The sequence below is a fragment of the Fundidesulfovibrio magnetotacticus genome (assembly GCF_013019105.1).
GTDB lineage: Bacteria > Desulfobacterota > Desulfovibrionia > Desulfovibrionales > Desulfovibrionaceae > Fundidesulfovibrio > Fundidesulfovibrio magnetotacticus.
This window is the reverse complement of record NZ_BLTE01000009.1, coordinates 112,746-168,811: the sequence shown is the minus strand read 5'-3', so window position 1 is coordinate 168,811 and position 56,066 is coordinate 112,746. Positions and strand designations below refer to the sequence as shown.

53 protein-coding genes and 1 tRNA gene (2 of these 54 cut by a window edge) are annotated in these 56,066 nt (G+C 66.5%); 30 read left to right on the top strand and 24 right to left on the bottom strand.

The window, feature by feature from the left end; all coding sequences use genetic code 11:
- Window positions 1-670 carry the 5' portion of a DUF6599 family protein gene (locus NNJEOMEG_RS11080; protein WP_173084382.1) on the bottom strand. It extends 377 nt beyond the left edge of the window, so 670 of the gene's 1,047 nt are visible here — the first part of the coding sequence; its start codon is at window positions 668-670; its stop codon lies beyond the left edge, outside the window.
- Window positions 671-714: 44 nt separating this feature from the next.
- The gene (locus tag NNJEOMEG_RS11075) at window positions 715-1,329 is read right to left on the bottom strand and encodes a hypothetical protein (protein WP_173084380.1); all 615 of its coding nucleotides are present in this window, start codon (window positions 1,327-1,329) and stop codon (window positions 715-717) included.
- A gap of 567 nt (window positions 1,330-1,896) precedes the next feature.
- Between NNJEOMEG_RS11075 and NNJEOMEG_RS11070 the strand changes: the two genes are divergently transcribed.
- The 7 genes from NNJEOMEG_RS11070 to fliD are packed head-to-tail and all read left to right on the top strand — an operon-like array spanning window position 1,897 to window position 10,167.
- Window positions 1,897-2,313, top strand: a complete 417-nt coding sequence (locus NNJEOMEG_RS11070) for a sigma factor-like helix-turn-helix DNA-binding protein (RefSeq protein ID WP_173084378.1) — start codon at window positions 1,897-1,899, stop codon at window positions 2,311-2,313.
- Window positions 2,310-2,576 (top strand): zf-HC2 domain-containing protein, encoded by a 267-nt coding sequence (locus NNJEOMEG_RS11065; RefSeq protein ID WP_173084376.1) that lies wholly within the window; start codon window positions 2,310-2,312, stop codon window positions 2,574-2,576. Before NNJEOMEG_RS11070 ends, NNJEOMEG_RS11065 begins: the two co-directional genes overlap by 4 nt.
- A gap of 22 nt (window positions 2,577-2,598) precedes the next feature.
- Window positions 2,599-3,273 carry a flagellar hook assembly protein FlgD gene (locus NNJEOMEG_RS11060; RefSeq protein WP_173084375.1) on the top strand — a complete coding sequence of 225 codons (675 nt, stop codon included), beginning with the start codon at window positions 2,599-2,601 and terminating at the stop codon, window positions 3,271-3,273.
- 28 nt (window positions 3,274-3,301) lie between these two features.
- Window positions 3,302-4,870: a flagellar hook protein FlgE gene (locus NNJEOMEG_RS11055; RefSeq protein WP_173084373.1), complete on the top strand. Its 1,569-nt coding sequence runs from the start codon at window positions 3,302-3,304 to the stop codon at window positions 4,868-4,870.
- A 27-nt stretch (window positions 4,871-4,897) separates the two neighbouring features.
- A complete protein-coding gene (flgK, locus tag NNJEOMEG_RS11050) occupies window positions 4,898-6,970 on the top strand; it encodes a flagellar hook-associated protein FlgK (RefSeq protein WP_173084371.1) in 2,073 nt (690 codons plus the stop codon).
- Between the two features lie 9 nt (window positions 6,971-6,979).
- A complete protein-coding gene (gene flgL, locus NNJEOMEG_RS11045) occupies window positions 6,980-8,479 on the top strand; it encodes a flagellar hook-associated protein FlgL (protein WP_173084369.1) in 1,500 nt (499 codons plus the stop codon).
- Window positions 8,480-8,490: 11 nt separating this feature from the next.
- Window positions 8,491-10,167, top strand: coding sequence for a flagellar filament capping protein FliD (gene fliD, locus NNJEOMEG_RS11040; protein ID WP_173084367.1), 1,677 nt, complete (start codon window positions 8,491-8,493; stop codon window positions 10,165-10,167).
- Between the two features lie 241 nt (window positions 10,168-10,408).
- Here the strand turns inward: fliD and NNJEOMEG_RS11035 are convergent, their stop codons facing one another.
- The 8 genes from NNJEOMEG_RS11035 to NNJEOMEG_RS11000 form a co-directional block, all read right to left on the bottom strand.
- Window positions 10,409-10,678 carry an anti-sigma factor family protein gene (locus NNJEOMEG_RS11035; RefSeq protein WP_173084365.1) on the bottom strand — a complete coding sequence of 90 codons (270 nt, stop codon included), beginning with the start codon at window positions 10,676-10,678 and terminating at the stop codon, window positions 10,409-10,411.
- A 390-nt stretch (window positions 10,679-11,068) separates the two neighbouring features.
- Complete coding sequence (locus NNJEOMEG_RS11030) at window positions 11,069-11,638, bottom strand: RNA polymerase sigma factor (RefSeq protein WP_173084363.1); 570 nt, start codon at window positions 11,636-11,638, stop codon at window positions 11,069-11,071.
- Between the two features lie 148 nt (window positions 11,639-11,786).
- On the bottom strand, window positions 11,787-12,659 hold the full coding sequence (locus NNJEOMEG_RS11025) for a ThiF family adenylyltransferase (protein ID WP_173084361.1): 873 nt from the start codon (window positions 12,657-12,659) through the stop codon (window positions 11,787-11,789).
- A 112-nt stretch (window positions 12,660-12,771) separates the two neighbouring features.
- Window positions 12,772-13,056, bottom strand: a complete 285-nt coding sequence (locus NNJEOMEG_RS11020; RefSeq protein WP_173084359.1) for a MoaD/ThiS family protein — start codon at window positions 13,054-13,056, stop codon at window positions 12,772-12,774.
- Window positions 13,057-13,110: 54 nt separating this feature from the next.
- The gene (locus NNJEOMEG_RS11015; RefSeq protein ID WP_173084357.1) at window positions 13,111-13,338 is read right to left on the bottom strand and encodes a MoaD/ThiS family protein; all 228 of its coding nucleotides are present in this window, start codon (window positions 13,336-13,338) and stop codon (window positions 13,111-13,113) included.
- A gap of 186 nt (window positions 13,339-13,524) precedes the next feature.
- Window positions 13,525-15,252 (bottom strand): aldehyde ferredoxin oxidoreductase family protein, encoded by a 1,728-nt coding sequence (locus NNJEOMEG_RS11010; RefSeq protein WP_173084355.1) that lies wholly within the window; start codon window positions 15,250-15,252, stop codon window positions 13,525-13,527.
- 708 nt (window positions 15,253-15,960) lie between these two features.
- The gene (locus tag NNJEOMEG_RS11005; RefSeq protein WP_173084353.1) at window positions 15,961-16,422 is read right to left on the bottom strand and encodes a helix-turn-helix domain-containing protein; all 462 of its coding nucleotides are present in this window, start codon (window positions 16,420-16,422) and stop codon (window positions 15,961-15,963) included.
- A complete protein-coding gene (locus NNJEOMEG_RS11000; protein ID WP_173084351.1) occupies window positions 16,419-16,646 on the bottom strand; it encodes a DUF4160 domain-containing protein in 228 nt (75 codons plus the stop codon). The genes NNJEOMEG_RS11005 and NNJEOMEG_RS11000 overlap by 4 nt, the downstream gene beginning before the upstream one ends.
- A 629-nt stretch (window positions 16,647-17,275) precedes the next feature.
- Between NNJEOMEG_RS11000 and NNJEOMEG_RS10995 the strand changes: the two genes are divergently transcribed.
- From NNJEOMEG_RS10995 to secD, 7 genes are all read left to right on the top strand, one after another.
- Complete coding sequence (locus NNJEOMEG_RS10995; protein WP_173084349.1) at window positions 17,276-18,799, top strand: glutamate synthase-related protein; 1,524 nt, start codon at window positions 17,276-17,278, stop codon at window positions 18,797-18,799.
- Window positions 18,800-18,805: 6 nt separating this feature from the next.
- Window positions 18,806-19,258 (top strand): 4Fe-4S dicluster domain-containing protein, encoded by a 453-nt coding sequence (locus tag NNJEOMEG_RS10990; protein ID WP_173084347.1) that lies wholly within the window; start codon window positions 18,806-18,808, stop codon window positions 19,256-19,258.
- 13 nt (window positions 19,259-19,271) lie between these two features.
- The gene (locus NNJEOMEG_RS10985; RefSeq protein ID WP_173084345.1) at window positions 19,272-20,561 is read left to right on the top strand and encodes an NAD(P)/FAD-dependent oxidoreductase; all 1,290 of its coding nucleotides are present in this window, start codon (window positions 19,272-19,274) and stop codon (window positions 20,559-20,561) included.
- A 16-nt stretch (window positions 20,562-20,577) separates the two neighbouring features.
- Window positions 20,578-21,675 (top strand): class II glutamine amidotransferase, encoded by a 1,098-nt coding sequence (locus NNJEOMEG_RS10980; RefSeq protein ID WP_173084343.1) that lies wholly within the window; start codon window positions 20,578-20,580, stop codon window positions 21,673-21,675.
- A 241-nt stretch (window positions 21,676-21,916) separates the two neighbouring features.
- The gene (locus tag NNJEOMEG_RS10975; RefSeq protein ID WP_173084341.1) at window positions 21,917-22,657 is read left to right on the top strand and encodes a GltB/FmdC/FwdC-like GXGXG domain-containing protein; all 741 of its coding nucleotides are present in this window, start codon (window positions 21,917-21,919) and stop codon (window positions 22,655-22,657) included.
- Between the two features lie 36 nt (window positions 22,658-22,693).
- Window positions 22,694-23,125 (top strand): preprotein translocase subunit YajC, encoded by a 432-nt coding sequence (gene yajC, locus NNJEOMEG_RS10970; RefSeq protein WP_173084339.1) that lies wholly within the window; start codon window positions 22,694-22,696, stop codon window positions 23,123-23,125.
- Between the two features lie 79 nt (window positions 23,126-23,204).
- Complete coding sequence (secD, locus tag NNJEOMEG_RS10965; protein ID WP_173084337.1) at window positions 23,205-24,806, top strand: protein translocase subunit SecD; 1,602 nt, start codon at window positions 23,205-23,207, stop codon at window positions 24,804-24,806.
- Between the two features lie 296 nt (window positions 24,807-25,102).
- Here secD and nadB read toward each other — a convergent pair whose 3' ends face one another.
- From nadB to NNJEOMEG_RS10905, 12 genes are all read right to left on the bottom strand, one after another.
- The gene (nadB, locus tag NNJEOMEG_RS10960; RefSeq protein WP_173084336.1) at window positions 25,103-26,683 is read right to left on the bottom strand and encodes an L-aspartate oxidase; all 1,581 of its coding nucleotides are present in this window, start codon (window positions 26,681-26,683) and stop codon (window positions 25,103-25,105) included.
- A 17-nt stretch (window positions 26,684-26,700) separates the two neighbouring features.
- Window positions 26,701-27,177 carry an aminoacyl-tRNA deacylase gene (locus tag NNJEOMEG_RS10955; RefSeq protein ID WP_173084334.1) on the bottom strand — a complete coding sequence of 159 codons (477 nt, stop codon included), beginning with the start codon at window positions 27,175-27,177 and terminating at the stop codon, window positions 26,701-26,703.
- Between the two features lie 7 nt (window positions 27,178-27,184).
- Entirely contained in the window at window positions 27,185-28,231 is a 1,047-nt protein-coding gene (locus tag NNJEOMEG_RS10950) for a quinolinate synthase (protein WP_173084332.1), read from the bottom strand.
- A 4-nt stretch (window positions 28,232-28,235) separates the two neighbouring features.
- Window positions 28,236-29,153, bottom strand: a complete 918-nt coding sequence (gene nadC / locus NNJEOMEG_RS10945) for a carboxylating nicotinate-nucleotide diphosphorylase (RefSeq protein ID WP_173084330.1) — start codon at window positions 29,151-29,153, stop codon at window positions 28,236-28,238.
- A gap of 267 nt (window positions 29,154-29,420) precedes the next feature.
- Entirely contained in the window at window positions 29,421-31,466 is a 2,046-nt protein-coding gene (locus NNJEOMEG_RS10940) for a B12-binding domain-containing radical SAM protein (protein WP_173084328.1), read from the bottom strand.
- A gap of 280 nt (window positions 31,467-31,746) precedes the next feature.
- On the bottom strand, window positions 31,747-32,565 hold the full coding sequence (locus tag NNJEOMEG_RS10935; RefSeq protein WP_173084326.1) for a potassium channel family protein: 819 nt from the start codon (window positions 32,563-32,565) through the stop codon (window positions 31,747-31,749).
- A 25-nt stretch (window positions 32,566-32,590) separates the two neighbouring features.
- Complete coding sequence (locus NNJEOMEG_RS10930; RefSeq protein WP_173084324.1) at window positions 32,591-32,884, bottom strand: YciI family protein; 294 nt, start codon at window positions 32,882-32,884, stop codon at window positions 32,591-32,593.
- A 24-nt stretch (window positions 32,885-32,908) separates the two neighbouring features.
- The gene (locus NNJEOMEG_RS10925; protein WP_173084322.1) at window positions 32,909-34,111 is read right to left on the bottom strand and encodes a replication-associated recombination protein A; all 1,203 of its coding nucleotides are present in this window, start codon (window positions 34,109-34,111) and stop codon (window positions 32,909-32,911) included.
- 3 nt (window positions 34,112-34,114) lie between these two features.
- Window positions 34,115-35,812, bottom strand: a complete 1,698-nt coding sequence (locus NNJEOMEG_RS10920) for a GGDEF domain-containing protein (protein WP_173084320.1) — start codon at window positions 35,810-35,812, stop codon at window positions 34,115-34,117.
- Entirely contained in the window at window positions 35,809-36,555 is a 747-nt protein-coding gene (locus NNJEOMEG_RS10915) for a 16S rRNA (uracil(1498)-N(3))-methyltransferase (protein ID WP_173084318.1), read from the bottom strand. Before NNJEOMEG_RS10915 ends, NNJEOMEG_RS10920 begins: the two co-directional genes overlap by 4 nt.
- Before the next feature lie 483 nt (window positions 36,556-37,038).
- On the bottom strand, window positions 37,039-38,124 hold the full coding sequence (gcvT, locus tag NNJEOMEG_RS10910; protein ID WP_173084316.1) for a glycine cleavage system aminomethyltransferase GcvT: 1,086 nt from the start codon (window positions 38,122-38,124) through the stop codon (window positions 37,039-37,041).
- Window positions 38,125-38,144: 20 nt separating this feature from the next.
- Window positions 38,145-39,884 carry a hypothetical protein gene (locus NNJEOMEG_RS10905; protein ID WP_173084314.1) on the bottom strand — a complete coding sequence of 580 codons (1,740 nt, stop codon included), beginning with the start codon at window positions 39,882-39,884 and terminating at the stop codon, window positions 38,145-38,147.
- Window positions 39,885-40,091: 207 nt separating this feature from the next.
- On the opposite strand from NNJEOMEG_RS10905, the gene NNJEOMEG_RS10900 reads away from it, so the two are divergent.
- The 4 genes from NNJEOMEG_RS10900 (at window position 40,092) to NNJEOMEG_RS10885 (ending at window position 43,140) form a co-directional block, all read left to right on the top strand.
- Window positions 40,092-40,295 carry a DUF6485 family protein gene (locus NNJEOMEG_RS10900; RefSeq protein WP_173084312.1) on the top strand — a complete coding sequence of 68 codons (204 nt, stop codon included), beginning with the start codon at window positions 40,092-40,094 and terminating at the stop codon, window positions 40,293-40,295.
- A gap of 1 nt (window position 40,296) precedes the next feature.
- Window positions 40,297-41,253, top strand: a complete 957-nt coding sequence (locus NNJEOMEG_RS10895) for a GAF domain-containing protein (protein WP_173084310.1) — start codon at window positions 40,297-40,299, stop codon at window positions 41,251-41,253.
- Window positions 41,254-41,323: 70 nt separating this feature from the next.
- Complete coding sequence (locus NNJEOMEG_RS10890) at window positions 41,324-42,349, top strand: rod shape-determining protein (RefSeq protein WP_173084308.1); 1,026 nt, start codon at window positions 41,324-41,326, stop codon at window positions 42,347-42,349.
- Window positions 42,349-43,140 (top strand): inositol monophosphatase family protein, encoded by a 792-nt coding sequence (locus tag NNJEOMEG_RS10885; RefSeq protein WP_173084306.1) that lies wholly within the window; start codon window positions 42,349-42,351, stop codon window positions 43,138-43,140. Before NNJEOMEG_RS10890 ends, NNJEOMEG_RS10885 begins: the two co-directional genes overlap by 1 nt.
- Window positions 43,141-43,261: 121 nt before the next feature.
- On the opposite strand, the gene NNJEOMEG_RS10880 is transcribed toward NNJEOMEG_RS10885, so the two are convergent.
- Entirely contained in the window at window positions 43,262-43,780 is a 519-nt protein-coding gene (locus tag NNJEOMEG_RS10880) for an NUDIX domain-containing protein (RefSeq protein ID WP_173084304.1), read from the bottom strand.
- Window positions 43,781-43,891: 111 nt separating this feature from the next.
- On the opposite strand from NNJEOMEG_RS10880, the gene rimI reads away from it, so the two are divergent.
- The 5 genes from rimI to NNJEOMEG_RS10855 all read left to right on the top strand — a co-directional run bounded on the left by rimI (window position 43,892) and on the right by NNJEOMEG_RS10855 (window position 46,800).
- Window positions 43,892-44,335: a ribosomal protein S18-alanine N-acetyltransferase gene (gene rimI / locus NNJEOMEG_RS10875; protein WP_173084302.1), complete on the top strand. Its 444-nt coding sequence runs from the start codon at window positions 43,892-43,894 to the stop codon at window positions 44,333-44,335.
- 33 nt (window positions 44,336-44,368) lie between these two features.
- Window positions 44,369-45,571 carry a phosphoglycerate kinase gene (locus NNJEOMEG_RS10870; RefSeq protein WP_173084300.1) on the top strand — a complete coding sequence of 401 codons (1,203 nt, stop codon included), beginning with the start codon at window positions 44,369-44,371 and terminating at the stop codon, window positions 45,569-45,571.
- Entirely contained in the window at window positions 45,568-46,323 is a 756-nt protein-coding gene (gene tpiA / locus NNJEOMEG_RS10865) for a triose-phosphate isomerase (RefSeq protein ID WP_173084298.1), read from the top strand. The genes NNJEOMEG_RS10870 and tpiA overlap by 4 nt, the downstream gene beginning before the upstream one ends.
- A gap of 36 nt (window positions 46,324-46,359) precedes the next feature.
- A complete protein-coding gene (gene secG, locus NNJEOMEG_RS10860) occupies window positions 46,360-46,704 on the top strand; it encodes a preprotein translocase subunit SecG (RefSeq protein ID WP_173084296.1) in 345 nt (114 codons plus the stop codon).
- A gap of 9 nt (window positions 46,705-46,713) precedes the next feature.
- Window positions 46,714-46,800: transfer RNA gene (locus NNJEOMEG_RS10855), tRNA-Leu, on the top strand.
- A gap of 448 nt (window positions 46,801-47,248) precedes the next feature.
- Here NNJEOMEG_RS10855 and NNJEOMEG_RS10850 read toward each other — a convergent pair.
- On the bottom strand, window positions 47,249-48,532 hold the full coding sequence (locus NNJEOMEG_RS10850) for an MFS transporter (RefSeq protein ID WP_173084294.1): 1,284 nt from the start codon (window positions 48,530-48,532) through the stop codon (window positions 47,249-47,251).
- A 243-nt stretch (window positions 48,533-48,775) separates the two neighbouring features.
- Here NNJEOMEG_RS10850 and NNJEOMEG_RS10845 point away from each other — a divergent pair, with 243 nt between their 5' ends.
- The 7 genes from NNJEOMEG_RS10845 to NNJEOMEG_RS10815 all read left to right on the top strand — a co-directional run.
- Window positions 48,776-49,432: a DedA family protein gene (locus tag NNJEOMEG_RS10845; protein ID WP_173084293.1), complete on the top strand. Its 657-nt coding sequence runs from the start codon at window positions 48,776-48,778 to the stop codon at window positions 49,430-49,432.
- Between the two features lie 189 nt (window positions 49,433-49,621).
- Window positions 49,622-51,403, top strand: a complete 1,782-nt coding sequence (locus NNJEOMEG_RS10840; RefSeq protein ID WP_173084291.1) for a methyl-accepting chemotaxis protein — start codon at window positions 49,622-49,624, stop codon at window positions 51,401-51,403.
- A gap of 16 nt (window positions 51,404-51,419) precedes the next feature.
- Window positions 51,420-51,746 carry an STAS domain-containing protein gene (locus NNJEOMEG_RS10835; protein ID WP_173084289.1) on the top strand — a complete coding sequence of 109 codons (327 nt, stop codon included), beginning with the start codon at window positions 51,420-51,422 and terminating at the stop codon, window positions 51,744-51,746.
- Between the two features lie 4 nt (window positions 51,747-51,750).
- Window positions 51,751-52,110: a response regulator gene (locus tag NNJEOMEG_RS10830; RefSeq protein WP_173084287.1), complete on the top strand. Its 360-nt coding sequence runs from the start codon at window positions 51,751-51,753 to the stop codon at window positions 52,108-52,110.
- A gap of 29 nt (window positions 52,111-52,139) precedes the next feature.
- Window positions 52,140-54,236, top strand: a complete 2,097-nt coding sequence (locus tag NNJEOMEG_RS10825; protein ID WP_173084285.1) for a chemotaxis protein CheA — start codon at window positions 52,140-52,142, stop codon at window positions 54,234-54,236.
- Entirely contained in the window at window positions 54,233-55,102 is an 870-nt protein-coding gene (locus NNJEOMEG_RS10820) for a CheR family methyltransferase (RefSeq protein WP_173084283.1), read from the top strand. Before NNJEOMEG_RS10825 ends, NNJEOMEG_RS10820 begins: the two co-directional genes overlap by 4 nt.
- 117 nt (window positions 55,103-55,219) lie before the next feature.
- Window positions 55,220-56,066 carry the 5' portion of a protein-glutamate methylesterase/protein-glutamine glutaminase gene (locus NNJEOMEG_RS10815; RefSeq protein ID WP_173084281.1) on the top strand. 230 nt of this gene lie beyond the right edge of the window, so the window shows 847 of its 1,077 coding nt (coding positions 1-847); the start codon lies at window positions 55,220-55,222; the stop codon falls past the right edge of the window.

The following is a 56,066-nucleotide window of genomic DNA, read 5'->3' as shown; positions in this document are numbered from 1 at the left end:
GGCGGACGGTCCCGGCGCGCAGGCCCTCGTCGGGGAAGAGGGCCGCTTCGGAGGCCCCGGCGGGCTCCGCTGCGGGCAAAGCAGCCAGCAGCGTCTGAGCCATGGCCTCCAAGGCCGGGCGCAGCTCCGGGGAGTCGCTCTCGGCCACCAACTCCACGTAGTGGTTGCCCGAGGCGAAAAAGAGGGCGTTGGGCGTGGCGTAGGCGTTCTCGGCCAGGGAGAGGGCGTCCGCGCCGGGCCTGCGCTGGCCGCTGAACACGGCGAAGGCGTCCTTGGGGCTCTCCATGGCGTAGACGAAGGCCTCCACCCGGGAGCGCGCGGAGTCCCCGGCCTCGAAGGCCCGGCAGGCCATCTCCGAGAAGCCGGAGGCGAGATACAGTTCGGCCTTGCCGTCGATGCGGTCCGAGAGGGTCTGGGCGTCGTAGCCCTCCAAGGGCGAGAGGGCGGCGAAGCCGGGGAGGTCCTCCAGGTAGCGGGCCGTGGCTGCGGCGGTCTGGGCGTTCCGGGCCGACTGCCCCGGCTTGAAGGGATGCTCCAGCGCCGCGACCACGGCCGGATTGAACCTGGCCTGGCGCACCCCCACCCACGCGGCGAAGAGCGCCAGGGCCGCAAGGATGGCCAGCCCGGCGCGGGTGCGGGCCGGGTTGGACCGGGCGCGGGTGCGGGCCACGGCTCACACCGTCCGGGAGGAAGAACTGCCGGGGCCGGCGTGGATCACGGAGCGGCCTTCTGGCCTTTCTGGAGGTCGTAGCCGGGCTTCACGGCCAACTCGCCCACCAGCACGGCCTCGGGGGTTTTGCCCACCAGGAGTTCGCCCCCCTTGACGATGAAGCGCAACTCGCCGCCCACGCGCATGCCGTCGGCCTGGGCCTTTTCCAGCTGGCCCTTTGTCTGGCCGTAGGAGCCCTCGGCCTTGGAGCCGTGGAAGCGCTTGCGCCAGGCGATCCACTGGGCGGGGGTCATGGCGCTCTGGTCGGTGAAAACGAAGTAGGCCACGCCGTCCGGGCAGTCGGCCTCCAGCCAGAGGCTGTACTCGGCCGGGGCCTCGGGGGCGGCGGGGCGGGCGATGCGTTCCTTCTCGCTCTTCTCGATGAGCCAGGCCGTGGGGCATTTGAGCGACTGGGCGAACTCGCGCACCGAAGCGAAGAGGTAGGCCGGCTGCATCTCGTCGGCCAGGAACGCGCCGGTGAGGAAGGCCTCGGGCGGGGTGAAGGGCGTGAGGTCCTGGGCGTCGCGCTGGGCCTTGGCCTGGGGGCTCTGGGCCAGGGCGGGCAGGGCGAGGAAGGCCAGGAGCGCCAGGGGAGCGAGGAGACGAAGCGCCGGGGGCATGCGGTCCTCCGAGGGCTGACGTTTGACGACCCTGAAGTTTTCCTATGCGAGCGCCCGACCCCCGGCAAGGAAAAACCGCTTCGCGGCACGAATCATTTCCCCGTGAATTTCTCCCGGAACGTCAAGCGGTTCGACCCTTTGATGGGGGGCTGGGCCGGCTGCGCCCGGCGCATTCGCGCCCGGTCGCGCGGCGTTGGGTACGGCCGCCCTGGGAGAGGCCGGGGTGGAGGGAAAAAGTCCAGTCCTGGCCCGGCCTTCGACACTTCCTCGAAAAACTTTACCCCCCTCGTGGATGTTTGCGCTTTCAGCTTCGTATCTCCTGGCGAGGGACAATGAACGCATTGTCGGTCAATCACCTCGTTCGGAGCACGCAGGATTCGAGAACATTGGGGGATAGCCATGCGAAACACCGTGGACAGGCAAGGCATCGAACTACTGGAAACAGTATTCATGGTTAAAGGATCGTCTGCGAATGATTCGTGGACCATGGTGAACAAGGTCATCAGAATGTGTCTTGCGCGGAACGTCAAGGGCTATACGGCAATAGACGAGGAGCGTGTCAGGAAGATGATGGTTGAGAGGCTGCGCAAGGAGGTCTCGAAGCCGACTTTCTACGACGGCATGGAACGCTCCTCCGTGCAGACATGCATCGTGGTGCTCACCCGCGAGGTGACCATGAACTACGTGCGCAACGCACACTACTGGCGCTCCACGGTTGCCGATCTGTTTCTGGCCATGAACGTGGACATCTCAGGAGCGGAGGACCACCTGCGCTGCCTGGACGAGCGCCTGACCCCCTCCCAGAAGTGCGTGTTGCGCCTGCTCTACGGCGAGGGCTGCACCCTGGCCCAGGCCGCCGGAATGCTGGGCGTCTCCCAGGACGAGGTGCGCACGCTCCAGTGGCAGGCCATGGAGGCGTTCCACGCCGAATGGCTCTCCCTGCGCCTGGCCATGGACGCCCGCCGGACCGGAGCCGCGTCGTGAACTGCCCCGGACCCGGCGTCATGGCCGCCTGCCTGGACGGAGCGCTCACTCCCGCCGAGGGGGCGCGCCTGGGCCTGCACCTGAGGGCCTGCGCCAGGTGCCGCAAGGCCCTGGAGGAGCTGGCGTTCCTCCTTGCCCTGGAACCCCTGGACCCCGGCCGCGCCAGCCTGCGCGCCGCAAAAGCGCTGATTCCGCAGGCCGGGGCCACGCCGCCCCGCTTCCCCGACGGACAGCGCCTGCCGTCCCCGGCCCTTCTCCACTGATCGAACCATCGGGAGCTAGACCATGTACGTCGACACCACCTCGTACCTGAACAGCATCAAGACATCCTCCACGTCGTCCACCGCCTCCTCATCCATGGGCAAGGACGACTTCCTGGCCATCCTCGTGGCCCAGCTGGAGAACCAGGACCCCTTCAACTCCACCGACCCCGCCGAGATGATCGGCCAGCTCACCCAGTTCTCCATCCTGGAACAGATGACCAACATGAACGAGACCCTCACCTCCACCCTGGCGGCCGTGAACGTCCAGACGGCCACCGGGGCGGTCTCCTACATCGGCAAGACCGTAATGGCCCAGGGCTCCACGCTTTCGGTGGAAGACGGCACGGCCTCCTCGGCCACCTACACCCTGGATTCCGACGCCACCGGGCTCAAAGCCTACATCTACGACGAGGACGGCTCCGTGGTGCGCACCGTGACCATCGGGGACCAGACCTCCGGCGACCACGACTTCCAGTGGGACGGCAAGGACGACGACGGCGAGACAGTGGACGACGGCACCTACACCCTGGCCATCGCCGGGACCGACGCCGACGGCAACGACGTGGTGGCCTCCACCGTGATCTCCGGGCTGGTGAGCGGCGTTTCCGTTTCCAGCGGCACGGTGATGCTCTCCCTCAAGGACGGCCGCGAAGTGGCCCTGGCCAACGTGACCAGCGTCGTGGACACCGACGCCTGAACCGCACCCCCGAAACAGGAGAAACGCCATGTCACTGATGTCAGCGATGTACACGGGGGTCTCTGGGCTGGGCATCCACAGCCAGGCCATGTCCGTGGTGGGCAACAACCTGGCCAACACGAGCACCATGGGCTTCAAGCGCTCCAGCATCCAGTTCGAGGATTTCTTCTATTCCAACGTCACCGCCGGAAATACCTTCGGCCAAGTGGGCCTCGGCGCGGGAATCGCCAGCATCTACGGAGACTTCTCCCAGGGCGCGTTCCTCGATTCCAGCTCCTCCACGGACATGGCCATCAGCGGCAACGGCTTCTTCCTGGTGAACAACCCCACCACCGGCTCCACCTACTACACCCGCGCGGGCAACTTCTCCTTCGACAAGAGCGGCTACCTCGTGGACCCCAACGGCTACGTCTGCCAGGGCTGGAAGGCCTACACGGACACCGCCGCGGGCAAGGTCTCCAACATCGGGGCCCTGGGCGACATCCGCCTCACCAGCTTCCAGCTGGCCCCCCAATCCACCACCAAGCTGCGCATGGTCACCAACCTCAACAGCTCCGCCACCGAGAAGACCACCGACTCCACCGACCCCTTCTTCGCCCTCTTCAAGTCCTGGAATGGCCAGGCCGACACCGCCCTCTCGGACCTGAGCTATTCCTACCAGGCCACCATCAAAGTCTACGACGAGGCCGGCACGGCCCACGACGTCACCGTCTACTACGACAAGGCCAGCAACTCCTCGGGCAAGAACGTCTGGGAATACGTGGTGGCCTGCGACCCCACGGAAGACGGCCGCACCATCAACGGAACCTCCGTGGGGGCCACCTCCGCCGCGGGCATCCTCATGACGGGCACCATCACCTTCGATTCCTCGGGGACCGTCTCCAGCATGAGCGCCTTCACCCTCTCCAGCGGGGCCAGCGGCGACATGAAGGACCTCTCCAACTGGACCCAGGCCTCTTTCTCCGAGGACGGCTACCCCCTCTTCACCGCCAACTTCACCTCCGCCTCCAACGCCAGCACCGCCACCTCGACCAGCGCTTCGCCCATCAAGCTGGACCTGGGGATCCACAGCACCGCCACGGGCGGCGGATGGAGCGGCGGCGTGGCCAACGCCTCCCTGGTGGGCACGGATTTCGACAACCTGCCCGTGCTGGACAGCGCCGAAGCCGACGACACCACCACCACCAGCTGGTCCAGTTCCTTCAGCATCAACGACGAGGATCAGGACGGCTACGCCTCGGGATTCCTCCAAAGCATCGCCATCGACTCCGAGGGCGTGGTCACCGGAACCTACTCCAACAATCAGACCAAGAATCTCTTCGTGGTGGCCCTGGCCGACTTCACCAACCTCCAGGGGCTCAAGCGCGAGGGCAGCAACCTCTACAGCAAAACCCTGGATTCCGGCGAACCCCGCGTGGGAACCGCCGGGAGCGCGGGGCTGGGCTCCATCGCCTCGGGCAAGCTCGAACAGTCCAACGTGGATACGGCCACCGAGATGGTGAACATGATCAGCTACCAGCGAGGTTTCCAGGCCAACTCCAAGGTGATCAGCACCGTGGACTCCATGCTTCAGGAAGTCATCCAGCTCAAGCGCTAGGCGCGCGGGCGGACGAGGAGCAAAGCCATGTCGGATTCCCTGCTGAGCATCGGCCAGTCGGCCCTGTCCAACTTCCAGGTGGCCCTGAACGTCCACGGCGGCAACATCGCCAACGCCTCCACCGAGGGCTACGTGCGCCGCGTGGTGAACTTCACCGAGGACACGGTCTCCACCTCGCGCCTGGGCATCGGGGCCTCCATCCAGGGCATCGTGCGCGCCCTGGACTCCTTCCTGGAGCGCCGCCGCCTGGACCAGACCTCCGCAAGCTCCTACGCCGAAACCCTCTCGAACAACCTCTCCCAGGTGCAGTCGCTCTTCAACGATTCCTCCGACACCGGCATCTCCACGCTCCTGGACACCTACTGGGACACGCTCTCCAGCCTGGCCTCCAACCCTTCGGACTCCGCCACGCGCACCGAGGCCATCTCCACCGCCCAGTCCCTGGCCGCCACCCTGGCCGACATGGACGAAAGCCTCGCCGCCATGGCCTCCTCCACCGAGGACGCCATCGGCAGCCAGGTGAAGAGCGTCAACTCCATCCTGGGCCAACTGGCGGACTACAACAAGGCCATCGCCTCCAGCGACGAGGCCAGCGGCCTGCTGGACCAGCGCGACCAGCTCCTGCGCGATCTGGCGGGCTACGTGGACATCAAGGTGACCACCCAGGACGACGGCCAGGTGCGCGTGACCACCGCCGAGGGCCAGACCCTGGTGGACGGCACGGCCGCCTACTCCTTCCGGCTGCAAAGCCCCACGAGCACGGCGGCGCTCACTGCCGGGTCGGCCTTTGACGGCAAGCTCTACTTCGAGGGCGCCTCCTCCAACGAACTGACCATCGAATTCGTCACCGGCGGCGACTGCTCCGGCGGGGCCACGGCGGCCACGTTCAAGGTCTCCCTGGACGGCGGCAAGACCTGGGTCACGGACGAATCCGGGGCCACGGCCACCTTCACGGCAGGGGACTCGGACCACAAGGCCGTGGTGGACGGCGTGTCCCTCTGGTTCGGGACCCAGGCCGACGAGGACGCCGCCCCCGCCACCAGCATCGCCGCCGGGGACAAGTGGGACGTGATGCCCAAGACAGGCGTCTCCTGGGTGACGGCCACGGGCGGAGAGGTGAACGTGACGCCCCTGGCGGGCAACGACGCGGCCAACCGCCTGAGCGGCGGCTCCCTGGCGGCGCTCTTCACCCTGCGCGACGAGTACCTGGGCTCCTACCAGGACAGCCTGGACGCCTTCACGGAAAGCCTCGTCTGGAACACCAACCGCGCCCACAGCCAGGGTGCTGGGCTTACGAACCTCTCCACCGTCCTGGGCGACTACGCCGTGGAGAACGCCTCGGTCCCCCTGGACCAGAGCGGCCTGCACTGGGCGGACTACCTGGAGTCCGGCAACCTTTCCATCGCGCTCTACGACGCCGACACCGGCGAGAACCTCTCGGTCACGGCCCTGGACTTCAGTTCCGTCACCCCGGGCACGTCCTCCTTCGATCCCTCCGTGCACTCCCTGGAGGACGTGCGCGACGCCCTCAACGCCACCTATCCGGGCCAGCTCACCGCCTCCATCCAGGACGGACGGCTCCAGATCGCGGCGGCGGACGGCGTGGAGTTCCAGTTCGCGGAAGACTCCTCCGGGCTCCTGGCGGGGCTTGGCGTCAACACCTTCTGGTCCGGCACGGACGCGGGCTCCATCGCCGTGTCCGACGCCGTGTCCTCGGACCCGTCGCGGCTGTGCACGGCCCACGTCAACGGCGCGGGGGAGGTCAACTCCGGGGACAACACCACCGCCCTGGCCCTATCGGCCCTGGCCGACGCCACCCTGGACTTCCGGCTGGCGGGAGGAATCTCTTCTGACACCATCCAGGGCTTCATGACCGCCCTGGCCGCCAAAACGGGCTCCGACGCCTCGGCGGCCTCCAACCAGGCCACCTACGCCGCCACGCTCCTGGAGGATCTGGACACCCAGTGGGAATCCACATCCGGCGTGAACCTCGACGAGGAGCTCACCCGCGTCATGCAGTACCAGCAGTACTACCAGGCGGCGGCCAAGCTCATCGAGACCGCCGGAACCATGTTCGAGACCGTGCTCGCGCTCAAGTAGGAGGACGCCATGCGCATCTCCACCAACATGATCTACAACAACTCGATGCGCTACATGAACACGTCGCTCTCACGCCTTGCGGAGGCCAACGAGCAGAACGCGACGCAGAAGCGCATCAACCGTCCGTCGGACGATCCAGCGGGATATGCGGAGGCCAGGAGCCTCGACGCCATCATGGCCAGGATGGACCAGTATTCCGCCAACATCGGCGTGGCCGAAACGTGGCTGGCCCAGGCCGACTCCACGCTCCTGGAGGCCAGCACGCTCATGACCAGCATCAAGGGGCTGGCCGAGCAGGCCGCCACCGAAACCATGACCGCCGAGAACCGCGAGCAGGTGGCCATGCAGGTGCGCGAGCTTTTCGAGCAGATGATCACCGTGGCCAACGCCTCCGTCACCGGGCAGAGCCTCTTCGCGGGCCAGAAGACAGGGAGCGCCGCCTTCCGGGAAACCCTCTTCGCCACCGTGCAGGACGACACCCTCACCGACGCCGCCGTGCTGGAAGTGGCCGGAGCCAGCGACCATTCCATCGCCGTGCAGTTCACCGGCAGCGGCACGGTGGGCGGGGCTTCGGACATCGCCTACCGCTACTCTTCCGACGGCGGAGACACCTGGACCACGGGTACCCTGGCCGCGGGGTCCGACACGCTGAACCTGGGCGGCGTCACCGTGCGCCTGGCCTCGGGCGCGAGCCTCACCGCCACCGCCGAAGACGGTTCGGAAGGAACCTCGCTTTTCGTGCGGCCCTCCGCCGTCTACCTGGGAGACGATCAGGACGGGGCCGCCGTGCGCACCTATGGCAGCGGCCAGGTCTCGGCCTCGGCCGACGGCGTCTTCTCGGCCAACGTGACCGTGCGCATCGACTCCAACGCCTCCATCCCCGGCCCCTACAGCTATTCCTACAGCCTGGACGGCGGTTTGAGCTGGGTGGATGGGCAGACCGCCTCCGGGGCCAGGCTCCCCGTGCCCGGCGGCTTCCTGGACATCGCCTCGGGCGCGGGCAACACCCTGGCCTCGGGCGACCAGTTCACCATCGTGCCCAACACGGCCTCCATCAGCGTGGAGATCTCCCCCGCGGGTTCCGTGGTCATCAACAACGTGGGCAAGGACGTCTTCGGCGGGCTCTACCAGGCGGACGGGGCCTCCAACGCCTCGCCCGTCTTCGCCTCGGACCCGGAGAAGAACCTTTTCGAGACCATCGGCAAGCTCATCGGCTACCTGGAGAACAACAACTCCGACGGCATCGGCCAGTGCCTCGAGGACCTGGAGGCCTCCCAGGCCCACCTGGAGACCTGCGCCGCCGACGTGGGAGCGCGCGAGAACCGCCTCGAATACGCCCAGAACACCGTGGACATCCTGCGCGACAACGCCGAAACGCGCCTCTCCGCCGTGGAGGACGCCGACCTCTCCACGCTCATGCTGGAGCTGGCGAAATACCAGTACGCCTACTCCTCGGTGCTGTCGTCCTCGTCCAAGATCATCGGCATGAGCCTGCTCGACTACATCTAAGGAGACGCACCATGGCCATCGGCGACGTCACTTCGGGGCTTAGCACCTCCGGCGGAATCTACTTCACCGGCCTGGGCAGCGGCACGGACTTCGATTCCCTCATCTCCCAGCTCGTGGCCGTGGAGCAGGCCCGCGTCACCACCTACCAGACATGGCAAACCACCTGGGAGAACAAGAAGACGGCCATGCAGGAACTCAACACCGCCATGCTCTCCCTACGCACCTCGCTGCAGGACATGGACAGCGTCAACGAGTTCCTCCAGAAGTCGGCCACGGCTTCCGACACCGATGTCCTCACGGCCACCGCCTCCGGCGCGGCCGACACCGGAACCTACACCTACTCGGTCTCCCAACTGGCCCAGAACAAGGTGATGGTCACCGCGTCGGGCTTTTCGGCGCTCACTTCCACCGTGAACTCAACGGGAAGCACCACCAGCTTCGTCTACACCTACAACGGAGAGACCATCTCCAACGCCGTGCCCGCCGGGGCCAGCCTGCGCGACCTGGTGAACATCATCAACGCGGACTCCGCCAACACCGGCGTGCGCGCCTCCACCATCTACGACGGCTCCAACTACTATCTTCAGCTCAAGGGCCTGGACACCGGCGAAGCCTACGACCTCGCCATCAGCTCCAACACCACCCTGAGCGGCTTCGACGCGAGCGCCTTCAATACCACCCAGGAGAACCAGGACGCCAAATTCAAGATCAACGGCTGGCCCCTCTCCAACGCCTACATCAGCAGAGACTCCAACACCGTCACCGACGTCATCGACGGCATAACCCTGAGCCTCAAGGGCACGGGGTCCGGGACCATCACCGTGGAAACCGACGTGGACGCCGTGGTGGAGAACGTCCAGGACTTCGTGGACCAGGTGAACACCGTCAAGGAACTGCTCCAGGAACTCACCGAATACGACTCCACCACCGAAACCGGCTCCATTCTCACCGGCAACTACGGCCTGCAGATGATCGAGACCATGCTCGACAACATCACGGCGGCCGCCGGGCTGGGCTTCAGCGCGGACCGCGATTCCATCATCTCCCTGGGCTCCGTGGGCGTGACCACCGACACCGTGGAAGGCTCGGAAACCTTCGGCATGCTCGTGCTGGACTCCGACCTGCTGGAGAGCATGCTCACCTCCAACGCCTACGCCGTGGGCAAGCTCTTCGCCGCCCAGTACGTGGGGGACACCGACTCAGCGGACATCAACTACACCTCTTACGTGGACGGCATCACCAAGGCCGGAACCTACGACGTCACCTACACCGTGCAGGGCGGCCAGATCGTGGCCGCCAGCATCGACGGCCGGGCCGCAAACATCACCTCCAACAGCTCCACCATCACCGGCCAGTACGGAACCGACGCCGCAGGCATGGTGCTCACCGTGGGCAACATGAACGACGGCGTCTACAAACACACCGTGAACCTGCGACTGGGCAAGGCAGGGGAAATGGTGGACCAGCTGGCCGACCTGACCAACTCCACCACGGGGCCTCTGGCCATCCTGGAAGACAACTACAGCACCATCTCGGACAACATCCAGACCAAGATTGACAACGAAACCCTGCGCATCGCCCGCATGGAAACGCGTCTGCGCGACCAGTATTCGCGACTGGACACGCTGCTCGGACAGTACGACCAGCTGCAAAGCTCGCTGGAGTCACAACTGGCGCAGCTGGAATAGGGGGAGGCAGGGCGCTGCCCTGCTCACGCCAGGGCTCCGCCCTGCATCCGCCGGGGGGAGAGCCTCCCCCCGGACCCCGGCAGTTGCTTCGCGGGTATCACCAGCTGCCGTGTCAGGCCAGCGGTCCGGCGGTGCCCCCTCACGAGGCGTCGCCGCCGATCGTCTTCCGATCGGTCGGCGGCGACGCCTCGCAAGGGGGGGCCGCCGGATCGCTGTCAGGGGGGAAACCGTCGGACTTAGATCAGCCGCGCACGAGCTTCTTGGCCTTGTCGGCGGCCTCCCGCACGTGCTCCTCGCGCCCGGGTTCGTCGCCGGCCACGTTGTCCAGAAGCTCGCGCAGTTCAAGCACGTCCGTCGCGCACTTGCGGCAGGCCGCCAGGTGGCGCTCCACGGCCGCAAGCTCCGCGCCCTCCAGTCTGCCGTCCAGGTACGCCGCCACGGTCAGTGCGTCCGGGCATTCCCCGGCGGAGTTTCCGGAGGAAGCCCCCCGCATGTCGCGATTGTTGGACATGGTGTGTAACCTCGCCTCCCGCTCAAGCGTCGTCGTCCCCGTCCGATAGCCCGCAGGCTACGGCGGGTCAAGGATTCCGGGGACATGCACTCATCGGAAGATACGGCCGCTTCCTTTAGAGGCGAAAGAACCCTCCGGAAACATTGTTTTTCAATGCAAACGGAAGGTATGGAATGGACGGGACCTTGGGGGAGGCCTGGCCTCGGCCAGGTCGCTCGGCGCTCCTGTGAAGCGCGCGTCATCTGTCCGGGCAGGTTTTGCGGTTCACCGGAAAAGGTGCGAGTCAGCCTTTGAAACGACCGATCCGGCCGGGTGACAGGTTCGCGGGCCAGGACCGCAGGGGCGCGGGACGCCCCGGCAAAGCGCGCGGTGTCCGCCCAGGCCGACCGTTCAGGCCAGGTCGGGTCGCGCGCCGTAGTGGCCGCGCAGCCGCTCCAGGGCCTGGTGCTTCAGGCTGCGCACGGTCTGGGCCTGCACGCTGAGGGCCTGAGCCACCTCGTCCACGTCCAGGTCCTGGTCGAAGAGCAGGGTGAGCACGTGCGCCTGGCGTTCCGTCAGCACCCCGGGCGGCAGTTCCAGGCGTCCTCCGAAGGGCCGGTCCTCGGGCGCGGCCAGTTCCTCGTCCAGTTCCACGGTGGCGCGGCGCGCCTCGGGGCGGCGCAGCCAGTCCAGGGCCACGGAGCGCCCCACCACCGTGAGCCACGTGGAGAGCGAGGCCCGCTCCTCCCTGTAGGACCGCAGCAGCCGGAAATCATCTTTGATCAAACGCAGGAACACCTCTTGCATGACGTCTTTCGCGTCGTCGGCCGAAGCAGAGGGGGAACGCAGGCGTAACGTACGCAGCACAACGCCGTAGAGCAGCCCGGAAAAATCTTCCACAAAGCGGTCCCAGGCAATTTTTTCCCCTGCAACGACCCGGCCGATGTCCGAATGCCTCGCGGGCACGGAAATGTCCTTCATATCCAACACCTCGAAACTTCAGGTAATGGCTTTCCGGCGCAGTGGCCGTATCCCGTCGGGAGGCGTCGTGTTCGGCGCTCCCCGCAGGGATATCAGCAGGGCGTGTGCCAGCAGGGCAGGTTTTTCCGGGAAAAGAAGGGCGGGCTGATTATTCGTGGCCCGGGGGGCCGGGCAGGGCGAAGCGTTCCAGGCTCAGGTCGTCCAGGTCCAGCACGGCCATGCGGCCCGTGGGGCCGCCCAGGCGGGGCGGCCTGCCCAGGGCGAGGCGCACCGCTTCGGCCAGCATGAGCCCCGCTGCCACCTGGATGGCCGGGGCCAGGCAGCCCAGCACGTCCTCCGCGCCGGGGCCGGAAGACGTGCCAGACGGGCACATCAGGCCTGCGGGGCCTGTCCAGCCCGGCAGCACCGTGGCGGCCGTGGCCGTGGACCCCGCCACACTTCCCGTGACGAGCGGCACTCCCGCCCGGGCCGCGCCGCGTTCCGCCGCAGGGCGGCAGGCCATGCCGCCCAGGGCGTCGATGGCCACGTCCGCGCCCTGGAAGAACCTGGCGAAGTCTTCGGGCGCGAGGCGCACCTGCCGGGCGCGCAGTTCCACGGCGGGATTGATTTCCCGCGCGCGTGCCACGGCCGCGCCGACTTTGGACGCGCCCAGGGTGGCCTCCGTGGCCAGGAGCTGGCGGTTGAGGTTGGTGGGCTCGAAGAGGTCGGGGTCGGCCGCGTCGATGCGGCCGAATCCCAGGCGGCACAGGCCCTCCAGTACGGGGCCGCCAAGGCCTCCCAGGCCCGCCAGGGCCACCTTCGACTCCAGGAGCTTCGCCTGGGCTTCGCAATCCAGCGTCTTGAAATTGCGCAGGTAGCGCTCGGGCACGATGCCCGCGCGCAGGGCCTCGATCTCGGCCTGACGCAGGGAGAGGCCCGCCAGATGCGCCGCGCTGCGGCAGGCGCGGTGGGGCAGCACGCGTACGGGCGTGTCGTCGGGGAGCAGGGAGTCCCGGGCCAGTTCCTCGAAGGGGGATGTCATGGAGCGTCCGGGTCGGTTTCGGCGCGGCGTTCGCCCGGGGGGACGTCGGGGGCCAGGGGGCAGCCGGAGGCCGAGGGGATGCCCTTGGCGAGGGGAGGGCCGGGCGGCCGGTTCATCCCATGTTCCGGAAGCCCAAGAGCACGCGGTAGGGGCCGGGCACGCCGGGCGGAGCCAGGGCGACCCGGTCGCCGGGGCGCACCACGGCATGCTCCGGGGCGCTGGCCTTGCCGTTGACGAACACCACCTCCACCTGGTCGCGGGTCACGTCCAGGCGGGCGAGCAGTTCTTCGCCGGTGGTTTCCGGGGGCACGTCGAGGCTCATGGGGCTCGTCCAGCCGCGCTCCCGGAAGAGTTCGGAGAGGCCCATGAAGGCGCGGATTTCGATGGTCGCTGGCACGGACGAATCCTCCATTGATCCAGGATTGTTCGCGACGTGCGCCGGGGGCGCGGCTCAGCCCCCGCCCACGGCGGGGAACAGGCTCACGCGGTCCCCGTCGGCCAGGGGCTTGTCCAGGGCGGCGTGCGCGCCGTTGACGAAGAGCACGGCCACCTGGTCCGGCTCGATGCCCAGCCGCGCGATCACGTCCTTGGCCGTCTCGCCGGGTTGGAGCGGGACGTGTTCGGCGTCGGCGGGCTGGAAGGGGGCCAGCGTGGCGAAGCACTTCACGGTGATCTGCATGTTCCAAACCTACGGGGGACCGGTCAGGGAGTCAACCGGACCGGGGATTTCGGGCCGACGACGTCGCCAGGAAACGTTGGCCATGGGACGCCGACTCAGGTGACGCCGCTCTGGGGCTGTCGGACAGGAAGCGCCGGAGGGCGGACGGCCCGGGGGCCGTCCGCCTCTGGTTCCGGCGGGATTGGGCTAGAAGTTGAACACTTCGTCGATTTCCTCGTCGGTGAAGTCCCAGACCACGTTGTGGGGCGGGCAGGGCTCCTCGAAGAACTCGGGCAGGCGGTCGTGGGCGTTGGTGAAGCCCGCGCGGCGGTTGAAGTCGCGTTCGGCCTTGAGGATGGTCTTGCCCAGGGCGGTGACGTCGTCGCCGGTGAGGGAGAGGTTGTAGCGGGCGTTGATCATGTCCACCAGGGCGTTGAAGCCGTCCGCGATGTCTAGGATGGCGAAGGCGATGAACAGGCACATGCCGGTGCTGTCCACGGCGGCCGTGGCGATCTGGAGGTTGCGCGAGAGCTCCACCTGGCCTTCCTTGCCCAGGGGATCCACGTAGCCGCCCACCTTGAGGATGTTGGCGGCCACGGCGTAGCCTGCGGTGTGGTCCGCGCCCATGGGGGTGGTGGCGTAGGTGAGGCCGACGCCCTTGACGGCGCGGGGGTCGTAGGCGGGGATGGCCTGGTTTTTCACCACGGGCACGCGGGTGATGCCGTACATCTGGCCCACGGCGGCCGCGCCGCAGCCCAGGATGCGGCCCAGGGGCGTGCCCTGGCGGATCTGCTTCACGAGGTCGAGGGATGCCTTGGCGTCGCCCCAGGGGATCACGCCCGCGTCCATGGCCACGGCCAGGGCCACGGAGGTCTCGATGGAGTCCACGCCCACCTCGTCGTATTCGCGGTCGATGAGGGCGATGCCGTCCAGGTTGTCGATGGCGGCGTCCGCGCCCAGGGCCCAGATGGTCTCGTATTCGAAGCCGCTGGTGATGTATTCGCCCTTCTCGTCCACGTAGTGCTGCGAGCAGCGGATGATGCAGCCCTTGTGGCAGCCGTGGGTGGTTTTGCCGCCGCGCGCGGAGATGGTGGCTTCCATGGTCTCGCCGCCGATGTTGTTGGCCCATTCGTTGCGGCCGCGGCGGAAGTTCTCGGTGGGCAGGCCGCCCGCCTCGTTGAGGATGTTCACCAGGATGTTGGTGCCGTATTTGGGCAGGCCCTGGCCGGTGACCGGGTGGGTGGTCAGGGCGTTGGCGAAGCGCTTGGCCGCGCTCTTGAAGGCGTCGGGGTTGGCGATGGTCACGCCGGGCGCGCCGGTGTCGTCGATGACCACGGCCTTGATCTTCTTGGAGCCCATCACCGCGCCCAGGCCGCCGCGTCCGGCGCTGCGCAGGTTGCCGTCGGGGTCGGCGAAGGAGATGTTCGCGGAGGAGAGGCGCATCTCACCGGCGGGACCGGCCAGGGCCACGCCCACTTTGGGGCCGTATTTGGCCTGGAGGAATTTCACGGCCTCGTAGTTGCCCTTGCCGAGGATCTCGGCGGGGGCGTCTTCGATGGTCACGGAGTCCATGGCCACCTTGACCACATAGAACTTGTCCTCGGCGGGGAGGCCTTCGAAGACGATGGCCTTGATGTCCATCTTGGCCATGCGCTGGGAGAAGGTGCCGCCAGCGTTGCTCTCCTTGATGGTGCCGGTGAGGGGGCTCTTGGCGCCGCAGGAGATGCGCCCGGAGTTGGCGGCGCTGGTGCCGGTGAGGAAGCCCGGGGCGAAGATGAGCTTGTTGTTTTTGCCCAAGGGGTGGCAGGTGGGCTTCACTTCGTTGGCCACGAAGATGGAGGTGAGGCCGCGCCCGGCCAGCCCGGCATACTGCTCGGGGCATTCCTCGGTCTTGACGGACTTCGAGCCCATGTCCACGCGGATGAATTTTGCCATGTGAGCCTCCGTTGTATGCTGAAAGGATTGGTTGTTGCCGCTGGATGCCCGCCTGCCCCCTCCGGGACGCGCGGCCGGGGCCTCGCCGCCGGTCCTGCGGGCGCACGCTTCAAACGCCTTCGTTTCCTTCATGCATGACTATGTCGCGCCTGACATAATCTTCCGATCCGCCCATGATGTCCGCGTCTGATGTGTTGCGCGGGCATTGTCGTGATGCATCTTGCGCTTCAACTTGTGTCTGATGTGGCATAATGCGTCGTTTCTTGATGCAAAGCGCGATGAATACGCCCGGACAGAAGTCTAGGGTACGTTTAGGAAGGTGCCTGTTGACTGTCAACGTATGCCGATGGTGGCATAAGAGTCATAGGGAATCATGGGCTACAAATTTGTAGCAGGTGGGTTTTCGGTGTGATGCGCTATGACCCGGATTGAGTCGTTCTGACCCATGTCCGAAAGAGGGGGAGCGGGAGGGCTGTGCTGTAATAATATGCTTTATGTTCAGACGGTTGGACTGGATGTGCGGGGTGTGCGGCCCCTACGCGGAAGCCTCGTCGCGGGGCGTTTGCGCGCCGTATCCCGCCGGGCGAAAAGAATGAAAAATGATTGCGAAAATTCGGGCCGGATCACCTGTGGAGCTTGTTGCGCAGGGCAAAGGCGAAGATGGCCGCCTGGATGGGGATGAGGAGGCGTGAGAGGAGGAGGGCGGGGCTAGGCGGCGCGGTCGCGCATGGCCGTCCAGCCCGCGCAGGCCAGCGCCAGGGTCCAGGGCAGGAAGGATGCGCCGGATTCGTAGTTCTGCCACTGGCGGGGACTTACGCCCAGTTCGCGGGCGGCCTGCGCCTGGGTGAGCCCGTGGCGCTCGCGCCATCGGCGCAGTCCGTCGGGGGTGAGGGGCGCTCCGCGCTGTTCGCTTTCGAGCAGCTGCAGGTGTACGGAGTCGATTTCCAGGTCGTCGTCGAGGAAGGCCACAGTGGATCCGTATTCGCCCACGTGGGCCTTGGCGAAGAGTTCCGGGTTCCGGAGGCGGTGGATGCCTTTGGATTCGATCCACACGGCGAGGGAAATGGTGGAGCGGGAACCGTCCGCCCAGGAGACGGCCAGGGTTTGCTCCGGCAAAGGCTCCACGGCGGCGATGGCCTTGGGGCCGAAGGGCCAGGGCACGCGTTTCACGGGTTCAGCTCCTGCCAGATGGTGAAAAGAGAGTCACGGTTTTCGGCGGCCCATTCCAGGGCGACCTTGCCGCTGCGCCGGGCGGTCTTGTCGCCTTTCACTTCTCCGGACGTAAGGTCCACGCAGAGTTCGCCCTCCGGTGTGTCCACATGGAAATGGGGCGGCAGATGGTCACCCGTGAGAATCGTGATCCGGGCCTTACCGAATCGCCGGACGGTGACCATGCGAAGATGGTACGCAATGAATGCGTGTTGTCAAGGTCATCGGTGGAGCTTGTTCCCTTCCATCCCCCTCTTCATCCTTCCATACCACCTCCTGCTGGTTCGGCCACCTGCATTCCGCGCACTTGCAGCATCCCATATCTGCCGTCCCTCGAACTTGTCGTGAAGAGGTTGTGTCGATCATAAATCATACTTAATTGGTATGAGATAAAACGCAAAACGACAAAAACGTACTCACCCTTTCCAGCACGCAGCCCCATCCCCCCAAACACCTCTGCAAGCCAGAATCCACGGGCTGTTTGCCTTCCGGCACGCTCCTTCCGCCCCTGACAACTCTGGTGCGGCCAGCGGAACGGGCCAAAAAAAGTTTCCATAATGTAAATGCCCATGAACCCGCGATTTTGGCCGGATTTCGAGGCCTGGCCTGGGTTTGTGACCGTTTTTCCCCCGTTTTTCCTCTTGACGCGAAGGCCCGAAATACACATGCTCCCTTTCCCGCATTCCGTGTGCCCGGGCCACCCATGCCTCGGGACAATTCGGCCCGCGTCTTCCATGGGGGAGCGGGCCGGGGTGGGCGCACCAACGCCGGCCCTCGCGACCCCCTCCAAAACGATCCGAAAGAGGTGACCGTCTTGGCCTTCGCCCCAATCAACAAGAATTACCACGACTTCTTCGTCGTCCGGGACAAGGAAGCCTGCATCAACTGCCAGGTGTGCGTGCGTCAGTGCTCCTACGGAGTGCACTACTGGGACGAAGCCCGGCAGTGCGTGCGCCACGACAACACCAAGTGCATCGGCTGCCACCGCTGCGAGGCGCTTTGTCCCACCCAGGCCCTGCTCATCCAGGAGAAGCCCTCCACCTTCAAGCCCAACGCCCTCTGGCGGCCGGTGTTCATCAAGAACATCTACAAACAGGCCGACTCCGGCGGCGTGCTCCTGGCGGGCATGGGCTCCCCCGTGGACATCCCCGTCTACTGGGACAAGATGCTCCTCGACGCGAGCCAGGTCACCAACCCCTCCATCGACCCGCTGCGCGAACCCATGGAGCTGCGCACTTTCCTGGGCGCCAAGCCCAACGCGCTCCAGTTCGAGCAGACCGACCAGGGGCCCAAGGTCAAGACGGAGATGAAGCCCAACATCAAGCTCAACACGCCGATCATGTTCTCGGCCATGAGCTTCGGCTCCATCAACTTCAACCTGCACGTGGCCATGGCCCGCGCCGCCACCGAGCTGGGCACCTTCTACAACACCGGTGAGGGCGGCCTGCACCACAGCCTCTACCAGTACGGGGCCAACACCATCGTGCAGGTGGCCTCCGGCCGCTTCGGCGTGCACCGCGACTACCTCAACGCGGGCGGCGCCATCGAGATCAAGATCGGCCAGGGCGCCAAGCCCGGCATCGGCGGCCACCTTCCCGGCGAGAAGATCAACGCCAAGGTCTCCGAGACGCGCATGGTCCCCCTGGGCTCCGACGCCATCTCGCCCGCGCCGCACCACGACATCTACTCCATCGAGGATCTCCACCAGCTCATCTTCGCCCTCAAGGAAGCCAGCGCCTACCGGGTGCCGGTTTCGGTGAAGATCGCGGCGGTGCACAACGTGGCGGCCATCGCCTCGGGCATCGTGCGCGCCGGCGCGGACATCGTGACCATCGACGGCGTGCGCGGCGGCACCGGCGCGGCCCCGGCCATGATCCGCGACAACGTGGGCATCCCCATCGAGCTGGCCCTGGCCAGCGTGGACCAGCGCCTGCGCGACGAAGGCATCCGCAACCAGGCCTCCATCGTGGCCGCGGGCGGCACGCGCTGCTCCGCCGACGTGGTGAAGGCCATCGCCCTGGGCGCGGACGCCGTGTACATCGCCACCGCGGCGCTGCTCTCCGTGGGCTGCACCCTTTGCGCGCGCTGCTACACCGGCAAGTGCCCCTGGGGCATCGCCACCAACGACCCCTACCTGGCCAAGCGCCAGAACCCCGACATCGCGGCCAAGAAGATGGTCAACCTCGTGCGGGCCTGGTCCCACGAAATCGAGGAGATGCTGGGCGGCATGGGGCTCAACTCCATCGAGAGCCTGCGCGGCAACCGCGACAAGCTGCGCGCCGTGGGCCTGAACTCCGTGGAGCTCGACACCCTGGGCGTCAAGGCCGCCGGGAGGTAACCCGCCATGAAGAAGATCTATCCCAACAAGGAAGTGTGCATCGGCTGCCACCTCTGCGAGGTGGCCTGCGTGACCGCCCACTCCAAGACCAAAGACACCATCCTGGCCCACAACGTGGAAAAGGCCCAGGAAGGCCTGGCGCCGCGCCGCAACGTGGCCCAGGACGGCCCCATCTGCGTGGCCCTCTCCTGCCGCCACTGCGAAGAGCCCATGTGCGTGGCCGCCTGCATCTCCGGCGCCCTCACCAAGAACCCGGAGACCGGGCGCTGCGAATACAACGAGGAGCAGTGCGTGGGCTGCTGGTCCTGCCTGATGGCCTGCCCCTTCGGCTCCATCCGCAGGCACCCGTTCAAGGAAAAGATCGTCAAGTGCGACATGTGCGCGGGACGCGACACCCCCGCCTGCGTGGAAGCCTGCCCCAACGCTGGCCTGGTCTTCGAAGATCGCGGCAAGGACTAAGCGGAGAATACCGATGAAATACGTGATCGTGGGCAACGGCGTGGCCAGCGTGGGAGCCATCGAGGGCATCCGCAGGGTCGATCCCGACGGCGAGATCCTGGTGGTCTCCGAGGAGAGCTCCCCCACCTACGGCCGCCCGCTCATCTCCTACCTGCTGGCCGGCAAGATCGGCCCCGAGCGCATGCAGCTGAGGCCCGTCACCTTCTATGACAAGAACAAGGTCAAAATGATCCTTGGCGCAAAGGTGACTTCCATCGACACCAAGGCCAGGACCGTGGCCACCGCCGACGGACACAACTACCCCTACGACAGGCTCCTGCTGGCCACCGGCGGCGTGCCCTTCGTGCCGCCCCTGCCCGGCAAGGACGGCTCCGGCGTCTACTCCTTCACCACCCTGGCCCACGCCGAAACACTGGTGGACGTGGCCAAGAACTGCAAGCAGGTGGTGGTGATCGGCGGCGGCCTCATCGGCCTCAAGGCCGCCGAGGCCCTGCACGACAGGGGCGTGAAGGTCTCCATCGTGGAGCTGGCCCCCCGCGTGCTCTCCGCCGCCTTCGACGACAAGGCCGGAAACCTCGTCTCCAAGCGCCTGGAGGAAGTGGGCATCAGCGTGCACTGCTCCACCCAGGCCACCGAGATCAAGCGCGGACCCGACGGCGAGGTGCAGGGCGTCACCCTCAAGAACGGCGTCTTCCTGCCCGCCCAGGCCGTGGTGATCGCCATCGGCGTGGTCCCTGCGGCAGCCCTGGCCAAGGACGCGGGCATCAAGGTGGACCGCGGCGTGGTGGTGGACGAATCCCTCGCCTCCTCCGATCCCTCGGTGTTCGCGGCCGGAGACGTGGCCCAGGCCAAGGACCTGATCCTGGACGAGAACCGCGTGGTGCCCATCTGGCCCAACGCCTTCAACCAGGGCTTCTACGCGGGCAAGAACATGGCCGGAGGCCAAAGCCCCTACACGGGCGGCCTGGCCATGAACTCCATCTCCTTCTACGGCCTGCCCACCGTTTCCGTGGGCGTGGTGAACCCCGCCCCGGACGAGACCGGCATCGAGGTGTTCGACGCCCTGGACGAGGAACACGGCACCTACCGCAAGCTCGTCTTCAAGGACGAGCGCCTGGTGGGCTACGTGCTCGTGGGCGACATCGACACCGCCGGGCTCTACACCGGCTTCATCCGCTTCAAGTTCCCCCTGGACCCGGCCGTCAAGGAGAAGCTCGTGGGCGGACAGCCCTCCATCCTCCAGTGGCCGGAAGGCTTCTTCGACGAGAAGTTCAATCCCGTCGGCGCCCAAGAGATCGTTTAAGGAGACGCGAAAGCCCATGAAGGCACCAGAAAGATACTACGACTTCCAGAAGGACATCTCGGGGTGCGGCGTCTTCGGCGTCATCAACACCAAGCGCGAGCTCATCCCCGGGTCCATGCCCATCCAGGCCATGTGCACCATGCACGACCGGGGTAACGGCCTCGGCGGCGGCTTCGCGGCCTACGGCATCTATCCCGAGCACGCCGACAAGTACGCCTTCCACATCATGGCCGACACCCAGGAAGGGCTCGACCGCGCCGAGGAACTGGTGAAGCTGTTCTTCACCATCCACGAATCGCAGCCCATCCCCACCAAGCCCACCCCCGTGATCAAGAACCCGCCCCTGGTCTGGCGGTTCTTCCTCACCCCCAAGCAGGGCATGGACCGGCCCATGTGGCGCACCAACGACGAGAAGGACTACGTCGTCAACGTCATCATGCACATCAACAAGAAGACCCCGGCCTTCGTCTTCTCCTCGGGCAAGAACATGGGCGCCTTCAAGGGCGTCGGCTTCCCCGAGGACATCGCCGAGTTCTTCCGCCTCGACGAGTATTCCGCCTACATCTGGACCGGTCACAACCGTTTCCCCACCAACACTCCCGGCTGGTGGGGCGGCGCGCACCCCTTCACTCTGCTGGACTGGTCCATCGTGCACAACGGCGAAATCAGCTCCTACGGCATCAACCGCCGCTACCTCTGCGAGCACGACTACGAGTGCACCCTCATGACCGACACCGAGGTGGTGGCCTACGAGCTGGACCTCCTGGTGCGCAAGCACGGCCTCTCCCTGCGCATGGCCTCCTGGGTCTTCGCGCCCCCGTTCTGGGACGAGATCGACCGCATGCCCGAGGAACAGAAGCAGGCCTTCACCGCCCTGCGCATGGTCTACGGTTCGGCGCTGCTCAACGGACCCTTCGCCATCCTGGTCTCCGACGGCACGTGCCTCATGGGCCTGAACGACCGCATCAAGCTGCGGCCCCTGGTCATCGCCGAAAGCGGGGCCAACGTGTTCATGTCCAGCGAGGAGTCCTCCATCCGCGACGTCTGCCGCGAACTGGACAACGTCTGGGCTCCCAAGGCGGGCGAACCCGTCATCGTGAAGCTGGAAGACTAGGAAGAGAATATCGGGGGAAACCTTTTGTGAACAAAAGGTTTCCCCCGAACCCCCTTCCAAAAAACTTTAGTGGGCTTCGCGGGCGTCACCGGCCATGCGTGCGGTGAACGGCGAAGCCATAACCGAGGGGGTCTGGGGGGAATCATTCCCCCCAGCGGGTGCAGGGCAGGGCCCTGCCGGGGTCCAGGGGCAGAGCCCCTGGCCTTGCCGCCGGAGACTCCCCCTCCAGTGAGGGAGCGACATGCTGCTCGACGCCGACAACGTCTACTACCGTGAGCTGAACAAGCAGATCCGCGAACTGGTGGCCCAGGGCGAAACCGAGTTCGAGATCATCAACGTGCGCGGCCAGCGCTACATCGCCGACGGCCTGGACGGGGACCTCAAGTTCCTGGTCAAGGGCGTGCCGGGGCAGGACATGGCCGCCTTCATGCGCGGCCCCACCATCCACGTGCAGGGCAACGCCCAGGACGGCGTGGGCAACACCATGGACGACGGCCTCGTGGTCATCGACGGCATGGCCGGCGACGTGGTGGGCTACGCCATGCGCGGCGGCAAGGTGCTCGTGAAGGGCGACGTGGGCTACCGCGTGGGCATCCACATGAAGGCCTACAAGGAAAAGTTCCCCGTGCTGGTGATCGGCGGCAAGGCCGGCGACTTCCTGGGCGAGTACATGGCCGGCGGGGCCATCATCCTGCTGGGCATGTTCACCGGCAAACCCTCTGCGCCCATCTGCGGGCGCTCGCTGGGCACCGGCATGCACGGCGGCGTGATCTACGTGCGCGGTGAAGTTCCCCTGGAACAGCTGGGACCCCATTTGAAGACCGAACCGGTGGACGAAGAGGACATGAAGCTCATCACCGCCAACCTCGAACAGTTCTGCCAGGAATTCGGGGTTGACTTGAAGGCCGTTTTGGCTGAACCCTTCCAGCGCGTGAAGCCGTTCTCCCACCGTCCGTACGGCAACCTCTACGTTGCCTGCTAGGCTGGAAGAACACGTAACCAACCACTGGAGGATTCAATGTTTCTGACCAGCGTGGCCCATGCCATGGGACAGATGCCCGCGGGGGGCGCCGACGGCGGCCAGGGCGGGCTGATGTCCTTCCTTCCGCTGATCCTGATGTTCGTCATCTTCTACTTCCTGCTGATTCGTCCGCAGCAGAAGAAGCAGAAGGAAATGCGCGAGATGCTCAAGAATCTCAAACGCGGCGACCGAATCCTCACCGGCGGAGGCATCTACGGGCGCATCGATTCCATCACCGACGACAAGGTCAACGTGGAGATCGCGCCCGGCGTGGTCATCACGGTGATGCGCAGCTACGTGGCCGGTCTGGCCGACATGGTGCAGGCCCAGGCCCAGAACAAGAAGGGCAAGAAGGCCGACGAGGCCCCCAAGGCCGTCGAGAAAAAGGCCGAAGAACCCAAGAGCGACGCGCCGGAAGAGAAGAAATAATTCCGCTTCCGTCCGTCTGATCGACCATTCGCGAGGGGAAACCTGGGGTTTCCCCTTTCGCGCATTCCAAGGAGCGTGCATGTCCAGCCTGTCCTGGCGTCTGATCGTGGTGGGGATCGTCCTCGTCCTGGGGCTCGTGTTCACCCTGCCGTCCGTCGAATCCGTGCGGCAATCGCCGCTGGGCAAAATGCTGCCCGCCAAGCAGGTGAGCCTCGGCCTCGACCTCAAGGGCGGCATCCACCTCACCCTGGGCGTTGACCTGGACAAGGCCCTGGCCAACTCCCTGTCCCAGGCCGGACAGGACATCAAGGCCCAGGCCCAGGAGAAGGAACTGACCGTCATCCGGCAGAATCTCCTGGACGCCCGCCGCCTGGAGTTCGTGCTGGCCACGCCGGGCAAGAAGGCCGAATTCGACGAACTGCTCAAGCGCGACTTTCCCTCGCTCGCCGTGGCCTCCAGCGCGGCGGTCGAGGACGACAAGGTCAAGTATGTGGTGCAGTACAAGCCCGAGTACGTGAAGAACCTGGAAGGCCTCACCCTCGACCAGGCCGTGAAGACCATCCGCAACCGCATCGACCAGTTCGGCGTGGCCGAGCCCGACATCCGCAAGCAGTCCGGCGACCGCATCCAGATCCAGCTGCCCGGCATGAAAGACCCCGAGCGCGCCATCGCCCTGGTGGGCAAGACCGCCCACCTGGAATTCAAGATCGTGGACGAAACCGCCGACGTGGCCAAGGCCCAGAAGGGCAACCTGCCCCCGGGCCGCGAGCTGGTGATGGAACGCGTTTCCGCCCCCGGCGGCGAGTATGCGGAAAAGCCCCTGGTGGTGAAGTCCGACGCGGTGCTCACGGGCGAGCACATCGCCGACGCCCGCGTGAACTTCGACCAGAACAACAACCAGCCTTACGTGGGCCTTGTCTTCACCCAGCGCGGCGCGAAGATCTTCGAGCGCGTCACGGGCGAGAACCTCAAGAAGCGCATGGCCATCATCCTGGACGGCAAGGCCTACTCCGCCCCCGTGATCCAGGACAAGATCGCCGGAGGACGCGCCCAGATCACCGGCCGCTACACCGACACCGAGGCCCGCGACCTGGCCGTGGTGCTGCGCGCCGGCGCGCTGCCCGCCCCCGTCACCGTGCTCGAACAGCGCACCGTGGGCCCCTCCCTGGGGCAGGAGTCCATCGACAACGGCATGATGAGCATCGGCGTGGCCTTCGCGGCCATCGCCCTGTTCATGCTGGTCTATTACGGGCTGTCCGGCGTGGTGGCCAACGTGGCCCTTGTGCTCAACCTGGTGCTGATCATGGCCGGGCTCTCGCTCTTCGGGGCCACGCTCACGCTGCCGGGCATCGCGGGCATCCTGTTGACCATCGCCCTCTCGGTGGACGCCAACATCATCATCTTCGAGCGCATTCGCGAAGAGATCCGCCTGGGCCTGCCCTGGCGCGCCTCCATCAAGGAGGGCTTCGCGCGCGGCACGCTGACCATCCTGGACGCCAACGTGACCACGCTCATCGCGGCCATCGTGCTCTACGAGTACGGCACCGGCCCCATCCGCGGCTTCGCCGTGACGCTCATGCTGGGCATCGTGGCTTCCATGTTCACGGCCATCTTCGTGAGCCATTCGCTGCTGGACCTCTTCACCCTGGGCAAGAAGCCCGAGGCGAAGCTCTCCATCTAGTCCGGCGCTCTCGCGGAGGCATTGCAGCAAAGGGCGCGGCCATGGCCGCGCCCTTTTGCTTGACGCCAAACCCCGAAGCGGGGTTTGCGAGATACGCTTACGGGCGGCAAAGCCGCCCTGCTCCAGGCTGCGCTTCGCGCAGGGCTGCTGAAAAAGCCGCAAAGCCGAGTTTGTCAGCAACCTCGGGGCGCGGCCATGGCCGCAGCCTTTTTCGTTGGGCGTCCGGCTTCGCTGGCCGACGCGGGACCGCGCGCCGCGCAAGGGCGTTGCGCGGCGGCCCCTGGCTCACGCGTCCTTCAGTTCACGCGGTAGTGGCAGCCCAGGCTCCGGGTGTTGCGCATGGCCAGGAGCGTGATGATGTAGGCGGCCTGGCAGCCGTGGAAGAGGTCCACGATGGGCTTGGAGAGGGGCGTCTCGCGGTAGAAGTCGTGCAGGTGGACGTTGAGGTCCCGCAGGTCCTCGAAGGCGCGCTTAAGGCGCGAGGCCGTGCGGTGGATGCCCACGTAGTTCCACATGGTGGACTTGATGGTGGTCCAGTCCTGGGCCACGAGGGCGGGGTCCTCGTTGCGGTCCTGGCCGGGTGAGACCCAGTCGGGGATGGAGTCCAGGAGTTTCTTGGGGAGTTTGGGCTTGGAGGCGTAGCGGTGGCCGATGTAGGCTCCCGCGCCCACGCCCCAGACGATGCATTCCAGGAGCGAGGTGGAGGCCATGCGGTTGGCCCCGTGCACGCCGGTGCAACTGCACTCGCCCACGGCGTAGAGGCGGTCCACGGTGGTGCGGCCATACACGTCCACGAGCACGCCGCCGCAGGAGTAGTGCTCGGCGGGGACCACGGGGATGGGCTCGCGGGCGATGTCGATGCCGATCTCGGCGCACTTGGCGGCGATGCCGGGGAAGCGGCGCGCCACGTCGTCCACGTGGTTGGCGGCGTCGAGGAACACGCAGTCCTCGCCGGAGCGCAGGAGCTCTTCCATGATGGCCCGGGTTACGATGTCGCGCGGGGCCAAGTCGGCGCGGGCGTCGTAGCGGGGCATGAAGGCCTCGCCGCGCGCGTTGACGAGCCTGGCCCCCTCGCCGCGCATGGCCTCGGTGATCAGGAAGCGGCGGTCGGCGCGGTGGAAGAGCGAAGTGGGGTGGAACTGGATGTACTCCATGTTCAGGAAGCGCGCGCCGCAGCGGTAGGCCATGGCCAGGGCCGAGCCCACGCAGGCCCGGGTGTTGGTGGTGTGCAGGTAGATCTGCCCCACGCCGCCCGTGGCCAGGATGGTGTAGTCGGCCAGGATGGTCTCCACCACGCCGGTTGCTTCGTTGAACACGTAGGCCCCCAGGGCCTGGTTCACCAGATGGTACTTGTACTCCATGAGCGAGGCGTGGTGGTGCGAGGTGAGCACGTCCACGGCCGTGCGCCGGGTGAGCACGGTGATGTTGGGGTGGGCCTCCACGGCCCGGACCATGCATTCCATGATGGAGCGGCCCGTTGAGTCGGCGCAGTGCACGATGCGCGGCAGACTGTGGCCGCCCTCCTTGGTGAGGTGGTACTGGCCGTCGCGGCCGCGCTCGAAGGGCACGGCGAGCTTGTCGATGAGCAGCTGGGACACCACCTCCGGCCCCTTGCGGGCCAGGTGGCGCACGGCGGCCAGGTGGTTGTGGTTGGCCCCGCAGGTGAGGATGTCGCGCTCCAGGAGCTTGGGCGAGTCGCCGGGGCCGGTGTGCACGATGCCGCCCTGGGCCAGGGCCGAGTTGCCGTCGGTGAGCTTGTCGCCGGCGCTGAGGAGCGTGACCTCGAAGCCCTTGTCCGCCAGGGTCAGGGCGGCGGCGCAGCCCGCCGAGCCGGAACCGATGACCAGGACCTGTGTCTTGCTGCGGAATTGGTACATGGGGCCTCCCGGCCTGGCTAGCGGCCCGCCTCGACTGGCGTGACGGACAGAAGTTCCTGGAACACGCGGGGCTCGATTTCCACCAGCACGCCGCGCCGCCCCGCGTTCACCAGCACGCGGGGCAGGGCGAGGATGCTCTTTTCCAAGCACACCGGCAAGGGCTTGCGCGTGGCGAAAGGCGAGATGCCCCCCACCAGATAGCCGGTGTGGCGCTGGGCGGCCTCCGGCGCGCAGGGCGTAACGGACTTCACACCCATCTGGCGGGCCAGCTCCTTGAGCGACACCTCGCGGTCGCCGTGCATGAGCACGAGGAACGGCCGCCCGGATTCGTCCTCGAAGACCAGGGTCTTCACCACGGCGTGCTCGTCCACGCCCAACTCGCTGGCGGCGCGTCCGGTGCCGCCGTGGTCCACGTAGTCGTAGGGCCTGGCCGTGAAGGCCACCTTGCGGGCCTTGAGCAACTGGGTGGCCGGGGTGGCCGGGGGCTTGGCCACGGCGGGTTCAGCCTTTCTTCGGCGCGCAGGCGTCCAGCATGCGTTGCAGGGCCAGCTTCGCCGGTTCCTTGAGGGCTTCGTCCACCTCCACCGAGGGCGAACCGTCCAGGTTTTCCAGAAGCCTGGCGAGGTTGGGCTCGGTGATCTTCTCCATGTTGGAGCAGGTGGAGTGGAGCAGCGGGCGCACCACCTTCACGCCGCTGTACTGTTGGGCCAGGCGGTTCACCAGGTTGAATTCGGTGCCCACGTAGACGGTGGAACCCTCGGGGGCTTCGGCCACGAAGCGGATGATCAGCGACGTGGAGCCGCAGGCGTCGGCCAGGGCCACGGTGTTGGGGTGGCATTCGGGGTGCACCACCACCAGACAGCCGGGCGATTCGGCACGGGCCTTGCGGATGGATTCGGGCTTGAAGCGCGAGTGGATGACGCACTGGCCGGGCCACAGCAGGAGCTTCGCGCGGCGGGCGCGTTCCAGGTCGATGGCCTGGCCGTGCTCGCGGATGTCCAGGATGTTGCGGTCTTCCTTGGGCAGGGCGATCCAGTCAGCGGCATTGAGGCCCAGGCGCACGTCGGGGAGAAAGAGGGTGTGGCCGCCCCGGGCCATGGCCCAGGAGAGCATGGTCTTGGCGTTGGCCGAGGTGCACACCGAGCCGCCGCGCGCGCCCACCAGGGCCTTCACGGCCGCCGAGGAGTTCACGTAGGTGAGGGGCGTGGCCGTCAGGCCGCCTTCTTCCAGGCGGTCCAGCACCTTGGCGGCCAGCCAGGCCGGGGCCATGTCCGACATGACGCAGCGGGAGTTCATCTCCGGGATGAGCACCTTCTGGCCGGGCTTGGCCAGGATGGCCGCCGTCTCGGCCATGAAGAATACCCCGCAGAAAACGATGTAGCGGGCCTCCAGGCCAGGCACGCGGCGGGAGAGTTCCAGGGAGTCGCCGGTGTGGTCGGCGTGGCGGGCCACGGCGTCGGACATGTAGTGGTGGGCCAGGATGACCAGATCCTTGCCCAGGCGGGCGCGGACGCTCTCGATGGTGTCGAAGTCTTTGGAATCGCTCATGGTGTCAGGCCTTGTCCAGTTGCATGCTGTAGTCCGCGTAGGGAGCGGAGTGGGTGATTCGGCCCACGGAGACGAAATCCGCCCCCAGGCGGGCCAGTTGGGGAAGCTGTTCCAGGCTCACACCGCCGGAGAGTTCGGTCTCGATGCCCGGCGGGATGGTCTCCAGGGCATGGCGCATGGTTTCCATGTCCATGTTGTCGAGCATGATGCGTTCGGGCCGCAGGGCCACGGCTTGGCGCACCTCGTCCAGGGAGCGGCATTCCACCTCCAGGGGCGGGCAGTCCCGGGGCAGGGAGCGGCGCACGGCCTCCACGGCCTGGGGCACGCCCCCGGCGCGGTCCACGTGGTTGTCCTTGAGCATGAGCATCACGGCCAGGTCCATGCGATGGTTGTGGCCGCCGCCCACGCGCACGGCGTATTTTTCGGGGTAGCGCAGGCCGGGAAGGGTCTTGCGGGTGTCCAGCAGGCGGGTGCGCGAGCCCTCCAGGGCCGAGACGTAGCGGGCCGTGAGGTTGGCGATGCCCGAGAGGTGGCACAGGAAGTTGAGGATAACCCGTTCCGCCTTGAGCAGGCCCTCGGCCGGGCCTTCGAACACGGCCACCACGGGGCCGCGCCGGGCGCGCCGGGCCGCCTCGGAACAGGGGGGCGACGCCCCGTCGGGCAGGGCCAGATCGCCGTCCTGGGCGTGGTAGACCCGGGCCACTGCCTCCAGGATGCCCATGCGCTCGAAGACCACGTCGGCCATGGGCAGGCCCGCCACGAGCGTGGGTTCCTTGGCGCGGATGCGGGCCGTGAGGCGGTCCGTGGGTGAGAAGACGGCGCGTGCGGTGAGGTCGGGGCCGTCCTCGTCCAAGGCCAGGTCCGCGGCGCGGTGGAGGAAGGCCAGGGCCTTGCCGGTGAAGAAGTCCTGGAAGGAAGTCATGATATGAGGCGATTAGCACCAAACGCCCCAGAGATGAAGGGGGGTGAATCTTGTCACAAAGTTGGAAGCGGACGCCGGGCTTCGAAGGAAACTCGCCGGAAAGAGAAGTGCTTGGTCATAAGGAAGCCCCCCGGCAGGTATCGGATGCGTCACTGACGAAACGCTTGTGATGTGTGCTCGGGAGGCTTCCATTGCGTCCGTCTCGAACGAGCCGACGCACCGTTGGGCGGCGTGGCTCGTTCAGACGGTGGTACGCTACAGCTCAGTCTAGTTAATCTGCTTGAATGCCCAGAATTCCCTGACCTTCCAGTTGCGCCACAACAGGTTGCCCACGAGATGTTCGGGGTCCGAGGTCTTGTGGATGTTGCGGAGTTCATCGATGAGCTTGAGGCAGTGTTCCTTGTCGTAACCCAAGACGTATTCTGCCGGTCTGTGGTAGTCGGTGAGCTTGGCCGAGGGGTTTGTGTGCCAGGCAAGGACATCGCACGGCAGGACCATGCTGGTGGATTCGTTCACGGCCGAAGCGTCGACGAAAAGGCGGTTGAGGCGCATGGTCCGCTGAGCGAAGCGGCGTGCTGCGTCAAGGCATTCCCTGTCATTGGCGGAGAGCCGATCATGGGCCATTGCAAGGAGCTTGTTGTAGAAATAATCCACAAGAATGTTCCAGTCTTGGAAGAAGATCTTGCTCAGATACTTGCGAATGAGGTTGTCGCCGAGTTTCCCCGCGAGAAGGGCATTGAAATTTTCGTCGGTGGAGAAGAAGTCTTGGATGGCCTGTGGGGAGTCGAAGAGTTCGGAGCGTGTCTCGTCGATGAAGGCCTCGAAGATGGGCGACATGGGGGAGAGGCCTTTCACTATGTCGTCACACAGAGCCAAGGTGTAGTCGAACATGCCCACTCCGGCTTCCCGGGCATGCCGCAGGATGAAGGACATTTGCTCGCAACAGACGGTTTCCACAAGCAGGGTGAAGATGCGGATGTACTTGTAATCCTCGAACGAGAGTGTGTTGGTTGCTATGCACACTTCTTCGATCTCGAAGACCCGCTTCCCGTCGTATTCTCCAAATTGGCGAGGGAGAAGGCGGTATTTGGTTTTCATGCCGTAGCGCGCTCGAAACTCGGGTGAAGCGAGGGGGGTGCCCTTGAGCATCATGGTGGTGTACGTGGCTCCGGGGTTGATGCCGGCGTCCACTAGTTGTCTCTGCCCATCGATGTAGGAGGCCAGGGTCTCTTCAGGCATGGGCACGATGATCTCGCAAACGATGGGATCTTGTCCCATGACCTTGAGTTCCCGGGCAATGGAAAAACACTTGTCCAACGGAATGTTGGTCCTTTTGATGATCGCCTCAGTGGTCTTGTTCATGGTCTGTCGGGAGAGACCATACCTGAACCGGTGGCCGAGCATTTTCGTGATGGCGAAGGCCCTGTCCGGATTGACCTTGGATGTTTCCGAATCGATGAAGAGGGGCCAGTTCGTTTCGAGGACGTACTTTTGCAGGTGTTCGGCGATCTCGTAGTCGTGCTTCGTGGTGCCGAAGTTTGAATCGAAGATAGCCAGTCTGTTGCTGTTGATCTTCGAGGTCCTGGCGAAGATGTAATCAATTTCCCGCTTGATGCGTTCCGCGCTGAATTCGGCATGTCCCTTCAGGTTGGAGCCCGTATGGCAATAGGCGCAGAAATAGGGGCAGCCTCTGGTCGTTTGGAGTGACGGGACGTATTTGTCGGAGAGCCACTTGTCCAGAATGCCCATGAGATACGGCGAGGCGATGAAGTCTAGTTTCTTGTTGATTTTCTGGCGCTCTCCGCGAAGCAGTTGGCGCGTGGAAGGCGAGATGCACATGCTCCCCAGAGTAGGGGCTTCCTGGACGCCAGCCAGGCCCGACGGTCCGAAATAAACCGCCTGCACGAGATCGACGAAGGATTGCTCCCCGTTGAAGTGATCGTGAACGTAGAAATCCAGGGCGGGGCGCTGGGTCATGTATTCCAGGCACTCGCCGGGTTCGTCGGGAACGTCCGGCCCGCCCATGACACAGAGCGTCTCCGGGTTCACCTTCTTGGCGAAGGCGAGCATGCTGTAGGACAGATTGGAGTTCCAGCAATAGTTAGAGACCCCCACCACCTCGGGACGCCATGACTGGATGTCGTTCATCAGGGTGTCGACATCGGTATAGAGGCGCAGATCTATCTTGTCGGAGCCGAACGTTCCAATCAAGTGTGCGCCGATGTAGCCGATGCCGATGGGTACATAGGTGGAGTGGATGCCACAGGTGGTGTGGCGAAGATCGCACAGTGCGACTCTGAGTCTGTCACGCATCGGTTTCTCCCTGAAAGTGATCTCCGCTGTTTGCCGCCAGGTAGGGGGGGAATCCATGCCTCCACGAAACGCCACGTCAGGACCTGAATGCAGAAACAAACGGAACAGGAACCCAGTCGACTGTGGCAGAGAGGGGAGACAGAGGTGGAGGATGGCCCGGTAGGTCCGTGGAATGCCCCATACCGCCCCAGAGAAGGCGGCAATAATTTATAGGCACTTTCGTTCTCATGCAAGATAAAGTTTAGGAACCATGCAAGTCGTCAAATGCCGGTCAACCCCGTTATCCCCGCACGATGACGCTGGCCTCGGGGTTGAAGGGGTTGGTGCGCGCGGCCAGGTAGAAGAGGTAGGGGTAGCTGGCCTTGAGGTAGCCCGTGTAGGTGATCCACTGGGCGCTGATCAGCCCGTAGACCCGGCTTGCGTCCCCGGCCAGGTGGCGCAGGTCGCTCTCGGGAAGAGAGTCCAGGTCTGGCGGGCGGCACATGAGCTCGTCGCGCAGATGGTAGATGGCGCGCAGGGTGTCCGAGAAGGCCTCGTGCTCCCCTATGCTGGGGTTTTCCAGCAGCCGCAGGAGCAGGTCGGACTTTTCGGCCAGAAGGGCGCGCAGGGCGTTCATGTCCAGACGGTGCGGGTCCAGGGCGAAATCGTGGCCCTCCAGCAGTTTCGAGGCCTGGCGGAAGCGGGATGGTTCCCACGTGGCGTCCACGCGCAGGCCCTCCGAGAGCCCCGCCGTGTCGCGGTCGGCCCGCACGAGCCGGGTGAGCAACTCGAGCCCCACGTCGGAGAAGAAGATGCCCCGGATCATGTTGCGCTTTTCGCGCTTGGTCTGCTCCTCCTTGCCCGCGAACACCGATTCCGCCACGGACTCGGCCACGGCCACGAACGTGCCCACTCCCGCGAACACCAGGACCATGGCCAGCGTCTTGCCCTCGGTGGACCAGGGGTGGATGTCCCCGTAGCCCACGGTGCCCATGGTGATCACGGTGAAGTACAACGCGTCGAAGAGGCTCAGCCCCTCGATCAGGTGAAAGCCCACCGTGCCGGTGAGCAAGGCAAGGAGGAAACAGCTCCCGTAGATGATCAGGCGTTTTCGTTGCATGCGTGGACCTGCAGGCGCCGGGCGCTCAGGGCATGGCTACCTGGAACGGATGCAGCCGGGGAGTGACGATGCCTGCGCGCACGGCAGGATCGGCCTCGAAGAACGCCCGCGACTCTTCAGGAGATTGGGCGCGGAACACCAGCACCCCGTATGCGCCGTCCGTGCACACGCCCAGGAGCACCACGCGGCCTTGAGCGGCCAGTTCCCGGCAGTGCGCTCCATGCGCCGTCATGACGGACCGTTCCTCGTCGGTCATGGTTTGGAGGAAGTCGGGGCGATTGGGCTCGAAGAGCATCAGGTAGGTCTGATCTGCTTGCATGGTGATGGTCCCTTGGGGAATGGCTCAGTGTTTCTTGCGCAGGGCCTTGATCCGTGCAGCGAGCTTCGGCTCTTCGCCGATGCCCTTCTCCTGGTAGAAGGTCACGCCGTCCATGCCGTCGGGCATGTAGCGCTGCTCCACCCAGGCGTCGGGGTAGGCGTGGGGGTATTTGTAGCCTTCTCCGAAGCCCCACTGGCGCTGCAGCTTGGCCGAGGGGTTGCGCAGGTGAAGGGGCACGGGGCGCACGCCCTGAGCCAGCACCTCCTTGCGCGCGGCCAGATAGGCGGCGTAGGTCGAATTGCTCTTGGGGGCCAGGGCCAGGTAGACCGTGGTCTCGGCCAGGGGGATGAACCCTTCGGGCATGCCCACCATCTCCACGGCCTGCTGGCAGGCCACGGCCAGGGGCAGGGCGCGCGGATCGGCCAGGCCCACGTCCTCGGAGGCCGAGAGGATGAGCCTGCGCGTGACGAAGCGCGGATCCTCCCCGGATTCGAGCATGCAGGCCAGGTAATAGAGGGCGGCGTCCGGGTCCGAGCCCCGGATCGACTTGATGAAGGCGCTGGCCAGTTCGTAGTGCTGGTCCGCGTCGCGGTCGCCGCGCAGCACCTGCTCGGGGAGGTTCTGCTTGAGTGTGCCCGCCTCGCGCTTCTCGGGCGGCAGCTGGGCCGCGTATTCCAGGAGGTTGAGCAGCGTGCGCGCGTCGCCGCCCGAGGCGAAGCAGAGCAGGTCCACGCTTTCCTGGGGCAGGTCCAGGCGGAGGGCCTCCATGCCCCGGCGGGCCACCACGGCCAGCTCCCCGTGGGAGAGGGAGCGCAGGCGCATCACGTGCAGGCGCGAGAGCAGCTGCTTTGTCACGGAGAAGGACGGGTTTTCGGTGGTGGTGGCCAGAAGGGTGATGTCGCCGTGCTCCAGAAGCGGCAGGAAGAAGTCCTGCTGGGCCTTGGAGAAGCGGTGCAGCTCGTCCAGGATGAGGATTTCCTTGCCCGCGATGAGCCCGCGCAGGGCGGCAAGCCCCGCCTCCGGGGCGCTCACGCGCACGTAGGGCAGGCCCTTGGCTTTGGCCAGCAGGAGCGCCAGGGTGGACTTGCCGCACCCGGGCGGGCCGAAAAAGAGGATGCTGGGCAGCCTGGGGGCCGAAAGCATCCCTTCCAGGCGCGCGATCACGTGGGACTGGCCCGTGAACTCCTCGAACGAGGCGGGCCTGATGGCGTGTGCCAGGGGCGGCATGGGTCAGCTCCCGGAATCCTTGTCGGGCGCGGGGGCGTCGCCGTGGACGCGCACCCTGTCGCGCCCGTCGCGTTTGGCCGCCAGCATGGCCTTGTCGGCCCTGTCCAGCACCTGATGCAAGGATTCCTCCATCCCCGGCTCCAGGCTGGCCACGCCGAGGCTCACGGTGACGGAGCAGGCCGCCTCGCCTTCGCGGCACGCTCCGGGGATGCGCTCCACGATGCGCTGGCCCACCGACCGGGCTTCCCTGGAACACGAGCCCGCGAGCAGCACGGCGAACTCGTCGCCGCCCACGCGGCCCAGCACGTCGCCCTCACGGATCTGGTCGCGCGCGGCGCGGGCCACCTCCCGGAGCACCTTGTCGCCGGTCAGGTGGCCGTGGGCGTCGTTGACTTCCTTGAAACGGTCCACGTCCAGGTAGAGCACGGTATAGCCCCGGCGCTCACGCTGGAGCCGCTCCGCCTTGGCCTCGGCGCTCTCGATGAACCCCCGGCGGTTGAGCACCCCCGTGAGCTGGTCCATGGTGGCGTCGGCCCGGAGCCTGTCCTCGGCGCGGCGCTGCTCGGTGACGTCGTGGAGGAACACCAGCACGGCCCCGTCGCCGTCCCAATCGATGCCCACGATGTTGGCCTGCACGTCGATGAGGTCCCCCGAACCGCGCACGGCCTTGAACTCCAGGGATTTGGACAGCCCGTGCCGGGCCAGGGCCTGGTCCAGGACCTGGCGGACCTGGGCGCGCTGGGCGGGGTGCACGAAGTCCTCGAAGGTGGCCGTGCGGGCGTCGGTTTCGGAGAGCCCCGTCAGCTCCAGAAGGCGCGCGTTGTGCAGGGCGTAGAGCCCGCTGTGCACCACCGCGATGGGCTCGGAGGCGTTGAGGATCAGCTGCCGGTAGCGCCGCTCGCTTTTCAGTAGGGCGGCCTCCACCTGCATGCGCCGCTTGATCTCCTCGCGTGCGGTCTGAAGCTCCACGCGCACCTCCGAGAGTTCCTGCAGGATGGCGAAAACCGGCCGGTGCGGCATCTCCACGCCCGTGATGGCGTTCTGCCAGCTCAGGTAGGCCCAGAGGATCGGGGCCGCGAACGCGCAGATCACCAGACGGCTCGTCAGTGTCCCGGTCATGATGGAAAGATAGTTGCCGGACCCCAGGAACGCAGCCGTGTTGAAGAGCGCCACGTCGAGCCACATCACGCCCAGGAGCGTCAAAAACGCCTTGGCCGCCAGGGGGAGCGCCCGCTTCTTGTCGTGTAGAAACTCCCAGCTGATGGCCAGGAACAGCAGGTCCCCCAGCGTGGTGAGCACCGAGGCCATGTTGACGCGCAGACTCGGGATGGGCACCAGCGCCAGGGGCACGGTGCTGGAAATCTTCGTTTGAAGATGCAGGACCACGGAGATGAGCGGCACCAGCGCCGAGACGCCCACCACCGTGAGGATGGCCACCCGCGTGGCCCGGGGGCCATCGAACACGTAGACCACGAACACGCCCAGCAACAGCGACGTGTAGAACACCGTGGACCCCACCAGATAGGTGGTGTCGCCCAGTTGCACCGCAACCCCGGCGTCCGTGACCCAGGACATGATGGCCGTGAGGCTGCCCAACAGGGCATAGAAAAAGGCCAGACCATATCTGTGACGCAGCGAGTGCGACCACAGCACGAGCCCGTAGACCGCGAAGGCCTCCGCGGCAAGAATCCACGCGTTCATCGCATTCCGCCCGTTGATGGACCACCAGACGACGTTGCCCACCAGGCAAGGCCCAGACACAACAGCGAAGCCGTTTCCCAGCGCAGCGGCCGGGGACCCAGGGTCACGGCCCGGAATCCGGCGTTCCGCAGCACGTCGGCCTCCGGGTCCGTCAGACCGCCCTCGGGGCCGATCACGAAAACACGTCCGCCATGCCCGGTCAAGTCTTCAAGGCCCAGCCCCCGCGACACCCCCCGGGACTCCCACGCCAGGTACTTGCCCTCGATCGCCCCGCAGCGTTCCGCAAGCCCCGAGGCCCCGCCGGAGACCATCTCCAGCTCAGGCAGCCAGACGCTCCCGCACTGCTTGGCCCCCGCCACCAGCTGCGCGCGCCAGCTCTCCTTGGGCTCGGCGGGCATGCCGCCCTGGCTGCGCGACGCCTCCCAGAACAGGATGCCGCCGCAGCCCAGCTCCACCGCCTTCTCCAACAACCAGCCGCGACGCGCCGACTTGTTCCAGCCCAACGCCAGCCACGCGCCGCCGGAAGGAGCCGAGTACTGCTCCGACTCCTGCTCCAGCTCCACGCCGCCGCGCACGCAGACCACCCGGAACAGGCCCTCCCGCCCCGCGCCGTCGAAACAGCGCACCCGCGCGCCCGGGCCGAGCCGCAACACCTTGGCGAGATGCCGCGCCTCGTCGCCCTCCAGGCGGAACGGAGCCCCCCAGGCCTCAGGCGGGATGTGGAACGTGTCGAGTCTTGCCATGGCGGTTGGTGGTTGGTTGTGGGTGTCGGCGCGGAGCGTCCGCACGATCAATCCATGGCGGCCTCAGGGCGCGCCGGGCAATCCCCTGCGGGCGGCAGGGACGCGTGAACTGTTTCGTGCGCCGGTACGGCATACGGGTCGTGCTACGCATGCGCGGACAAGTTGCGCGCGCCTTTGGAACCGAGCCGCGGCCCCGGCCCCTCGCGCCATGCGGCGCGGCCACGCGGGGTTCTCCAGCCGGTCCCGCCCTGCCCGCGCGTAGGGCCCCTGCCGGAAACGCAGGCCAACACGGCGAAGCAACGCTGGATTTCCAGGGCGCAGCCCTTTGCCCGCCGACGGTTCTTCCCCGACGGCCCGCCGTCCCGCAGCTGTCGTATCGCTCATCGACGCGAAGCGGAAAGGGATTCCAAAGGGCGTAGCCCTTTGGCCGCCGGAGGCTCTTCCCCGACGGCCTGCCGCACGCGCCATGGGCTCCCGCGGCGCTCAGCTCAGCTTGGCCCGGGCGGTGCCGCCTTTGTAGAAGGGCAGGTCCACCTTCTTGGCGGGCAGTTGCGCCTTGGCGGCCTGGACGGTGAAGCCGTCGGCCTCGGCGGCCTGGGCATCCAGGTAGGCCAGGGCGATGGAGTGTCCCAGGGTGGGGGAGAAGGAGCCGCTTGTCACCACGCCCACTTCCTTGCCGTTGCCGTCGAGCACTTTGTCGTGGTGCCGGGCGCTGCGGCGTCCTTCGATGGAGAGGGCGACGAGCTTGCGACGCACGTCGAAGGCGCGGGCCTTGCCGGTGAAGGGTGCGGCGGAGCCGAGCATGCCGTCGTAGCCGGCCTCGGCGGGGGTGTGTTCGGTGTCGAGGTCCTGCCCGTAGAGGGGGTAGCCCATTTCCAGGCGCAGGGTGTCGCGCGCGCCGAGTCCGGCGGGGAGCACTTCGGGGTCGGCGGCGAGTTTTTCCCAGAGGGCCTGGGCCTTGTCGGCGGGCAGGTAGAACTCGTAGCCCAGTTCGCCGGTGTAGCCGGTGCGGCTGACGATGATTTCCGCGCCGTCGAAGGCGGTCTTGCGGAAGCTGAAGTAGCCCAGGGTGTTCCATTCGCCGGGGAGGACGCGGGCGAGCACCTCGAAGGACTTGGGGCCCTGGAGGTCGATCTTGGCGGTGTTGTCGGAGATGTCGGCGAAGGCGAGTCCGGCGGGGAGGCGGCCTTTGATGGTGGCGAAGTCCGAAGCGGTGCAGGCGCCGTTGACCACGAGCATGAACTCCTCGTCGGCTATGCGGTAGACGATGAGGTCGTCCAGCACGCCGCCCTGCTCGTTGAGCAGGAAGCCGTAGCGGCACTTGCCGGGGGCGAGGGTGTCCAGGTTCTGGGTGACGGCGGCGGCCAGGGCGTTCTTCGCGCCCGGGCCTTTGAGGCTGAATTCGCCCATGTGGCAGATGTCGAAGATGGCGGCCCGGGTGCGGCAGTGGCCGTGTTCGGCGATGATGCCGGAGTACTGGACGGGCATCTCCCATCCGGCGAAGGGGACCATCTTGGCGCCGTGGGCCTTGTGCCAGGCGTTGAGCGGGGTGACGAGGAGCGTTTCCACAGGGCGACTCCGTAGGGGGATTAGAGGGTGACGGCTTGCTGCGCGCGGGGCGGTTCGGTGCGCAGCTTGCGGATGCGCTCGAACTCGTCGAGGAGCGAGACGAGCCTGGCGTACATTTTCTTGATCTGCTGGCCGTAGGGGGAGAGTTCCTCGTCCTTGCGGCCCACGAAGTTCTTCTGGATGTAGCGGTCCTGCAGGAGGGTGTCACCCATCTTGAGGACGCGTTCCACGAGTTCGTGGAAGTAGTTGGCCATCTCGAACTTGAGGTCGGAGACGATCTCGGTGAACTGCGAGAGCATGGCCAGGTACGAGAGTTTCTGGCCCCGCAGGCGGCGTCCCAGGAGGTCTTCGAGGGTCTTTACCTTGCGGGCCTGCTGGATGTAGCTGTATTTGCTCCACACTTCCTGATGGAGCCCGCGCATGGGGGTGAAGCGCTCGTAGTTGTCGGGCGAGAGCAGGTAGCCGTCGAGCACCTTGACCACGTTGGCGTAGAAATCGTCGGAGTAGCTGATGATCCTGCGCTGGTGTTTGGTGAGCCAGCAGTGGAGGAACTTCAGGCGCTTCTCGTCGGTCTCGGTGCCCTCCACGATCTCGTGGCGCTTGTAGACCACCCTGCCGTGGTACTCCCCGCGCACGATGTCGTTCAGGCGCAGGAACATGGAGTAGGAGTCCTTGATGATGTTCAGGCCCGAGAGGGCCACCCCGGTGACGGGGTGGAGGACTTCCTGGCGCACCACGGAGAGGGCGCGGTCCTGCCGCACGTTGTCCGGGTCGTACTTGTGCTGGTTGTAGACCACGCGCAGCACCACCACGCGGCGCTCCTCGTCGACGAAGTAGCCGCCTTCGCGCAGGAGCTTCACGGTGTCCTTGAAGTGTTCGTGCACGCTCACCAGGGCGAGCTTCTCCACGCGGGGGTAGTGCTTGGCGTCGGGATGGGAATAGAGCGTGGTGATGGTGCGGTCGGACTGGCCCAGCACGCGCACCAGGAAGCTTTCGCCGGAGCGGTGGAGCCTGCGGGCGAACATGGCGGCGGAGGTGCGCCGCTCGGAGACGATGGGGAAGCCGTAGAGCTCCATGAGGAACTGGTAGACGAAAAGGCGGTTGCGCTCGTAGAGCGCGTCGTCCCCGGCCTTGAACTTGCCGATGCGCAGGCCGAACTGCTTGAGTTCCGTGTCCAGGTAGGAGGGGAACGAGCTGTAGACCCCGGCCAGGGTGAAACGGTCGGCGGAGTCCAGGGCCAGCACGTGGGCGCGCTCCATGTGCAGCAGGGTTGGCAAAAGCTCCGGGTAGTTCTCCAGGGAGGTGATGTCCGCGCCCTGGTGGCGCTGGCGGAAGCGGTCCTGGTCCTGCTTGGGGATGCGCAGGGTGAGGGCGTTCAGGTTGGTCTGCCGGATGCGCTCGGCCAGGGCGGGGTTGGCCTTGCGTTCGGCCTCGGGGACGCTCTCCGGGGAGTGGAGGATGTCGTACTGGAAGATTTCCTGGAAATAGGCCAGCCGCCTGGGCAGGACCACCATGGAGAAGCCCGGGAGCTCCTTGTATTCGTAGAGGTCCACCTCGAAGGAAGGGAGCAGCTCGCGGTTTTCCACCACGGGGTAGTTCTTGGTGGTGAAGTAGGGCTCCAGGAGGGCGTGCTTGGCGTGCACCAGGTCGAGGAAGTCCTTGAGGGCCAGGAGGTCGCCGTTCTTCACGTCGCGTGCGCGCGCGGCGAAGCCGCTCGGGCCTGTGGCGTCGCAGAAGGCCTGTTCCCAGTTGAAGGACATCGCGGGTCTCCGGTTCGCAGCGGTTGGCGTTCTCGGGTCTGGCCGGGCGTCTTTCCAAACGGCCCGGTTTGGGCTACCACCCTGGGCGCGGGAAGAGGTCGGGACGCGGTGTCCGTGCCCCCTTGCTGCCCAAAGATTTCCATATCAAATGCTTTTCCCCGCTCTGTCAAGGTGGGGAAACCAGAAGCAGAGCCAAGGAGCCACGCCATGAGCGAAGCCTGCGCCAGACAGGCCTCGGGAGCCGCCGACTGTCCCTGCACCTATCCGGGCTGCCCCCGCCACGGGAACTGCTGCCAGTGCGTGGCCCACCACCGCGCCAAGGACCAGCTCCCCGCCTGCTATTTCACCGCCGAACAGGAAAAGAGTTTCGATCGTTCCGTCGCCTTCTTCCTGAGCTGCCGCAAAGGCTGACATGTCCCGCCAGGATGTCTTCTCGCGGGTTCTCCAGCTGGTCTGCAACGTCTTCGACAGCTACTCTGCGGTGCTCTTCCTGCCCGTGCCGGGCTCTCCGGACTGCCGCCTGGCCGCCTCCTTCAGCCTTGGCGACGACGTGCGCCAGGGCATGGTCCTCTCGCCGGGCCAGGGGCTCACGGGCTGGATCGTGCGCGAGGGCAAACCCCTGGTGATCAGCAACTTCGACCAGAAGCGCGGCGTGCTGGGCTACTACGCGGGCAGCGCCGAGAGCGAGATCAGGGCCTTCCTGGGCGTGCCCCTGGAGGGCATGGCCGGGGCGCTCTGCCTGGATTCCAAGAAGATCCACGGCTTCGGGGACAAGGACCAGAAGATCCTGGCCGAGTTCGCCCGGCTCGTCTCCACGCTCTACCTGGAGCGCGACCACCTTGCCGCAGACGCCCTGGAGGCCAGGCTCAGCGAGGCCCAGCGCCAGATGGCCACGCTTCCCTGGAAACATCCCAAATGGGCCGACTTCCTGCGCGAACTGCTGGGACTGGCCTCGCGCGCCACGGGGCTGGGGCATTGCTTCCTGGCCGTGGGCGACGAGAAGTCCGGCACGTTCTTCGTGGAAGGCGCGAGCCAGCCGCTCTTCGCCCACTCCGCCCCGGCCTCGTTCCCCCTGGGCGGGGGGATGATCGGCTGGGTGTTCAAGAACGCGGCTCCTGTCCACGCCCTGGATGGCGACACCACTCCGGCCCGTCTTTTCGGGGCACAGGCCTCGGCGCCGGTGTTCCGCAGCGTGGTCTGCCAGCCGGTGGGCTACGGCCGGGCCACGCGGGCCGTGCTGGTGTTCGCCGGGCGCGAGGAGGCGGCCGGGGAGCAGCTCAAGGAATTCGCCGCCGCCGTGGCGGCGCAACTCTCCCTGTTTCTGGAGAATCTGCACCTGAAGGCCCGCCTGGCCAAACGAGGGGCGTAGACATTTTTTCGCCCTGGCCGTAGAACCTGACGGTTCCGAATGGTTCCAACTCTCAAGCAACGGGCCTCGCATGATCTTCGACAGACTTTTCCGCTTCCTCGGCAAAGACCTGGCCATGGACCTGGGCACCGCCAACACGCTTCTCTATACGTCGGCCGAGGGCATCGTGCTCAACGAGCCCTCGGTCGTGGCCATCGAGGCCCGCACCGGCAACCTGGTGGCCGTGGGCAAGGAGGCCAAGGAGTTTCTGGGCCGCACCCCGGACCGCATCCGCGCCATCCGCCCCATGAAGGACGGCGTCATCGCCGACTTCGAGGTCACCAAGGAGATGATCGCCTTCTTCATCCGCAAGGTGATCACTGGGTTTCGCATCACCAAGCCCAAGATCGTCATCTGCGTGCCCACGGGCATCACCCAGGTGGAGAAGCGCGCGGTGATCGAGAGCGCCCAGCAGGCCGGGGCGCGCGAGGTGCGCCTGGTCGAGGAGCCCATGGCCGCGGCCATCGGCGCGGGCCTGCCCATCGAGGAACCCGTGGGCAACATGGTGGTGGACATCGGCGGCGGCACCACCGAGGTGGCCGTGATCTCCCTCTCCGCCGTGGCCTACGCCGAAAGCGTGCGCGTGGCGGGCGACGAACTCAACGAGGCCATCCAGCGCTACATGCAGGACCAGTTCCAGCTGCTCATCGGCGAAAACATGGCCGAGCAGATCAAGATCCGCGTGGGCAGCGCCATGCCCCTGCCCGAGACGCTCACCATGGAGGTGGCGGGCAAGAACATGGTCACGGGCACGCCGGGCATGGTGGAGGTCAACGACGGGCACATCCGCGAGGCCATCAAGGACCCCGTGGCCATCATCGTGGGCGCGGTGCGCAAGGCCCTGGAGAAGACCCCGCCCGAGCTGGTGGCGGACATCGCCTCGCGCGGGCTCCTGCTGGCCGGGGGCGGCTCGCTCCTGCGCGGGCTCGACCGGCTCATCGGCCAGGAGACCCAGCTCCACGTCATGCTCGACGACGATCCCCTGACCACCGTGGTGCGCGGCACCGGCAAGACCATCGAGTACCGCCGCAACTACCAGCAGGTTTTCATCAACTGATGCGACTCGACGCCCAAGACCTCGCCCTCCTGGTCGGCGACGCCCTGGCCGCCGTGGCCGACGCCGGGCGCATCGTCCTGAACAACTGGGACGCCCCCAGCGACGTGCGCCGCAAGGGGCGCATCGATCTCGTCACCGAGACCGACCTGGCCGTGGAGGAGGCCCTCAAGGAGAGCCTCTCGCGCCTGCTGCCCGGTTCCACGTTCCTGGGCGAGGAATCGGCCGCTAGCCTCGACCCCGGAGAACTGACCTGGATCGTGGACCCCCTGGACGGCACCACCAATTTCGCCCACCGTCTGCCCTTCGTGGCCACGTCCGTGGCCCTGTGGATGGGCGGGAAAAGCGTGCTGGGCATCGTGCACGCCCCGGCCCTGGGCGAGACCTTCCACGCCGTGGCGGGCGGCGGGGCCTTCCTTAACGCCAGCCCCCTGGCCGTCTCCGCCGTGGACCGCCTGGAGGACGCCCTGGTGGCCACGGGCTTCCCCTACACCGTGCGCGAGGACATCCGCGAGCTCATGGACTGGCTGGAAAAGATGCTCGTGCACACCCAGGGCGTGCGCCGTCCCGGCGCGGCCTCCATCGATCTGGCCTACGTGGCCGCCGGGCGCTTCGACGTGTTCTACGAGGTCGGGCTCAAACCCTGGGACACCGCCGCCGGATGGCTCCTGGTGGAGGAGGCGGGCGGGCGCGTCACGGCCTTCGATCCCGCCCAGGCCTACCACCTGCGTTCGCGCTCCGTGCTGGCCTCCAACGGGCCGCTGCACGAAGCGGCCGCCGGGCTCCTGGCCTGACCGGGCCGGCCTGCGGAAAGTTGACGTGAATCCGCGCCGCCTTCGGGCGGCGCGTTCGTTTCACGGACCGGACCGAGGCAGGGCGACCGGACGAGCGATGGGCTCCCCTTGCCGCGCCGGGTCAGTCCCCGGGAAAGAGGATGCCCGCCTCGAAGGCCTGCAGCACCTCGGGGGCCAGGAGGTCGCGGAATTCAAGGGCCAGATGGGACAGGGCCTCGCGGTCCACGGCCAGGGTTTCGCTCCCGGCCGCTTCGGGAATCTCGCGCGCCTGGCAGCGGAACACCGAAAGGGCCTCGAAGTCCGTGGCCGGGGAGGGCGGCAGCGCCGTCTGGAACCGGGGCGCTCCGGCCAGGCCCGGCATGTGGCGGTCCGCCAGGCGGCGGGCGGCGTCCTGCACGGCCTCGCCCGGGCGCACGTGGCCGCGCGCGGTGAGGTCCCAGCGGCCGGGAAAGGCTGGTGCCGATGCCGCGCGCCTGCCCAGCAGCACCTTGTCGCGCTCCGGCGCGAACACCACCAGGACCGCGCGGTGCGGCAAGGATTGACGATGCGCCTCCCAGGCCGATACCAGGGCCAGGGGGCGGCCCGCAAGGTCCACCACCTCCACCAGTTCGGTCCCGTGCCCAGCTTGCTGCGTGCTCATGAAACTCCCTGCAAACAATGTGACGGACGCCATCCTGCCATGACCCGCTCCCACGGACAAGACGCCCCTCCCGGCGCCCGCCGCCCCCCCCCCCTGCCCGGGGGGGCGCCCGTGCGCCTTGGCCCCGCCGACATCCCTGGCCTGGTGGAGCTGGAGAGGCTCTGCTTCGCCGTGCCCTGGAACGCCAAGCAGTACCGCACCGTGATGGACAACCCGCCCTTCCGGGTCTTCGGGCTGCATCACGACGAGGGCCTGGCCGCCTACCTGACGCTCTTCGCCTCGGACTTCGAGATGGAGATTCTGAACATCGCCGTGCGCCCGGACCTGCGGCGCATGGGGCTGGGCCGGAGAATGCTCGCCCACGTGTTGCAACTTTGCCGCAAAATGGGCATTCAACGTGGGTATTTGGAGGTGCGGCGCTCCAACGCGGCGGCCCGCAGGCTCTACGAGGCCTTCGGCTTCGAGGAGGTGGGCGTGCGCAAGGGCTACTACCCCGACAACCGCGAGGACGCCATCGTCATGCGCCTGGAATTCGAAACCGGTCAGCCCGGCTGAACGCTTTACACACCACGGCAAAGGAGCATCCCCATGCCCATGCGATTCCTGGACGAAATGGACATCCAAGGCAAACGCCTGCTGGTCCGCGTGGATTACAACGTGCCCATGAAGGACGGCGTCATCACCGACGACGGGCGCATCACCGCCAGCCTGCCCACCCTGGAGCTGGCCCTCTCCAAGGGCGCTTCCCTGGTGCTGTGCTCCCATCTGGGCAAGGCCAAGGGCGTGCCCGATCCCAAGTTCTCCCTGGCCCCGGCGGCGCGCAGGCTTTCGAAGCTGCTCGGACGCCCCGTGGCCTTCGCCCCCGACTGCGTGGGGCCCGAGGTGGAGGCCATGGCCGCCGCGCTCAAGTCCGGCGAGGTGCTCATGCTGGAGAACCTGCGCTTCCACGCGGGCGAGGAAAAGGGCGACCCCGAGTTCGCGAAGTCCCTGGCCAAGCTGGGCGAGGTGTACGTCAACGACGCCTTCGGCACGGCCCACCGTCCCCACGCCTCGGTGTCCGGGGCTGCGGCCCACATGGCGGCCTGCTGCGGCGGACTGCTGCTCAAGAAGGAGTGGGACTACCTGGGCAAGGCCATGCAGGACCCGGCGCGTCCCTTCGCCGCCGTCTCCGGCGGGGCCAAGGTGTCCTCCAAGCTGGCGGTGCTCACCAACCTCCTGGGCATGGTGGACACGCTGCTCATCGGCGGGGCCATGGCCAACACCTTCTTCAAGGCCCGGGGCCTGGAGGTGGGCAAGTCCCTCGTGGAAAACGACCTGCTGGCCAAGGCCCGGGAGATCGAGGCCCTGGCCAAGGCCAAGGGCGTGAACTTCGTGCTGCCCGTGGACGCCGTGATCTCGCTGGACGCGGGCAAGCCCCTGGCCGAGATGACCCCGGCCGGGACCTGTCCCGTGGAGGCGGTGCCCGCCGAAGCGGTGATCCTGGACATGGGGCCGAAATCGGTGGAGGCCTACGCGGCGGCCCTGAAGGACGCCAAAACCGTGGTGTGGAACGGCCCCGTGGGCGCGTTCGAGAACCCGGCCTTCGCGGCGGGCACCATGGGCGTGGCCGGCATCCTGGCCGGGCTGGACGCGGTGACGGTGATAGGCGGGGGCGACACGGCGGCGGCGGTGCAGGCCTCGGGCTTTGCGGGGAAGATGAGCTTCATCTCCACCGGCGGCGGCGCGTCTCTGGAATTCATGGAAGGCAAGGAGCTGCCTGCCTTCAAGGCGCTCAGGGAGTACGGCAAATGAAAAAGCTCATGGCCGGCAACTGGAAGATGTACAAGCTCAAGGACGAGGCCAAGGAAACGGCTTCCGCCCTTGTGAAGCTCCTGGACGGCGCGGCCCCCGAAGGGCGCGAGGTGCTCCTGATCCCGCCGTTCACGGCCCTGCGCGGCGTTCGCAAGGCCCTCAAGAAGGCCAAAGGCTTCGCCCTGGGCGCGCAGAACTTCTACCCATCGGCCCAGGGGGCCTTCACGGGGGAAATCGCGCCGGAGATGCTCCTGGACGCGGGCTGCGCCTACGCCCTGGCCGGGCATTCGGAGCGCCGCCACATCCTGGGCGAATCCGACGCCTTCGTGGGCGAGAAGGTGGCTTTCGGGCTGGAGAAGGGCCTGTCCATGATCCTGTGCGTGGGCGAGACCCTTGAGGAACGCAACGCGGGACGCCTGGAAGAGGTGGTGCGCCGCCAGATGGAGGCCGGGCTCGCGGGCGTGGCCCCGGGCGTGGCCCCGGAACGGCTTACGGTGGCCTACGAGCCGGTGTGGGCCATCGGCACGGGCCTTACGGCCGGGCCCCGGGAGATCCTGGACGCGCACGCCCTGGTGCGGGGTGTCCTGGCCGAGAAATTCGCCGCCTCTGCGGCTTCCATGCGCATCCTGTACGGAGGCTCGGTGAAGCCGGAGAACGCAAATGAAATAATCCTGCTTGACAACGTGGACGGAGTATTGGTAGGAGGCTCCTCCTTGAGCGCGGAAAGCTTCGCCAAGATCGCGGCGGCCTGAAAGGGTGCTTGAAAGCGCAAGACATCGGAGTAAAAATTGGATACGCTCATCGCCACCGTACACGTCATCGCCTGCTTGGCCCTTGTGCTGCTCGTGCTGTTGCAGTCCGGCAAGGAAGGCATGGGAGTGATTTTCGGGGGAGGCAGCGGCTCCGTGTTCGGCAGCACCGGAGCCGGTGGGCTCCTGGTCAAGCTGACGGCCGGATTCGGCGCGCTGTTCCTGGCCACGTCCCTGGGGTACAACATCCTCATCAGCCAGGGGCGCAAGCCCGAGGCCTCGGTGATGGACAAGGCCCCCGTGGAGCAGCAGGCTGCTCCGGCCGAGAACAAGCGCCCCAACCTGTTCGAGGAGGCCAAAGAGTCTCCCGCGCAGCCCAAATAGTCGATATTTGCCGAAGTGGTGGAACTGGTAGACACACCATCTTGAGGGGGTGGCGGGCGACAGCCCATGGGGGTTCGAGTCCCCCCTTCGGCACCATCCATAAGAAGAGGCCCGGCAAAAATGCCGGGCCTCTTCTCTGCTTGATGACAAACCCCGAAGCGGGGTTTGTGAGATACGCTTACGGGCGGCAAAGCCGCCCTGCTCCAGGCTGCGCTTCGCGCAGGGCTGCCGAGAAAGCCGCAAAGCCGACTTTATCAGCAGCCTCAGAAGAGGCCCGGCAGAAATGCCGGGCCTCTTCTTGTTGCATGTGGCGCATTGGAGGCGTCGTCGGGCGGTCGGGCGCGTCCGGCGGGGAATCTCCCGCGAGCCTTCCCGGGGGGGAGCGTCCGGTTGTGAGCGCCGCGCCGGGGGGGCCGCCCTTTGCGAATGCGGCATGCGTCTGGCCTCAGAGGCCTGTCGCGACCAGTCCTGGAGCGTCATGAACTGGTTGCGGCAAGCGTCTGCCGGATTAGGCGGGGGGTAGCCTCCCGCGTCAGCGTCGGGCTCACCGTCCTTGGGGCCGGTAGGTTTCCCTGAGGGACAGGCACACGGCCGTGAGCAGGAGGGCCGTGACGAAGAGCACCAGGAACACCGTGCGGTAGCCCTCCACCGTGAAGGCTCCCGAGGCGTCGCGGCCGTTGGCCTCCAGCACGGCTCCCAGCAGGGGCTGGAAGAGCGCGCCGCCCACGAAGGGGAAGCTGTTCATGATTCCCACCGCCGTGCCCGCCAGGGACACCGGGAAGAGCTCCTTTACCGAGGTGAAGGCCACCACCGGCGTGGCCCCACCCGTGACTCCCACCAGGTAGAACAGGGCGAAGACGGCCGGGACCGGAAGGCCGTCCGGCAGGAGCCAGAAAACCCCCATCAGGACGCTCAGGCAGCCAGCGCAGATCGCAAGCGCCTTCTTACGACTCTTCAGCAGGCGGGTGGAGAACGCGCTCATGAGCGGTCCCCCGGTGATGAGACCCACGGAGAACATGGAGAGGGCCAGTCCCGAGGCTCCCGGGGGCAGCCCGTGCACGTGGCTCAGGTACGGTCCGGCCCAGAGCCCGGCCAGGGAGAAGAAGACGCCGTTGTCCAAAAGGAGCCAGGCCGCCAGGAGCCAGCCCCAACGGTTGGAGAGCACGGCGCGCACGCCCGGCCAGAGGGCCTGGCGGCCCGGGGGCAGGCCGTGGGGCGCGTCCTGGCCCTTGAATCCGGCCTGGGCGGGGGTGTCGCGCACCACCAGCCAGAGCAGCGCGGAGACGCACACGCTCACCACCGCCAGGCCCAGGAAGGCGTTGCGCCACCCGGCCGTCTGGGCGACCCAGGCCAGAGGCGCCGAGGCCAGCAGGGACCCCAGGCCGCCGCAGGCCACCAGGAGCCCGGTCATGGCCGCGAAGCGCTCGGGGCGGTACCATTCGGCCAGGGTTTTCAGCGTGGAGACCCAGATCATGGACATGCCCACGCCCACCAGCACGCGTCCGGCCATGGCCCATCCGGCGTCCGGGGCCAGCCCCATGCACGCGGCCCCGGCGGCGGCCACGAGGAAGAAGGCCGAGGTGGCCTTTCTCGCGCCCCAGGAGTCGGCCAGCAGCCCCGCGGGCAGCTGCATGAGCGCGTAGGAGTAAAAGAAAGCCCCGGAGAGCGCGCCGATGAGGCCCCCTCCCGCATGGAGGTCGCGCATCATGTCCACGGCGGTCACGGCCGGGCAGAGCCGGTGGAAGGTCACCAGCATGTAGGCCAGAGCCAGGGAGGCGAACACCGTGGAGCGGTAGGGGCGCAAACCTGCGGACAGTCTGGGGGACATCTTCGAGGCAGGTAGTGCAAAGAGTGGGGGATGGCAACCGTTGCGCTGCGTGCAAAACAGTGGACACTTTGCCTGCATGCGCTTAATCAACCGAGGCCGGGTTCTCCGTGCGGCGGGAAGTTCCTTCGCCACACGAACGAGGTCGGGCTGCCAGGCGCGTTCATTGCGTCAGCAATCTCCAGCGCTTCCCAGAACCCACCCGCGTTGTCCGGCAAATCACTCCGAGGCAGGTTCTCTGACGCCATGCTTGAAATGCTCGAAGGGCTCATCCGGGATTACGGCTATCTCGCCTTGTTCGTGGGCACGTTCCTTGAGGGGGAGACCATCCTCCTGGTGGCCGGGTTCCTGGCCTTCAGCGGCCAGCTCGACCTGTGGCTGTGCATCCTTGCCGCCTTCGCGGGCAGCCTCTCTGGCGACCAGACGGCCTTCTACGTGGGCCGCTGGAAGGGACGCCAGTTCGTGGAGAACCGCCCCAAATGGAAATCGCGCGTGGCGCGCGTCCACAAGATGCTGGACCGCTTCCACGAAGTGCTCATCCTCACGTTCCGTTTCTTCTACGGCGTGCGCAACCTCACGCCCTTCATCCTGGGCACCACGGACATCTCCGGCCTCAAGTTCTTCGCCCTCAACGCCATAGGGGCCTTCGTGTGGGCCGTGAGCTTCGGCTACGCGGGCTATTTCTTCGGTACCGTGGTGGCCAGCGTGCTCAAGGACGTGCACCGCATCGAGATGTACATCCTCGGAGCGGCCGCCGTGGTGGGCCTGACGGTCTGGTATGTGCGCAAGCGCAAGAAATCCGGCCAGGAAGAGGAGGAAGCCCCGGGCGGCGAGCAGGCGCCCGCCCCCTCCGCGCCGGACCGGGATGATCCCGTCCGACAGGATGACGGCGCGCGGAAGTAATGCCGTCCCGCTCCTGCAGTCCTGCAGACGATCTTGTCCTTTCATAACGTCGATCGGTCCATGGTTGACTTGCTTTTCGTCGCGTCCTGGGTCAAAAGACTGTTTCATGAGCATTTCGTCCATTTTGATCGTCCCAGGCGGCATTCAGGCGACTGCTAACCGATAGCGCGACAACCCCTGCGAGGGCGCATGTCCCAGCCCCAGGATCAACAGCCGGTGGACGGCGAAATACAGCTGGCAGCCGCACGCTGCGTTCAGCACCTTGAAGGGCTGGGCGCGCCCTTTCTCGCTGCCTTTCATTCTCTGGAAAACGAATTCCTGAGGCTAGGGCGCGAACTGGAAGGGTTCAACTACCGGGCCGCCGAGGTTGCCCGCCAGGCCTCGGAGCTGGCCGAGATCACTTCCGGGGACGATATCCTGCGGGCGGCCTCCACGTTGCGCGAGTCGCTCGAGGTGGTGGGCGGAGCCTGTGGCAACAACGCCGCAGAGGCAGACGCCGCCGGGCTGGCCAAGATCGCGGAAGTCAGCGTCAGCCTTTCCAACATCATGCGCGATTTCAGCCGTCTGGTGAAACACCTGACCATGCTGGGCATTGCAACCCGCATCGAGAGCGCCCGCATCGGAGGCAAGGGGCTGGGCTTCGCCACCCTGGCCGACGACGTCGAGAAGCTCGCCGGGAAAATCGAATCCGCATCCGACAAGATCTTGGGCATGGCCGTAAGCCTGGCGAACCAGTGCACCCTGGCCCATCGCAACATCGAGGAGATGGCGCAGTCGCGCAGCGTTTGCTCGCAGTCGGTCGTGGAGCTCTTCCGGGCCGATCTCCAGGCCATGGAAGAGCTCATGGCCCATTCGCGCGTGACGGCGGGTGGCATCTCCGAAGATGCCGGGCGCGTGCTGGAGAACGTCTCCGAGGCCGTGCTCTCGATGCAGTTTCACGACATCGTGCGCCAGCAGCTCGAGCACGTTGGCGAGGCCCTGGACGAAGCCAGGGTCATGGCCCAGGACGGCCCGCTCTCCTCGGGCGGACACGACGCCGCCGACTGGAACGAGCTGGGCGGCTGGGTGAAGGACGTCCTGGCCCTGCAGCGTTCCCAACTGGAAAACGCGGGCACGCGGTTCGAGGGGGCCTTGCAGACGGTGCGTTCGAGCCTGGAGGGCATAAGCAGCCTGGTTTCCTCCATGGCGGACAGGGCGCGCTCCCTTGCCAGCAAGGGCGGCCGCAGCGTCCTGGGCCAGATCGAGGAGGAAGTGCGCCACATCGCGGCCTCCATGCGAGAATATCATGGCCTTGAACAGCGCATGTCCCAAGTGATGCAGGCCGTTGGCGCTTCCATCGCGGACATGACCGCTTCCGTTGCGGAAATCGAGGAGGTTGGTTCGGAAATCGAACTCATCGCCATCAACGCATCGGTCAAGGCGGCCCATACGGGAGATGAGGGCAAGCCCCTGGGCGTGCTCGCCTCCGCGATCCAGAAGCTCTCGGTGGACGCCAGAAGCCAGACCGAGCGCATCATGGAACTGCTGGGCTCCGTGGACCAGGCCTCGCTCGCCGTGGATGCGCGGGCGGGCGGGCACTCGCACGTGCAGGGTTTCGAGGAGGCGGTGGAGGCCCTCGACGGCGAGGTGACCACCCTGCGCACGCTGGAAGAGCAGGCCTCGGCCAAGGCCCAGCTCGTGGGCAAACTGGGCGGCGAACTTTCGGAACACATCACTGCGGCCCTGGGCATGCTCGATTTCAAGCACGATCTCATGGCCTCCCTGTCGGCGGCGGGCCGGACCGTGGACGAACTGGTTGTCGGTCTGGAGACCGCGTTGCCCCCGGGCGCGGTCTACTCCCAGTCTCCCAGGCTGCGCCAGATGCTCGACCGCTACACCATGGACGCAGAGCGCCTCGTGCATGAAAACGTGCTGGGCGCGGGGGGCGGCGACTCCGGCGGCGACGGCGACGACAACGTGGAACTTTTCTGAGGCGGGCGCGAAAGGGATGGGCCAACACGAATTCCAATCGGGCGCGGACGGCGAGGGCTTGCTGCTCCTCTCCGGCGAGTTCAACCTGGCGGACGGCGGCGGCCTCAAAGCCGCGCTGCAGGACGCCCTGGGCCGGGCGCCTGCCCGTCTCACGCTCGACCTGCGCCAAGTTGCTCAGCCGGGATTGCCGTTTTTTCAGCTGCTCTTCGCGCTTGCCGCCCAGGCCCGCAAGGTCAAGCGCAGAGTGAGCCTCAAGGGCCCTCTCCCGGAGCAGTTTCTGAGTGCTGCGGGCGCCCTGGGCATTTCCCTCGTGGATTTTGAACAGACTTTCGACTTGGAGTGAATGCATGAAGACGATCATGACCGTGGATGACTCGGCCAGCGTGCGGCAGATGGTGGCCTTCACCTTGAAGAACGCAGGCTATGGGGTGATTGAGGCCGTGGACGGCAAGGATGCCGTGTCCAAACTCAAAGGTTCGGTGGATATGGTCGTCACCGACCTGAACATGCCCAACATGGACGGCATCCAGCTCATCAAAGCCATCCGGGCCCAGGCTGCGTACAAGTTCATCCCCATCGTCATGCTCACCACCGAGTCCCAGCCGGGCAAGAAGCAGGAAGGCAAGGACGCTGGGGCCACCGGCTGGATCGTGAAGCCCTTCAAGCCCGAACAACTGTTGGCCGTGGTGCAGAAGGTTCTGCGCTGACGGCCGTTGGCCAAGCCGGGCCGCAATCAATGGAAGACACCCACCGCCAAGCTTTCCGGGACGAGGCAGCAGACCTCCTCTCGGAACTCGAAGAAGCCCTGCTGGAACTCGACGAGGACCCGGGCGACATGGAAACCGTGAACCGCGTGTTCCGGGCCATGCACACCCTCAAGGGCTCCGGGGCCATGTTCGGGTTCGACGACGTTGCCCACTTCACGCACGAAGTGGAGACCGTGTTCGACCTCGTGCGCTCCGGCAAGATGTCCGTCACCAAGGAGTTGCTCGACGTGACCCTGGCCTCCAAGGATCACGTCAAGGTGCTGTTGGAGAACGACGGCGAAGACCTCTCGCGTTTCGTGCCCCAGGGCATGGCCATTCTTGATCGTTTCAACGCCCTGTCCAAGAGAGTGGCCGGCGCCGCCGCCCAGGAGCAGGCCCCAGGGGTGCTTCTCCAGGAGACCCCCGGGCAGGGCTGCACCGAAGGCGAAGAGCGCGTCTACCGCGTGCGCCTGCGGCCCAGCAAGGGCATCTACGCCACCGGCAACAACCCCGCCTACCTCCTGGAAGACCTGGCGGCCAAGGGCAGCGTCAAGCTGTTCGCCCATCTGGAAGACATCCCCCCCCTGGAAGACCTCGAGCCCGAGGACTGCCACGTCTGGTGGGATGCGCTCGTCACCACCAGCGCCCCCGAGGCCTCCCTGCGCGACATCTTCCTCTTCGTGGAGGACGAATGCCAGGTGGAGATAACCCTCCTGGACGCATCGGCCGACACCGAGATCCTGCGCCTGGGCGAAATTCTGGTGGACCGGGGAGACGTCTCGCCCGAGGGGCTGCGCCAGGCGCTGCGCGGGCAGAAACGCCTGGGCGCGATCCTCGCCGAGGAGGGCCTTCTGCCCGGCAAGTCCGTGGATGCGGCGCTGGCCGAGCAGAACCTCATGCGCGAGCGCCAGGAGGGCCGCAGGCCCGAGGTTTCGGCCAGCCTGCGCGTCTCGGCCGAAAAGCTCGACGTGCTCCAGGATCTGGTGGGCGAACTGGTCATCGTGCAGGCCCAGATCCGTCAGATCGCACCTGAACTGGGCCACCCGCTCATGCTCACGCTCTCGGAGCAGCTCGAACGCCTGAGCGACGAAATCCGCGACTCCACGCTGTCCATCCGCATGCTGCCCATCGGCTCCACCTTCGGCACCTACCGCCGCCTCGTGCGCGACCTCTCCGCCGAAACCGGCAAGGAGATCGACCTCGTGACCTCCGGCGAGGACACCGAACTGGACAAAACCGTGCTGGACCGCCTGGGCGACGCCCTGGTGCACCTTCTGCGCAACTCCATCGACCACGGCGTGGAACCCCCTGCCGAGCGCGAGGCCGTCGGCAAACCGCGGCGCGGCTCGGTCCGCCTGGAGGCCGAACACTCCGGCGGCGATGTGGTCATCCGCGTGGAGGACGACGGCCGGGGCATCGACCCGGCGAAAGTCCGGGCCAAGGCCGTGGAGCGCGGGCTCATGGCCCCGGACGCCGAATACTCCAACCGGCAGATCCTGGACTTCATCTTCCAACCCGGTTTCTCCACGGCGCGCACCGTCTCCAGCGTGTCGGGGCGCGGCGTGGGCATGGACGTGGTCAAGCGCGTGGTGAACTCCATGCGCGGGCAGATCGAGCTGGATTCCGTCCCCGGGCGGGGCAGCACGGTGACCATCCGCCTGCCGCTGACCCTGGCCATCATCGACGGGCTCCAGGTGCGCGTGGCGGACCAGGGCTACGTGATGCCCCTGGACCTGGTGGAAGAGTGCGTGGAGCTTGAGCGCGCCTCCCAGAACCCCGAGGACAGGCGGCGCACCATCAACCTGCGCGGCGAGGTGGTTCCCTACGTGAGCCTGCGCGAGTGGTTCGGTTTCAACGGCAAGGCTCCGGCCATCGAACAGGTGGTGGTGCTCACGGTGGAGGGCTCGCGCCTCGGCATGGTGGTGGATCAGGTGGTGGGCGAGCACCAGACCGTGATCAAGAGCCTCGGCCCCATGTTTCGCGGGCTGGAAGGCTTTTCCGGAGCCACCATCCAGGGCGACGGCACCATGTCGCTCATACTCGACGTCAAGCGCATCGCGCGCCTTGCCCGGGGAGACGCCCTGTGACGGCCCAACTCTCAGTCCCGGCGCCCCCCCAGGGCGTGCTGCGGCCCCGCAGTCTGACGGACCGCGAATTCAACCGCCTGGCCGAGTTCATCTATTCCGAATGCGGCATCAAGCTTTCCACGGCCAAGAAGACCATGCTGGAGGCGCGGCTGCACAAGCGCCTGCGCACCCTGGGGCTCAGCTCCTACGACGCCTATTGCGATTACCTCTTCACGCCCAGGGGCATCGAACTGGAGCTCATCAACCTCATCGATTCCGTCACCACCAACACCACGGAGTTCTTCCGCGAGCCCAAGCACTTCGACGTGCTCACCAACCGCGTCCTCCCGGAGTTCGCGCGCCGCGCGGGCGCAGGGCCGTTCCGGCTGTGGAGCGCGGGCTGCTCCTCGGGCGAGGAGCCCTACACCTTGAGCATCGTGCTCTCGGAGTTCATGGCACGCAACCAGGGCTTCAATTTTTCCATCCTGGCCACCGACATCTCCACCCAGGTGCTCCGGCGCGCCATGAGCGGCACCTACCCCGAAGAACGGGTCAAGGGCGTGCCCTTCGAGTACAAGAAACGCTACATGCTGCGCGGCAAGAACACCTGCGAGGGGCTCATCCGCTTCTCCAAGGAGATCAAATCCCACATCCGCTTCGAGCGCCTGAACTTCATGGAGGAGTTCGCCTTCGACAAACCCATGCACGTGATCTTCTGCCGCAACGTGATCATCTACTTCGACCGCAAGACCCAGGAAAACCTCCTCTCGCGGTTTTGCCAGTGCCTGGGGCCGGGGGGACACCTGTTCATCGGCCATTCGGAATCCATAACCGGTATGAATTTGCCCCTGGAACCCGTGGCCCCTACGGTGTACAAGAGAATCTAGCGCCGGGCCGCCCATGCCGTTGATCCCCCGACCATCGCGCCCCAGCGCATTTCCGGCCCGGCCCGGGCGTTTGCGCCGTTTCGTGGGCGCAATCCGGGCGGCCACAAGGACCCACCAGTGAAAAACGGCAAGATTCGCGTACTCATCGTCGACGATTCGGCCCTGGTGCGCCAGGCCCTGAGCGAAATCCTCTCCTCCGACCCCGACATCGAGGTGATGGCAACCGCCGCAGATCCCTTCCAGGCGGCCGGGCACATCGCCGAGGAAGTCCCGGACGTGATCACCCTGGACATCGAGATGCCCAAGATGGACGGGCTCACGTTCCTGCGCAAGATCATGTCCCAGCACCCCATCCCGGTGATCATCTGCTCCACGCTAACGGAATCGGGGTCCGAGGCCACGCTGCGCGCCATGGAGTACGGGGCGCTGGACATCGTCACCAAGCCCAAGGTGGGGGCCAAGCAGTTCATCGAGGAATCGCGCATCCGCCTCTGCGACTCCGTGAAGGCCGCCGCCCGCGCCAGGATCAGGGTGCGCCAGCCCGCAGCCGCCATCCAGGTGCAGCCCAAGCTCTCCGCCGACGCGGTGCTGCCGGGGCCCACCGGCAAGGCCATGTTCGGCACCACCGAGAAGGTGATCCTGGTGGGGGCCTCCACGGGAGGCACCGAGGCCCTGCGCGTGTTCCTGGAGGCCCTCCCGCGCGATTGCCCCGCCGTGGCCATCGTGCAGCACATGCCCGAGAACTTCACCGCCGCCTTCGCCAAGCGCCTGGACTCCATCTGCCGCATCACCGTCAAGGAGGCCCAGGACAACGACTCCATGCTGCGCGGCCAGGCGCTCATCGCGCCGGGCAACAAGCACATGCTCCTCAAACGCTCCGGGGCTCGCTACCTTGTGGAGGTGAAGGACGGCCCCCTCGTGCGTCGGCACCGGCCCAGCGTGGACGTGCTCTTCCGTTCCGGGG

Coding starts and splice junctions, on each gene's coding strand:
- NNJEOMEG_RS10925 (WP_173084322.1), bottom strand. CDS start 34,111: ATGCCGCCCCTGGCACACGCCATCAGGCCCGCCTCGTTCGAGGAGTTC.
- NNJEOMEG_RS10885 (WP_173084306.1), top strand. CDS start 42,349: ATGCGACTCGACGCCCAAGACCTCGCCCTCCTGGTCGGCGACGCCCTG.
- NNJEOMEG_RS11000 (WP_173084351.1), bottom strand. CDS start 16,646: ATGGTCACCGTCCGGCGATTCGGTAAGGCCCGGATCACGATTCTCACG.
- NNJEOMEG_RS11070 (WP_173084378.1), top strand. CDS start 1,897: ATGATGGTTGAGAGGCTGCGCAAGGAGGTCTCGAAGCCGACTTTCTAC.
- tpiA (WP_173084298.1), top strand. CDS start 45,568: ATGAAAAAGCTCATGGCCGGCAACTGGAAGATGTACAAGCTCAAGGAC.
- NNJEOMEG_RS10920 (WP_173084320.1), bottom strand. CDS start 35,812: ATGAACGCGTGGATTCTTGCCGCGGAGGCCTTCGCGGTCTACGGGCTC.
- NNJEOMEG_RS10930 (WP_173084324.1), bottom strand. CDS start 32,884: ATGCAAGCAGATCAGACCTACCTGATGCTCTTCGAGCCCAATCGCCCC.
- NNJEOMEG_RS10950 (WP_173084332.1), bottom strand. CDS start 28,231: ATGAGCGATTCCAAAGACTTCGACACCATCGAGAGCGTCCGCGCCCGC.
- NNJEOMEG_RS10845 (WP_173084293.1), top strand. CDS start 48,776: ATGCTTGAAATGCTCGAAGGGCTCATCCGGGATTACGGCTATCTCGCC.
- NNJEOMEG_RS10940 (WP_173084328.1), bottom strand. CDS start 31,466: ATGCGTGACAGACTCAGAGTCGCACTGTGCGATCTTCGCCACACCACC.
- NNJEOMEG_RS10935 (WP_173084326.1), bottom strand. CDS start 32,565: ATGCAACGAAAACGCCTGATCATCTACGGGAGCTGTTTCCTCCTTGCC.
- NNJEOMEG_RS10975 (WP_173084341.1), top strand. CDS start 21,917: ATGCTGCTCGACGCCGACAACGTCTACTACCGTGAGCTGAACAAGCAG.
- flgL (WP_173084369.1), top strand. CDS start 6,980: ATGCGCATCTCCACCAACATGATCTACAACAACTCGATGCGCTACATG.
- NNJEOMEG_RS11025 (WP_173084361.1), bottom strand. CDS start 12,659: ATGACATCCCCCTTCGAGGAACTGGCCCGGGACTCCCTGCTCCCCGAC.
- NNJEOMEG_RS10870 (WP_173084300.1), top strand. CDS start 44,369: ATGCCCATGCGATTCCTGGACGAAATGGACATCCAAGGCAAACGCCTG.
- NNJEOMEG_RS10830 (WP_173084287.1), top strand. CDS start 51,751: ATGAAGACGATCATGACCGTGGATGACTCGGCCAGCGTGCGGCAGATG.
- NNJEOMEG_RS10850 (WP_173084294.1), bottom strand. CDS start 48,532: ATGTCCCCCAGACTGTCCGCAGGTTTGCGCCCCTACCGCTCCACGGTG.
- NNJEOMEG_RS11030 (WP_173084363.1), bottom strand. CDS start 11,638: ATGAAGGACATTTCCGTGCCCGCGAGGCATTCGGACATCGGCCGGGTC.
- NNJEOMEG_RS10835 (WP_173084289.1), top strand. CDS start 51,420: ATGGGCCAACACGAATTCCAATCGGGCGCGGACGGCGAGGGCTTGCTG.
- NNJEOMEG_RS10900 (WP_173084312.1), top strand. CDS start 40,092: ATGAGCGAAGCCTGCGCCAGACAGGCCTCGGGAGCCGCCGACTGTCCC.
- NNJEOMEG_RS10980 (WP_173084343.1), top strand. CDS start 20,578: ATGAAGGCACCAGAAAGATACTACGACTTCCAGAAGGACATCTCGGGG.
- flgK (WP_173084371.1), top strand. CDS start 4,898: ATGTCGGATTCCCTGCTGAGCATCGGCCAGTCGGCCCTGTCCAACTTC.
- NNJEOMEG_RS10880 (WP_173084304.1), bottom strand. CDS start 43,780: ATGAGCACGCAGCAAGCTGGGCACGGGACCGAACTGGTGGAGGTGGTG.
- nadC (WP_173084330.1), bottom strand. CDS start 29,153: ATGACTTCCTTCCAGGACTTCTTCACCGGCAAGGCCCTGGCCTTCCTC.
- NNJEOMEG_RS10840 (WP_173084291.1), top strand. CDS start 49,622: ATGTCCCAGCCCCAGGATCAACAGCCGGTGGACGGCGAAATACAGCTG.
- NNJEOMEG_RS10990 (WP_173084347.1), top strand. CDS start 18,806: ATGAAGAAGATCTATCCCAACAAGGAAGTGTGCATCGGCTGCCACCTC.
- yajC (WP_173084339.1), top strand. CDS start 22,694: ATGTTTCTGACCAGCGTGGCCCATGCCATGGGACAGATGCCCGCGGGG.
- NNJEOMEG_RS11075 (WP_173084380.1), bottom strand. CDS start 1,329: ATGCCCCCGGCGCTTCGTCTCCTCGCTCCCCTGGCGCTCCTGGCCTTC.
- NNJEOMEG_RS10895 (WP_173084310.1), top strand. CDS start 40,297: ATGTCCCGCCAGGATGTCTTCTCGCGGGTTCTCCAGCTGGTCTGCAAC.
- NNJEOMEG_RS10985 (WP_173084345.1), top strand. CDS start 19,272: ATGAAATACGTGATCGTGGGCAACGGCGTGGCCAGCGTGGGAGCCATC.
- NNJEOMEG_RS10905 (WP_173084314.1), bottom strand. CDS start 39,884: ATGTCCTTCAACTGGGAACAGGCCTTCTGCGACGCCACAGGCCCGAGC.
- NNJEOMEG_RS11010 (WP_173084355.1), bottom strand. CDS start 15,252: ATGGCAAAATTCATCCGCGTGGACATGGGCTCGAAGTCCGTCAAGACC.
- NNJEOMEG_RS11015 (WP_173084357.1), bottom strand. CDS start 13,338: ATGCAGATCACCGTGAAGTGCTTCGCCACGCTGGCCCCCTTCCAGCCC.
- NNJEOMEG_RS10890 (WP_173084308.1), top strand. CDS start 41,324: ATGATCTTCGACAGACTTTTCCGCTTCCTCGGCAAAGACCTGGCCATG.
- NNJEOMEG_RS11060 (WP_173084375.1), top strand. CDS start 2,599: ATGTACGTCGACACCACCTCGTACCTGAACAGCATCAAGACATCCTCC.
- NNJEOMEG_RS10915 (WP_173084318.1), bottom strand. CDS start 36,555: ATGGCAAGACTCGACACGTTCCACATCCCGCCTGAGGCCTGGGGGGCT.
- NNJEOMEG_RS10825 (WP_173084285.1), top strand. CDS start 52,140: ATGGAAGACACCCACCGCCAAGCTTTCCGGGACGAGGCAGCAGACCTC.
- nadB (WP_173084336.1), bottom strand. CDS start 26,683: ATGTACCAATTCCGCAGCAAGACACAGGTCCTGGTCATCGGTTCCGGC.
- NNJEOMEG_RS11035 (WP_173084365.1), bottom strand. CDS start 10,678: ATGTCCAACAATCGCGACATGCGGGGGGCTTCCTCCGGAAACTCCGCC.
- NNJEOMEG_RS11055 (WP_173084373.1), top strand. CDS start 3,302: ATGTCACTGATGTCAGCGATGTACACGGGGGTCTCTGGGCTGGGCATC.
- fliD (WP_173084367.1), top strand. CDS start 8,491: ATGGCCATCGGCGACGTCACTTCGGGGCTTAGCACCTCCGGCGGAATC.
- secD (WP_173084337.1), top strand. CDS start 23,205: ATGTCCAGCCTGTCCTGGCGTCTGATCGTGGTGGGGATCGTCCTCGTC.